The organism is Burkholderia sp. Ac-20365 (assembly GCF_017104715.1).
Classification (GTDB): domain Bacteria; phylum Pseudomonadota; class Gammaproteobacteria; order Burkholderiales; family Burkholderiaceae; genus Paraburkholderia.
In genome coordinates, this window is the sequence record NZ_JAAGPI010000003.1 from 56,261 (window position 1) to 113,931 (window position 57,671).

Annotated in this window: 50 protein-coding genes and 1 pseudogene (1 of these 51 cut by a window edge); 34 read left to right on the forward strand and 17 right to left on the reverse strand. The window is 60.7% G+C overall.

The window, feature by feature from the left end; genetic code table 11:
• Nucleotides 1–981: 981 nt before the first annotated feature.
• The 5 genes from G3O01_RS06765 (at nt 982) to G3O01_RS06785 (ending at nt 7,078) form a co-directional block, all read left to right on the forward strand.
• Complete coding sequence (locus G3O01_RS06765; protein WP_205803775.1) at nt 982–2,109, forward strand: sugar ABC transporter substrate-binding protein; 1,128 nt, start codon at nt 982–984, stop codon at nt 2,107–2,109.
• Between the two features lie 36 nt (nt 2,110–2,145).
• On the forward strand, nt 2,146–3,720 hold the full coding sequence (locus G3O01_RS06770; protein WP_205803776.1) for a sugar ABC transporter ATP-binding protein: 1,575 nt from the start codon (nt 2,146–2,148) through the stop codon (nt 3,718–3,720).
• Nucleotides 3,717–4,697, forward strand: a complete 981-nt coding sequence (locus G3O01_RS06775; RefSeq protein WP_205803777.1) for an ABC transporter permease — start codon at nt 3,717–3,719, stop codon at nt 4,695–4,697. The genes G3O01_RS06770 and G3O01_RS06775 overlap by 4 nt, the downstream gene beginning before the upstream one ends.
• A complete protein-coding gene (locus tag G3O01_RS06780; protein ID WP_205803778.1) occupies nt 4,694–5,680 on the forward strand; it encodes an ABC transporter permease in 987 nt (328 codons plus the stop codon). The genes G3O01_RS06775 and G3O01_RS06780 overlap by 4 nt, the downstream gene beginning before the upstream one ends.
• A gap of 366 nt (nt 5,681–6,046) precedes the next feature.
• Entirely contained in the window at nt 6,047–7,078 is a 1,032-nt protein-coding gene (locus tag G3O01_RS06785) for a helix-turn-helix domain-containing protein (protein WP_205803779.1), read from the forward strand.
• Nucleotides 7,079–7,092: 14 nt separating this feature from the next.
• Here G3O01_RS06785 and G3O01_RS06790 read toward each other — a convergent pair whose 3' ends face one another.
• A complete protein-coding gene (locus G3O01_RS06790; RefSeq protein ID WP_205803780.1) occupies nt 7,093–8,226 on the reverse strand; it encodes an MFS transporter in 1,134 nt (377 codons plus the stop codon).
• Between the two features lie 407 nt (nt 8,227–8,633).
• On the opposite strand from G3O01_RS06790, the gene G3O01_RS06795 reads away from it, so the two are divergent.
• From G3O01_RS06795 to G3O01_RS06805, 3 genes are all read left to right on the forward strand, one after another.
• A complete protein-coding gene (locus G3O01_RS06795; RefSeq protein ID WP_205803781.1) occupies nt 8,634–9,080 on the forward strand; it encodes a cupin domain-containing protein in 447 nt (148 codons plus the stop codon).
• Between the two features lie 591 nt (nt 9,081–9,671).
• Nucleotides 9,672–11,357 carry a glycoside hydrolase family 19 protein gene (locus tag G3O01_RS06800; protein ID WP_205803782.1) on the forward strand — a complete coding sequence of 562 codons (1,686 nt, stop codon included), beginning with the start codon at nt 9,672–9,674 and terminating at the stop codon, nt 11,355–11,357.
• A gap of 1 nt (nt 11,358) precedes the next feature.
• On the forward strand, nt 11,359–11,850 hold the full coding sequence (locus G3O01_RS06805) for a hypothetical protein (RefSeq protein WP_205803783.1): 492 nt from the start codon (nt 11,359–11,361) through the stop codon (nt 11,848–11,850).
• 370 nt (nt 11,851–12,220) lie between these two features.
• Here G3O01_RS06805 and G3O01_RS06810 read toward each other — a convergent pair whose 3' ends face one another.
• From G3O01_RS06810 to G3O01_RS06820, 3 genes are all read right to left on the reverse strand, one after another.
• The gene (locus G3O01_RS06810; protein ID WP_205803784.1) at nt 12,221–13,114 is read right to left on the reverse strand and encodes a pirin family protein; all 894 of its coding nucleotides are present in this window, start codon (nt 13,112–13,114) and stop codon (nt 12,221–12,223) included.
• 139 nt (nt 13,115–13,253) lie between these two features.
• Nucleotides 13,254–14,372, reverse strand: a complete 1,119-nt coding sequence (locus G3O01_RS06815; protein ID WP_205803785.1) for a porin — start codon at nt 14,370–14,372, stop codon at nt 13,254–13,256.
• A gap of 127 nt (nt 14,373–14,499) precedes the next feature.
• Nucleotides 14,500–15,138, reverse strand: a complete 639-nt coding sequence (locus tag G3O01_RS06820; RefSeq protein WP_205803786.1) for a hydrolase — start codon at nt 15,136–15,138, stop codon at nt 14,500–14,502.
• Nucleotides 15,139–15,351: 213 nt separating this feature from the next.
• Here G3O01_RS06820 and G3O01_RS06825 point away from each other — a divergent pair, with 213 nt between their 5' ends.
• Entirely contained in the window at nt 15,352–16,248 is an 897-nt protein-coding gene (locus G3O01_RS06825) for a LysR substrate-binding domain-containing protein (RefSeq protein WP_205803787.1), read from the forward strand.
• Nucleotides 16,249–16,546: 298 nt separating this feature from the next.
• Nucleotides 16,547–16,849 carry a helix-turn-helix transcriptional regulator gene (locus tag G3O01_RS45135; protein WP_277403012.1) on the forward strand — a complete coding sequence of 101 codons (303 nt, stop codon included), beginning with the start codon at nt 16,547–16,549 and terminating at the stop codon, nt 16,847–16,849.
• 515 nt (nt 16,850–17,364) lie between these two features.
• On the opposite strand, the gene G3O01_RS06835 is transcribed toward G3O01_RS45135, so the two are convergent.
• The 3 genes from G3O01_RS06835 to G3O01_RS06845 all read right to left on the reverse strand — a co-directional run bounded on the left by G3O01_RS06835 (nt 17,365) and on the right by G3O01_RS06845 (nt 18,807).
• Entirely contained in the window at nt 17,365–17,847 is a 483-nt protein-coding gene (locus G3O01_RS06835) for a PRC-barrel domain-containing protein (RefSeq protein WP_205803788.1), read from the reverse strand.
• Between the two features lie 120 nt (nt 17,848–17,967).
• On the reverse strand, nt 17,968–18,234 hold the full coding sequence (locus G3O01_RS06840; protein ID WP_205803789.1) for a hypothetical protein: 267 nt from the start codon (nt 18,232–18,234) through the stop codon (nt 17,968–17,970).
• A 126-nt stretch (nt 18,235–18,360) separates the two neighbouring features.
• On the reverse strand, nt 18,361–18,807 hold the full coding sequence (locus G3O01_RS06845) for a response regulator (protein ID WP_205803790.1): 447 nt from the start codon (nt 18,805–18,807) through the stop codon (nt 18,361–18,363).
• A 437-nt stretch (nt 18,808–19,244) separates the two neighbouring features.
• On the opposite strand from G3O01_RS06845, the gene G3O01_RS06850 reads away from it, so the two are divergent.
• A complete protein-coding gene (locus G3O01_RS06850; protein ID WP_205803791.1) occupies nt 19,245–19,724 on the forward strand; it encodes a hypothetical protein in 480 nt (159 codons plus the stop codon).
• Nucleotides 19,725–20,282: 558 nt separating this feature from the next.
• On the opposite strand, the gene G3O01_RS06855 is transcribed toward G3O01_RS06850, so the two are convergent.
• Nucleotides 20,283–21,311 carry a LacI family DNA-binding transcriptional regulator gene (locus G3O01_RS06855; protein ID WP_205803792.1) on the reverse strand — a complete coding sequence of 343 codons (1,029 nt, stop codon included), beginning with the start codon at nt 21,309–21,311 and terminating at the stop codon, nt 20,283–20,285.
• Nucleotides 21,312–21,458: 147 nt separating this feature from the next.
• Here G3O01_RS06855 and G3O01_RS06860 point away from each other — a divergent pair, with 147 nt between their 5' ends.
• From G3O01_RS06860 to dmpG, 12 genes are all read left to right on the forward strand, one after another.
• Complete coding sequence (locus G3O01_RS06860) at nt 21,459–22,001, forward strand: gluconokinase (RefSeq protein WP_205803793.1); 543 nt, start codon at nt 21,459–21,461, stop codon at nt 21,999–22,001.
• 70 nt (nt 22,002–22,071) lie between these two features.
• On the forward strand, nt 22,072–23,424 hold the full coding sequence (locus G3O01_RS06865; RefSeq protein WP_205803794.1) for an MFS transporter: 1,353 nt from the start codon (nt 22,072–22,074) through the stop codon (nt 23,422–23,424).
• A gap of 102 nt (nt 23,425–23,526) precedes the next feature.
• On the forward strand, nt 23,527–24,753 hold the full coding sequence (locus G3O01_RS06870) for a porin (RefSeq protein WP_205803795.1): 1,227 nt from the start codon (nt 23,527–23,529) through the stop codon (nt 24,751–24,753).
• Between the two features lie 491 nt (nt 24,754–25,244).
• The gene (locus tag G3O01_RS06875) at nt 25,245–25,559 is read left to right on the forward strand and encodes a hypothetical protein (RefSeq protein ID WP_205803796.1); all 315 of its coding nucleotides are present in this window, start codon (nt 25,245–25,247) and stop codon (nt 25,557–25,559) included.
• Between the two features lie 18 nt (nt 25,560–25,577).
• Complete coding sequence (locus G3O01_RS06880; protein WP_205803797.1) at nt 25,578–25,919, forward strand: hypothetical protein; 342 nt, start codon at nt 25,578–25,580, stop codon at nt 25,917–25,919.
• A 106-nt stretch (nt 25,920–26,025) separates the two neighbouring features.
• On the forward strand, nt 26,026–27,063 hold the full coding sequence (locus G3O01_RS06885; RefSeq protein WP_205803798.1) for a TRAP transporter substrate-binding protein: 1,038 nt from the start codon (nt 26,026–26,028) through the stop codon (nt 27,061–27,063).
• A gap of 90 nt (nt 27,064–27,153) precedes the next feature.
• Entirely contained in the window at nt 27,154–27,678 is a 525-nt protein-coding gene (locus G3O01_RS06890; RefSeq protein WP_204117296.1) for a PPC domain-containing DNA-binding protein, read from the forward strand.
• Between the two features lie 9 nt (nt 27,679–27,687).
• Nucleotides 27,688–29,592, forward strand: coding sequence for a TRAP transporter large permease subunit (locus G3O01_RS06895; RefSeq protein ID WP_205803799.1), 1,905 nt, complete (start codon nt 27,688–27,690; stop codon nt 29,590–29,592).
• Between the two features lie 9 nt (nt 29,593–29,601).
• The gene (locus G3O01_RS06900) at nt 29,602–29,895 is read left to right on the forward strand and encodes a YciI family protein (RefSeq protein ID WP_205803800.1); all 294 of its coding nucleotides are present in this window, start codon (nt 29,602–29,604) and stop codon (nt 29,893–29,895) included.
• A gap of 10 nt (nt 29,896–29,905) precedes the next feature.
• Nucleotides 29,906–30,700 (forward strand): 2-keto-4-pentenoate hydratase, encoded by a 795-nt coding sequence (gene mhpD, locus G3O01_RS06905; protein ID WP_205803801.1) that lies wholly within the window; start codon nt 29,906–29,908, stop codon nt 30,698–30,700.
• 15 nt (nt 30,701–30,715) lie between these two features.
• Nucleotides 30,716–31,675: an acetaldehyde dehydrogenase (acetylating) gene (locus G3O01_RS06910; protein WP_205803802.1), complete on the forward strand. Its 960-nt coding sequence runs from the start codon at nt 30,716–30,718 to the stop codon at nt 31,673–31,675.
• An 11-nt stretch (nt 31,676–31,686) separates the two neighbouring features.
• Complete coding sequence (gene dmpG, locus G3O01_RS06915; RefSeq protein ID WP_205803803.1) at nt 31,687–32,721, forward strand: 4-hydroxy-2-oxovalerate aldolase; 1,035 nt, start codon at nt 31,687–31,689, stop codon at nt 32,719–32,721.
• Here dmpG and G3O01_RS06920 read toward each other — a convergent pair.
• The gene (locus tag G3O01_RS06920; protein ID WP_205803804.1) at nt 32,716–33,678 is read right to left on the reverse strand and encodes a LysR family transcriptional regulator; all 963 of its coding nucleotides are present in this window, start codon (nt 33,676–33,678) and stop codon (nt 32,716–32,718) included. The genes dmpG and G3O01_RS06920 overlap by 6 nt on opposite strands.
• A gap of 913 nt (nt 33,679–34,591) precedes the next feature.
• On the opposite strand from G3O01_RS06920, the gene G3O01_RS06925 reads away from it, so the two are divergent.
• Nucleotides 34,592–36,127: a methyl-accepting chemotaxis protein gene (locus G3O01_RS06925; RefSeq protein WP_205803805.1), complete on the forward strand. Its 1,536-nt coding sequence runs from the start codon at nt 34,592–34,594 to the stop codon at nt 36,125–36,127.
• 117 nt (nt 36,128–36,244) lie between these two features.
• Nucleotides 36,245–36,907, forward strand: coding sequence for an SGNH/GDSL hydrolase family protein (locus tag G3O01_RS06930; RefSeq protein WP_205803806.1), 663 nt, complete (start codon nt 36,245–36,247; stop codon nt 36,905–36,907).
• Between the two features lie 29 nt (nt 36,908–36,936).
• Here the strand turns inward: G3O01_RS06930 and G3O01_RS06935 are convergent, their stop codons facing one another.
• On the reverse strand, nt 36,937–38,136 hold the full coding sequence (locus G3O01_RS06935) for an MFS transporter (protein ID WP_205803807.1): 1,200 nt from the start codon (nt 38,134–38,136) through the stop codon (nt 36,937–36,939).
• Nucleotides 38,137–38,521: 385 nt separating this feature from the next.
• Complete coding sequence (locus G3O01_RS06940; protein ID WP_241023735.1) at nt 38,522–39,469, reverse strand: lyase; 948 nt, start codon at nt 39,467–39,469, stop codon at nt 38,522–38,524.
• Between the two features lie 299 nt (nt 39,470–39,768).
• On the opposite strand from G3O01_RS06940, the gene G3O01_RS06945 reads away from it, so the two are divergent.
• The gene (locus tag G3O01_RS06945) at nt 39,769–40,107 is read left to right on the forward strand and encodes a hypothetical protein (RefSeq protein WP_205803808.1); all 339 of its coding nucleotides are present in this window, start codon (nt 39,769–39,771) and stop codon (nt 40,105–40,107) included.
• Between the two features lie 190 nt (nt 40,108–40,297).
• On the opposite strand, the gene G3O01_RS06950 is transcribed toward G3O01_RS06945, so the two are convergent.
• Together G3O01_RS06950 and G3O01_RS06955 are read right to left on the reverse strand one after the other, a co-directional pair.
• Nucleotides 40,298–40,942 carry a hypothetical protein gene (locus G3O01_RS06950; protein ID WP_205803809.1) on the reverse strand — a complete coding sequence of 215 codons (645 nt, stop codon included), beginning with the start codon at nt 40,940–40,942 and terminating at the stop codon, nt 40,298–40,300.
• Nucleotides 40,943–40,972: 30 nt separating this feature from the next.
• Nucleotides 40,973–42,151, reverse strand: coding sequence for a porin (locus G3O01_RS06955; RefSeq protein ID WP_205803810.1), 1,179 nt, complete (start codon nt 42,149–42,151; stop codon nt 40,973–40,975).
• 640 nt (nt 42,152–42,791) lie between these two features.
• Here G3O01_RS06955 and G3O01_RS45140 point away from each other — a divergent pair.
• The 6 genes from G3O01_RS45140 to G3O01_RS06980 all read left to right on the forward strand — a co-directional run bounded on the left by G3O01_RS45140 (nt 42,792) and on the right by G3O01_RS06980 (nt 49,529).
• Nucleotides 42,792–43,049 carry a hypothetical protein gene (locus G3O01_RS45140; protein ID WP_241023736.1) on the forward strand — a complete coding sequence of 86 codons (258 nt, stop codon included), beginning with the start codon at nt 42,792–42,794 and terminating at the stop codon, nt 43,047–43,049.
• A 51-nt stretch (nt 43,050–43,100) separates the two neighbouring features.
• Nucleotides 43,101–44,210, forward strand: coding sequence for an AI-2E family transporter (locus G3O01_RS06960; protein ID WP_205803811.1), 1,110 nt, complete (start codon nt 43,101–43,103; stop codon nt 44,208–44,210).
• Nucleotides 44,211–44,254: 44 nt separating this feature from the next.
• On the forward strand, nt 44,255–45,799 hold the full coding sequence (locus G3O01_RS06965) for a TolC family protein (RefSeq protein WP_205804075.1): 1,545 nt from the start codon (nt 44,255–44,257) through the stop codon (nt 45,797–45,799).
• Entirely contained in the window at nt 45,796–46,935 is a 1,140-nt protein-coding gene (locus tag G3O01_RS06970) for an HlyD family secretion protein (RefSeq protein WP_205803812.1), read from the forward strand. The genes G3O01_RS06965 and G3O01_RS06970 overlap by 4 nt, the downstream gene beginning before the upstream one ends.
• 8 nt (nt 46,936–46,943) lie before the next feature.
• Complete coding sequence (locus tag G3O01_RS06975) at nt 46,944–47,957, forward strand: DUF2955 domain-containing protein (RefSeq protein WP_205803813.1); 1,014 nt, start codon at nt 46,944–46,946, stop codon at nt 47,955–47,957.
• A gap of 393 nt (nt 47,958–48,350) precedes the next feature.
• Complete coding sequence (locus G3O01_RS06980) at nt 48,351–49,529, forward strand: monovalent cation:proton antiporter-2 (CPA2) family protein (protein WP_205803814.1); 1,179 nt, start codon at nt 48,351–48,353, stop codon at nt 49,527–49,529.
• Nucleotides 49,530–49,565: 36 nt separating this feature from the next.
• On the opposite strand, the pseudogene G3O01_RS06985 reads toward G3O01_RS06980, so the two are convergent.
• Nucleotides 49,566–49,943, reverse strand: a pseudogene (locus tag G3O01_RS06985) (hypothetical protein); the annotation flags it as partial.
• 236 nt (nt 49,944–50,179) lie between these two features.
• On the opposite strand from G3O01_RS06985, the gene G3O01_RS06990 reads away from it, so the two are divergent.
• Both G3O01_RS06990 and G3O01_RS06995 read left to right on the forward strand, forming a co-directional pair.
• Entirely contained in the window at nt 50,180–50,584 is a 405-nt protein-coding gene (locus G3O01_RS06990) for a hypothetical protein (RefSeq protein ID WP_205803815.1), read from the forward strand.
• 382 nt (nt 50,585–50,966) lie between these two features.
• A complete protein-coding gene (locus tag G3O01_RS06995; protein WP_205803816.1) occupies nt 50,967–51,209 on the forward strand; it encodes a hypothetical protein in 243 nt (80 codons plus the stop codon).
• 181 nt (nt 51,210–51,390) lie between these two features.
• Here the strand turns inward: G3O01_RS06995 and G3O01_RS07000 are convergent, their stop codons facing one another.
• The 3 genes from G3O01_RS07000 to ptsP form a co-directional block, all read right to left on the reverse strand.
• Nucleotides 51,391–52,998, reverse strand: a complete 1,608-nt coding sequence (locus G3O01_RS07000) for a DUF3300 domain-containing protein (RefSeq protein ID WP_241023737.1) — start codon at nt 52,996–52,998, stop codon at nt 51,391–51,393.
• Between the two features lie 718 nt (nt 52,999–53,716).
• Nucleotides 53,717–55,495 carry a PTS glucose transporter subunit IIBC gene (ptsG, locus tag G3O01_RS07005; protein ID WP_205803817.1) on the reverse strand — a complete coding sequence of 593 codons (1,779 nt, stop codon included), beginning with the start codon at nt 55,493–55,495 and terminating at the stop codon, nt 53,717–53,719.
• Between the two features lie 43 nt (nt 55,496–55,538).
• Nucleotides 55,539–57,671, reverse strand: partial view of a phosphoenolpyruvate--protein phosphotransferase gene (ptsP, locus tag G3O01_RS07010; RefSeq protein WP_241023738.1) — the 3' portion only. Its footprint extends 873 nt past the window's final position; the window shows 2,133 of its 3,006 coding nt (coding positions 874–3,006); the start codon falls outside the window, past its right edge — the gene reads right to left on this strand; the stop codon is at nt 55,539–55,541.

Genomic DNA, 57,671 nt, shown 5'->3' on the forward strand with positions numbered 1-57,671 from the left:
ATTTCAGGATCATCAGGGGTTCGACGGAGTCATGCTCGGAAGTCCCGGTATGGACTATCACTTCGAGTTCACCCACTGCGGCGAACATCCGGTGACGCCAAGCCCCGCGGTTGAGGACTTGTTGGTGTTTTACGTCCCGGACCAGGAAGAATGGCAAGCAACGTGTGATCGACTTATCGAGCATGGATTTATATGCGTAAGGTCACTTAACCCGTATTGGGACGTGTCGGGCCGTTCGAAGATACTGACGGTTACCGGATCGTTTTGCAAAATGCGATGTGGAGTTACTGACGCGCGCATCAGGCAAGTGTGTGCTTTCGGATGGTCTGCGTGACTTGCATGGGTCAGTTTCTGCCGACCGCGTCGGCCAACAGTCGGGCCAACAGTCGGCCCAACACCTGTTCCTAACCTGCGTGCGGCCGACGCCAAAACGCTCGGCAAGCGCGCGCGTTCAGAAGGCAGGCGAGCGCGAAGCCCGATTTCGCCTGTCTCGATCAGGGGTAGATCTGGTTCGCAAGCCCGACATGCGAACGGTCGGCAGCGACCGCGCCGGCGGCTGGGTCGGTTGACGTGTGCGAGAGATGGCCCATTTGCGGCGTTCGAAATGGTCGAAGCCACCGGGTGACCGCTGGATTTCGTCAAAATGGCACCCCCATCCCCGTGCGACGCGGCGACCGTTCACGGCAGCCCAGTCCTTATCCACCAACGGTTTCAGCCCGGTCGCCCGGTGCGCTGGACGCACTGGTAAACCACTATCGCGCGTGGATTGGTATGCCAGTACTGTCAGACGGGAACGCGTATACGCATGTCCTTCTTTTCGCTTCGAGGAGGCGCCGTTGAAAGGCTCCTTCTGCAAGTCCGATCCAGTCCCGCTATAGCAACTCCGCAAGGTTCCGTGCTTCGCGCACACCGTGCCGGCAGTCCACGACCAGCCATGTGCGCAGGCAATCGGTACGTCCAGTCGAACAAAAAGGAGGCAACATGCTTTCAGGAATCCACGTGCTCCGAGCTGCGGCGAGCGCTACATTGGCGCTCTGCGCAAGCGGGGCTTTCGCGCAGGCTTCGATCGTTTCAGGGCCGTCCGGCGATCCCGCCTGCATGGTCCCATGGAAGAGCGACACGAAGTTCATCAAGTATCCGAAGAAGAACGCGCCTTACCGGATCGCACTCGTGAACGGCTATATCGCGAACACCTGGCGTATCCAGATGATCAGAACGGCCAAAGCCTACACCGCACAACCGGCGGTTGCCGCCAGGCTCAAGGAATTCAAGGTCGTCTCGACCGGCGAGGACGTTCCGGCGCAGATCTCGGCCGTCAACAACTTCATCGATGCCGGCTATGACGCCGTCATCGTGAACGCGCAGAACCCCTCCTCATTCGGCCCCGCGATCCGCCGCGCGAAGAACGCCGGTGTGGTGCTGGTCGCTTTCGACAACACGCTCGACAGCGAAGACGCGATCAACGTCAACGTCGACCAGTATGGGCTCGGCGCGCTGTGGGCCAAATGGCTCGCGGGCCACCTGCCGAACGGAGGCAAGGTGCTCGAAGTTCGCGGGGTGGCGGGCACGTCGGTCGACACGGACCGGCACAATGGTTTCACGAAAACGCTGGACAGCACCGGCAAGAAGTGGAACGTCGTCCAGGTCTACGGCAAGTGGGACGACGGGGTCGCGCAAAAGGTCGCCGCCGACGCGATTGCCGTGCAGGGTCACTTCGATGGCATATCGGCGCAAGGTGGCGACACGGGCGTCGTGCGCGCGATGATCGATGCGAAACACCCATTCGTGCCGTTCGGCGGCGAGACGGAGAACGGCTTTCGCAAGTTCTGCGCGCAGTATGGGAGTCAGGGCCTGAAGTGCACGTCGGCGGGCACCGGGCCCGCGCAGGTGGCCGTGGCGATCAAGACGGCGCTCGCCGCGCTGGATGGCCAGACGATTCCCGTGGCGATCAAGCTGCCGCTCGACGTCACCGACGATTCGATGCTGAAGTCGGGCGTCAACTATTTCCCGAACGACTCCGACAACTTTTTCGTCGGCAACTCGTTTCCGACATGCGGCATCAATTTCTCTGCGCAGGAAATCATGAAGCAGAACCAGGGCAACCAGTGACCGGATGATGGCCCGCGCTATGACCGGAGACGAAGCATGCTGCAGGATGCAGAGCAGCCGTTCTTTCAGATGTCTGGCGTGTCGAAAAGCTACGGCGGCGCCGTCGCGCTGGATCACGCCGAGCTCACGGTGCGCAGAGGCCGCATTCACGCGATCCTCGGCGAAAACGGCGCGGGCAAGTCCACGTTGCTGAAGGTGATGTCCGGCGTCGTGCAGCCGGACGAGGGCACGATGCATTTCGATGGCCGGGAGGTCTCGTTCGGGTCGCCTGCCGAGGCGAACGCGGCGGGTGTCGTCTGCGTGTATCAGGAGCTGTCGCTGATCCCCGACTTGAGCGTGGCGGACAACATCTACGCTGCGAACCCGCCGCGACGTTTCGGGATGATCGACCGGCGCGCTCAACGCCGCCAGGCTGAGGAGGCGCTCGCGCGAGCGGGCGCCGCCGACATCAATCCGCTTGCGAAGGTCCGGGACCTGCCGCTGTCGCGCCAGCAGATGGTCGAGCTCGCGAAGGGGCTGGCCCACGCGCCGCGCATTCTGATTCTCGACGAAGCTACCTCGGCGCTGACCGCGGCCGACGTCGCGCGCGTGATCGAGGTGCTCAAGCGCCTGCGCGAAGAGGGGCTCGCGCTGCTGTTCATCTCGCACCGCATGCACGAGGTGAAGGCGCTTGCGGACGAATGCACGGTCTACCGGAACGGTCGTCATGTGATGAGCTTCGAAGCCGGCACGCGCTCCGACAATGAGGTTGTCGAAATGATGATCGGCCGGAAGTACCAGCATGCGTTTCCTGCCAGACCCGCAGCCAAACCGGCCGACCAACCCGCGGAGGCCCGCAGCACCGCGCCGGTTCTCGCCTGTCGTGATCTCGCCTGGAGCGACACGCTGCGGGGCATCAGCTTTTCGTTGCAGCGCGGTGAAATCCTCGGACTGGGCGGTCTCGACGGACAAGGCCAGCGCGAACTGCTGCTCGCGCTGTTCGGCGTGTTGCGCGGCTGCGCGGGCAAGATCGAGATCGACGGCAAAGCCGTGTCGATCGGGAGCCCGACGGCCGCGCGCGCCAACGAAATCGGTATGGCGCTGATACCCGAGGATCGCAAGACCGAAGGCCTGATGCTGCCGATGTCGGTACGCGAGAACCTGTCGTTTGCCGCACTCGATCGGATGTCCACCGCGGGCATCATCGATCGCGACCGCCAGCAGTCGCTCGTCGAGCGGATGATGGAGCTGCTTGCGATCAAGTCGTTCAGCGTCGACGCGCCCGTGGGCTCGCTGTCGGGCGGCAACCAGCAGAAGGTCGTCATCGCGAAGTGGCTAATGCGGCGGCCGAGGATACTGCTGCTCAGCGACCCGACGCGCGGTATCGACGTCGGCACCAAGCAGGAGCTTTACCAGCTGCTCAGGCGCCTTGCCGACGAAGGCGCCGCGATCGTCTTCTATTCGACCGACTATGACGAGCTGATCGGCTGCTGCGACCGCGTACTCGTACTGTACGAAGGCAGGATCAAGAAGGAACTCGTCGGCCCGGCGATCACCGAGCAGAACCTGATTGCCAGTGCTCTCGACCTGCCCGTCGGACAGAGTTTGCCTTCTACGGGAGTGGGGCGATGAGCGGGCTGCGTTACTGGTATGCGGAGAATCGCGGAGCGGTGTTCGCGTTCGGCCTGTTCGTGCTGATGTTCGCGATCTATCTCGTCAACTATCCGTCGGCGTTGTCGGCCAACGTATTTCAGACGGCCGCGAACAAAGCGGTACTGCTCGCGCTCGTCTCGATGGGGCAGGCGCTCGTCGTGCTGACCGCCGGCATCGACCTGTCGATCGGCATGACGCTGGTGCTGACGAATTGCATCGGGTCGTGGATCGTCACAGGCGACTCGCTGCACAGCGCGCTCGGCATCGCCGGCGTGCTCGGGGCGGGTGCGCTATGCGGCGCGCTGAACGGCGTGATCATCATTTTCGGCCGGCTGCAGCCGATCGTGACGACAATTGCGACGGGCGCCGTCTACTACGGATTGGCGCTGCTGCTGCGCCCTGTGCCTGGCGGATCGATCAACGAGGACCTCGCCGACGCACTGACGGGCAAGGTCGCCGGCGTTCTGCCAGCGAGCCTGGTGATCCTGCTGGCCGCGATCGTGATCGTCTGGATTCCTTTCAAACGCTCGGCGATCGGGCGAGCGGCATACGCGACCGGGTCGTCCGAACCCGCGGCTTTCCTGTCCGGGATGCCGATTCGCCGCGCCAAGTTCGCGAGCTATACGCTGGCCGGCCTGCTCGCAGCAGTCGGCGGCCTGTTTCTGACGTTCTTCACCGACACCGGCGACGCGAACCTCGGCAGCGCGAACTCGTACACGCTGTTTTCGATCGCCGCGGTAGTGATCGGCGGTGTGTCGCTGCTCGGCGGCAAGGGCAGCGCGATCGGCGCGATCTTCGGCGCATTCGCGTTCCGTTGCATCGGCGATCTGCTGTTCGTCTTCAATGTCGATGCGCTGTGGCAGCCGCTATTTCAGGGCATGATTCTTCTGCTCGCTGTCGCGATCGGCGCGTGCGGATTGTTCCGGGTGCGCAACCGTCTGGAGTGGTTTCAATGAGCGACGCTTCCGCGACCGGCCGGACCACGTTCGTGTCGCGGCTGACTCGCAAAATCGACAAACCGATCGTCATCGCATTCGCGTGCATCGTCGTGCTGCTGCTCGTCGGCGGAATGTTTTCGCGCAACTTCACGTCGCCGGAATACATCCTGCTGCAACTGAAGGTCGGCGCATTCCTCGGCATCATTGCGACCGGCCTGATGATGGTGATCCTGCTCGGCCACATCGACCTTTCGTTGCCGTGGACGATCACCGTCGGCGCGATGATGGCGTGCGCGGTCGCGGGGCACGGCGATCTCGGGCGCATCCTCGCGATACCGGTCGGGATCGGTTGCGGCGTGCTGATCGGTATCGTCAACGGCATCCTCGTCGCGCTGCTGCGCATTCCGTCGATGATCGCGACGCTTGCGACCAATGCGGTTGCGCAGGGCATCATGATTGTCTATACGGGCGGATCGTCGCCGCAGGATTCCGCGCCCGAGGTGATGCGCTGGCTCGCGGCGGGCTGGCTCATACCGGGCGTGCCGAATGCCGTCGCGCTGTGGGTGGTGATCGGCGGCGCGACGATGTTCCTGCTGTCGCGCACGACCTTCGGCCGCACGCTTTACGCGATCGGCAACACCGAGCGCGCGGCGTATCTTTCCGGCATCGATACGCGGCTCGTCACGGTGACCGCCTTCGCCGTGTGCAGCGCGTTCGCCGCGTTCGGCGGCGTGCTACTCGCGGGCTATGCGTCGAAGGCCGCACAGTCGATGGGCGATGCATACCTGTTGCCGGCGATCGCGGCGGTCGTGCTCGGCGGCACGTCGATTCTGGGCGGACGGGGTTCGTACCTGGGCACGGTGGCCGGCGCGATCCTCATCACACTGCTGCAATCGATCCTTTCGGTCGCGCAGATGCCGGAGGCGGGGCGTCAGATCATCTACGGCGTGGTGATCGCGGCGATGCTGCTGCTGTATGGGCGAAGCAAGCGAGAGGCGTAGGTTGACCGCTGGCCTGCCAGTCGCGCGCAATCGAGGAATGCAACCGGCCATAAGCAGCCGACCGTCCCCGCCATATGTGGACATTCGAATGGCTGCGCCGCATTCGATATTGGACTTTTCGACCTTCGACGACCGGCGGTGCGTTACCGACATCAACTGTCCTGCGGGATACGCCTGTCCACTCGAGACTCGACATTCGTTTTAGCCAGTACAGACTCGATATAATGCAAAAAGAGGCATGCCGCGATCTACAGTTCTCAACTGTCCGTCTGCATCTTCCGGAATAAGGCGACAAGCCGGTGCTCGGCGTTCGCCTTGCTGCGCGACTTGCAACTTCGCCCACCAATCGGGACCGAGCTTTCAGCCATGCTCCAACCTCACAACGGGGCCGGTAGTGCAGCCGTACTCACGAACCGGATCATTCCTGGCCATTTCGATGTTCGAAATGAGCCGGTATCCCGGCAACTGCTGAGCTGGCGCGAGCGCGTCGGGCACGTCATAGACGTCGTGGCTTCGCGTGCCCAGACCGAACAGCCGTTTAATGGAGTGATCGAACGATTCGTTGTCGACGACATCGTCTTTACAGATTGCTGGACGGACGAGCTGCTGCTCGAGCGCACGATTGCCCGCATATCGCGGGACAACGTTCGCAGTTTCGTCTTTCACGTGTTTCTGGAAGGCGGTGTCGAGCCGCTTGTCGTGCACTCGGCCAGGCGGCGGGGCGAATTCTGCCGTGAAGGAATTCTGGCGCTCGACATGGACCAGCCAATCCGGATGCGCCGGCAGGCTTGCCGCGTCATCACGCTCTTCGTGCCCGGCGCGCTGTTGCAGCAATTCATTGCCGACCCGGCAGCTCTCCATGGGCGCGTGCTTCAGCGCGGAAGCCCGATGGTGCATTTGATCGTCGAACACGTCACGGCCCTGGCCGCGAGAATGGGTTCCATCGCGATAGACGAAGCGCGGGGAAGCCTCGCGGCTACCGTGCAACTTATCACCGCGGCCTTCGCGCAGGAGGCCGGGCTTGCCGGTAATGCGCGCGCAGCGGTGCGCGCGGCAATGTTCGACAATGTACGCCGCTACGTTCAGGCAAATCTGCAGGATTGTGACCTCTCTCCTGAAAGTGTTCTTGACGCGCTTGGGCTGCCTCGTCCGACGATGTATCGGCTGGTTCAACACGAAGGCGGAATCGGTGCCTATATCCGGCATCTGCGTCTTCGGCAAGCGGCCGATGATCTGGTCCGGCATCCCAATCTTCCAGTGAAGGACATCGCCTACGGGCACGGTTTCAAGAGTGCATCAGATTTCACGCGGGCGTTTCGCCGCGCGTACGACATGGTGCCGCAAGATATCCGCGCAATAGATAGCCACTTTCTGCACGAATGGAAGCCACACGTTTAGGGGGCTGCGCATTGTCAGGCGTCCGCGCGTTCCTCCTTGAAGCAGAGTAGCGCGCCAACACTCAGCAGACAGCATGGCGCGGCGTACCACGCCACAGCCATCGGGTTGCCGCTCCAATTGACCAACGCTGTCACGACGAGCTGCGCCGTGCCTCCGAACAGCGCTGTGCCGAACGCATAGCCGATGCCGTAGCCGCGCGCCCGGACGTGCTGCGGCCAGGCTTCAAGAATCATCACGTTCACAACGCATCCACCGACCGCCACGAGCGCGGTGATGCACGCTACACCGGCCAGCAATATCGTTGCGGTGCCGGTATGAATGATTAAATAGAATATCGGCGGAATGACCGCTGCAAGCGCCGCGGCGACGGCAATGACGAGCGGCTTGCGGCGCGGCAGCCTGTCAGCGAGCCAGCCCGAAGGCGGCGCAAGCATCATGATCAACAGACCCGAGAATGCCGACGACAGAAATCCCGTGACGACATTTCTGTGCATGACGCGATTCAGCCACGCTGGCATGTAATAGACGATCGAATAGAACGACACCGTGCTAAAGCTCGTCGACAGCGTGGCCAGGATCAACCTTCTAATGTGATGACGGGCGAGCCTGCCTGGCCGGCGACGCATTGCATGACCAGCCGTGTGCGCACGTGGGGCATCGTTCGCGAGGAATTGGCGCCGCACGTAGTAGCCCACCGCGAGCAGCGGCAGCGCGAACGCGTAGGCTACGCGCCAGCCCCATGCCGTCAACTGCTCGGGGGAGAGAAGGCTGCCGAGCAGCGAGCCGAGCGACGCACCGAGGAGCGGGGCGAGTGCGTTGCCCGCCAGTTGCAAGCCGATCGCACGACCACGCAGCGCGGGCGGCGCGGCTTCCACGACAAGTGCGGCTGCCGCGCCCATCTCACCGCCGAGCGCCAGGCCTTGCAGCACGCGCGCCAGCACGACTATCAAGGGTGCCGCTACGCCGAGCGCGGCGTAGGGTGGACAAAGGACAATAGCGGCTGTACCAAGCGTCGCCATCCAGCAGGTAGCGAGGAGCGCGCGACGGCGGCCAGCGCGGTCCGCATAGGCACCAATCACGATCGCGCCTACAGGACGGAACAGAAACCCGACGCCGAAAGTGGCGACGGCGAACAGCAGCGACGTCATCGGAAAAGTGAACGGCTACCGTCCGCGGCATGGCTTCGCTCGATTAGCGTGCACGGTTCGTCGTCAATGACTTGCTTTCCCATCTTTTTGATCCGCCTGGTCGACGGCAAAGGTTAGCAGGTCGCCTGAATAGCGCCAAAACTGATTTCTGACAAACCGCTTCGAAGCGTCCGAAGCACCTGGAAAGCCGCCGCTGGGACGATGAGGGTTTAAACGTCGCCTTAGGGGTCGATTTGCGCCCCCCGCATTCGCTGGCCGCGCGCCGCACAGATCCGGTTATTGAGAGGCAGTACGCGGCCACATTCGGCCGCTCGACAGATCGGCCAAGATCGTCAACAATCAGAGGTCAAGCACTAAATCGACAATGTCGAGGCCGACGAGAATCCTTGATCCGAAGGAGTTCGAAAATGACAATTAGCGGCGTGGCTCCGATCGAACCAATCAACATTGGTCAATTGAGCATTCAATACCTGATTGATGGAACCGCGACTGGCGGGATGGGTGTTTTCGAATTGACTGTGGCTCCCGGTTCACAAGTCCCGCCGCCACACAGCCACACACGCAACGAAGAGTGCGTGTATGTGCTGGAGGGTCTACTTCGGTACTCGGTCGATGGGGTGATGCGAGACCTGGCACCGGGAGAATGGATGTTTACTCCACGTGGGTCGGTCCATCACTTTAGCAACCCGCACAATGACACGGCCCGCGCACTGATCGTCCTTACGCCCGATATAGGCGTTCAGTATTTTCGTGATGTCGGAGCAATCGTGAGCACCGGCGGGCCGCCCGACCTCTCGAAGCTTATCGGTGTCATGTCCAGGTACGGATTGGTGCCGGCGCCACCGTCACGATGAAACCCGGGCGCTGAACGTCGGCTTTCAGAAGGTTAATCTGATTGCGCCGGGGCGCGCGTAGCCGGTTGCCGTCAGGCAGTATGCGGCCACAAGCAGCCGATCGACATTAGTCTACGAATCGTCGACAATTTCTCGTCAATAATCGCAACTTGTTCAGGGACATGACGCGTCCGATTCGCCAACCCGACTTGCTAGTCACGTTTGCGCTGACTGCATTTTCATCGGAATGCACATCGAAGCTGGTTCGGTCGGGTTACCGTCCGACCTACAAGATAAGGGCCGACTATTGGTCGTCGGCGCACCATGAATTCTTTGGGGACGGTAGGGTTGCAACGGGAGAGCGGTGTTTGGCTGAGGTCTGGCTGCTTACGCCGGAGGCGTATCCCCATTCGCTATGGGTTGGGCGGTCATTAGACGTCTCCGAGGGACCGGTAATCGTTGGGAAAGTCGAGATCGTTCAGATTTTCAATCCGCTCATCGCGACGACTGAGAACCCGTCACATTGATCCCACCGAGGTAACAACAAGGCGGATGGTGACGGGGGCGGGGCGAGGCGGTGTGCGGCCAATAGGAGCCATTCGACGCGATGGCATGAATCGCGAACTTAATGCCTTCATCGCGCGGAGCAGGACGAGAGCCCAGCAGCTTGATACGAAAACACGCACTCTGTTGCTGATTTCGAAGGGGGCAAAACTGGTGCAGCCTTCCGCCGCAGACCTGTCGATCGAAAGTGGCGCGCTGCTGAAAATGGCAGCGGATTCTCCAGAAGGCGGCCCATGGTGCAAGGCGCAGCGGGTGAACGCTGCCGGCCATCCGTTGGCGGGACAAAGTGCGCTATGGATATCGCGCGCGGATCTCAACGCGGCCGGCAGCCGGGAAGCCTGGAGCCAATTTCCACTAAGCGTTCAATCGGCGGGTGGACCGGCAACTGCATGGACGCGAGTGATCGCCACAGGATCGGTCTCGCATGTGGCCGAAGCGCCGGGCAAGGTATGGTATGCGGTCAGCGTCGCTGACGAGAACAATACGCAGGTAAATGGCTGGGTTTGCGACCATGGGCAACCACTCGTCGAGCTAAAGAGCCCGTGGGATTGGCCGGGATTCGACATCGTAAGCCTCGAAACGTCGGTGTCGGATATGTTCCAGCGGGCGCTGTTTGTGGCAGATAACGGTACGCCGGACGAGCTTTCGAGTTTTGAAGGTTCATTCAACACCGCTCGCTCGGACGAAGCGTTACGTAAAATTGAAGATGCTATCGATGCTCAGGGGCAGCATGATGGCAAGATTACGGCGCACGAATTGCAGCTGGCGTTGGGTAAGACATGGCTCGCAGATCGCATCGATCACCTCGTCGTCAAATACGAAAGTGAATGGGGCGGTGAGATGAGCAAATGGGAAGCGCTCAATCCCCACATGCACGCCGGCTTGCCCATCTGGCAGGTTGAAATGAATCGCATCGACAGGCTTCGATTCTGGAACAGTCTCGAAAGCGTGAGCGGTTGGCCAACATCTGCCTCGGTATTTCACTTCCATCCTATCGGCCTGGTTGGATCTTTCAAGACGGATGGTGGTCCCATCACCATAGAGATGCTGCTCGCTGCCGAACCGGGGAATACCAGGGGATACTATGAAAGTATCCTTCCGTTCGTGAATGAATACGCTCGCGCCTACTCGGTTAATACGCCCCGACGCATTGCGCATTTTCTATCACAGTGTGCGCACGAAAGCGCTTTGCGAGTCTCAGAAGAAGGACTCGACTATAGTCCACAGCAGATGCGAAAGACCTTTGGATGCAAAGGCGGGCCGAAGAACTACGACCGGAACTGCGACGACTGCACTCACGGACGCCTTCGCGATAAGCTATGGACACAGGCTACCGTGTACGCACACCACCCCGAGAGTCTCGCAAACTATGTTTACGCGAACCGGATGGGAAATGGAGACGAAGCGAGCGGTGACGGATATAAATATCGCGGGCGTGGCATGCTTCAGGTAACAGGAAAGGATGGCTATCGCGCGTTCCAGAACCAGCACAATCAAAGATCGCCGGGTGACCACCAGGATTTCCTGGCATCTCCCGATCTACTGGCTTCGAACGCGCGCTACGCTGTCGAGTCTGCGTATGTATTCTGGTCGCGTAACAACCTCAACTCAGTGGCTGACACGGGACATGTGACTGATGTGACACAAATCGTGAATGGTGGACAGAACGGTTACAGTGACCGACTGGCTCGTTTCAATCGAGTTGCGCCCCTGGTCGGAATTCCTTGTGAGTGATATGAAAACAATCATCCGTAGTGTGGTTGCTGTCGCGATGCCGATGCTTATCCACGTATCGGCGCACGCAGAAGGCATGTGCAGACAAGATGAGCAGGTGGTATTCAATTGCGAGCTGAAGAAATCGACTGCGTCACTTTGCCTCGACAAGAAAACAACGAAGTTTGTTTACAGGAATGGTACGAGAGACAAGGTGGATCTTCAGGTTCCCGCTCGAGACAAAGGTGAGGACGCTAATCCATTTCAATTTAGTAACGTACCGTATGCGGGAGGAGGCGAGGCGCACGTCCGGTTTGAACGCGGCGATTACAACTACTACCTTTACGACAAGACAGTGAAAACGGCTGATGGTCCTGAGATGTCCGCTGGAATTGTTGTGTTCAGGCAAAAACGGAAGATCGCAGAGATGGCTTGCCAGAACGATGCATCCATTCACCAGGAAGCATACGAAGAGATGCCTAAAGAAACCTATCTCGACATCGGAACCAGGTGAGCTCCTTCGGCTACGTGATCTGCAGACTGCCCATATGTAACTTTGTGCTTGAGTATCGCGATGGACACTATGCGATGCGCACGAGCCGGCATCCCGTTTGAGTTTCTCCGAGTGCACCCGTTGGGCTATCGCGTTGGTGAGGGGGCACCGCCTGTTCGGTCTCAGAGGCATCGCGCAGCATTGTCTGCGCACGGAGACGGCAGGCGATATCCGGCCACAACCTGCCGATCGGAGGTAACGAAATCGTGCCGTTCGAACGACCGCGATAGTCGGGAACCGGACGTCGAGACGTGAGTTGGGTGGGCGCTCCCGTCCGCCCCCCGCATTTGGAGGACACAGAAAAGGAGCGCTCCTGCCGCCTTGGCGACCCTTAGATGATCGCGGTCCGCTCGTGTGTCGCGACCATCGATCCAAAACGCCCGCTGTTGAAATCTTCTACCGCCTCGCGAATTTCTTCGGTCGTGTTCATGACGAAGGGACCATGTGCAACGACAGGTTCGTCGATGGGCTCACCGCTTAGCACCAGCACGGTTGCCTCGCTGAGGGCATCGAGCCGGACGTCAGTGCCTTCCTGCCCGAGCAGAACCAGTTGCGCATCGCTGACGACGCGCTCATCGCCATTGACCCGAACCTGGCCGCGCAGCACGACGAGCGCGAGCGTCCTGCCTGCCGGCAGCGTCAGCGTTGCACCACGTCCCGTGTTGAGCCGCACGTCCCACACGTCCATCGGCGTGAAGGTGTGCGCCGGACCAGCGTCGCCCGCGTAGTTGCCGGCAATCACCCGCACGTGTCCAGCGCCTTCGGGCAACTCGACCGAAGGAATCTGGTTCGCGAGAATCCCCTGATAGCCTGGTGGCGTCATCTTGTCCTTCGCGGGCAGATTGACCCAAAGCTGGACCATCTCGAGCGTCCCGCCTGTTTTCGCGAACTCGCGCGAATGGAACTCCTCATGCAGAATCCCTGCGCCTGCTGTCATCCATTGCACGTCGCCGGGGCCGATCTTGCCGCCGCCGCCCGTCGAATCGAGGTGCTCCAGTTCGCCCTGATACACGATCGTCACCGTTTCGAAGCCGCGGTGCGGATGCTGTCCAACGCCCTGACGGCGCGCTGTCGGCGCAAAGTGTTTCGGGCCTGCATAGTCGAGCATCAGAAAGGGGCTGAGGTGGCGGCCCATTGTCTGATGCGAGAACAGCGTGCGCACCGGAAAGCCGTCGCCGACCCAATGCGAGTTGGGGTTGCCGTAAGTGCCGAGAATCGTCTTCATCGTCGAATGTTCCTGTTGAAAGGCCGGGCGGCCTTGTTTGCATGGATACAGAGTAGTGGCGGGACGATGACGGCAGTAGTGGCCGGGAGCCAACTTCTGTGTCCCACTGATAGAACGATGAGACGGACGCGATGCAGGTTCAGAACCGGGTCTGCAACCCGATGCGTGCCAGTGACTGTGAACGGTTGCTGGCCGCCGCGCCGGGTTGAAGCAGTCCGTTGATCCATGCTTGCGTGGTTTGGGCGTCGCCGCTCGCGCGCTGATAGACAGCCTCGACGTACGCCATCGTCCGCTTCGAGAAGTGGTACTGCACGGCTGTGGCGATCTGGTGCGCCTGATTGTTGTCGAGCACCTCGTTTCCCTTCATGTACTGGTAGTCGAGTCCTGCCGACCAGGGCCCGAAGATCGTCCAGTACGCACCCGCCTTGTAGACGTCGATCCTTGCGCCGCTCGCCGTATTCTTCGTATTCGTGTAGAGCAGCATGGCGAGCAGGCTGCCGAACCGGTAGTGCACGCCAGCGCCAAAATTGCGGATGCCGTCGTGACCGTCACCCAGTTCGGGATACCTGGCTTCGATGTACGCGACGCCGACACCCAGCGGGCCGCTATCGTAGTTCATCCCTGCGCTGATGGTCGAATTGGCGGAAAACGAACCCGCAACGCCGCCAAAGCCATACAGCACGCCAAAGCTGAATCCCGCGAACGATGGGCTGCGATACTTGACCGCGTTCGCCACACGCGTGGCGCCGGCGAGGCGGTCGAAATCGAATGAGCCGGTCGGGTTTTGTGGAACGCCCAGCGCGCTGAACGGCCCCTGGCGAAAATCATAGAGGCCGCCAAACAGGAACGCGCCGTCGAAGAGCCCGAGCGTTAACGTGTCGAACATGAAGTCGTACTGGTTGCCAAACGTGACGGTGCCAAGCCGCTCATCCGACAGACCCACATAGGCCGTGCGATTGAAGATCTGGTTTGCGCCCGGAATGGTTGTGCCGTTGCCCAGGTCGAACTGCGAAGTCAGATTGAAGATGGCCTGCGTTCCGCCGCCGAGCGCCTCGCTTCCGCTGAACGTCAACGTGTTTGGCGCATAGATTCCGCTGTCGAATAGCGTCACCGCGCCACCATGCTGGTTATTCACATACGTCACGCCGCCGTCGATCATGCCCTGCAAGGTGATGCTGCTCTGGGCATACAGACTGGTGTGAAAGCATGCCGCGATCACGCAGCCTGCGAAGCCTATCGGCGCGGTCTGTTTCTTCATGATGAACACTTTCCAGTCGTCGAGGCTATGTCCATTGCGTGTCGGTGCCGGACATTCGCCGGACATGGCAAATGCGCGCGGACGGGACCAGCGACCGGAACCAGCGACCGGCCGCGCGCTTGACGCATCAGCTCTTGTCGTACGAGAACTGGATGCCGGCCGTGCCACCCGTCTGGATGAACAGGTCGATGAATGCCGGGACGGTTTCGCTACGTGCCCAGTCGCGTTGCAGCTCGCAGAACAGCTGGGCGACGCTGATCATCTTGCCGCCAGCCTGTTCGATACGACGCAGCGCGGCTTCGTGTGCCGCGACGGATGTGCCGCCGACCGCGTCGACGACGACATAGACTTCGTAGCCTTCCGCCAGCGCATCCAGCGCGGGGAACGTCAGGCAGGCTTCCGTCCAGAGAGCGGTCATGATCAACTTCTTGCGACCGGTGGCCTCGACGGCTTTGCGGAATTCGACGTCTTCCCACGAGTTGATGCTGGTGCGATCGTAAGTCGGATAATCGCCGAGCGCCGCGCGCAGTTGTGGGATAGGCGGCTTGTTCAGGCCGGTCTTCACGTTGACCGTCGAATGGACGATCGGCAGCTTGTAGGCAATTGCCGCCTTTGAGGCACCCACGATGTTGTTGATCAGCAGCTGACGGTCCATCGACGCAATGGAGTTCACCTGGACCGGCTGGTAATCGATGACGATGAATGCCGCATTTTGCGGCGTCAGAAGATGATCTTTCGCGGGGTCGCGAATCGGTTCGCTTGCCATGTTTGCCTCCGGAACACTACGGTAAATGGAAGGGGATCCCCGTGATCGACGCGTGATGCGTCGGATCTGCATGCAACGGCAATGCTATGCGTTTGACGAACCGGCCTCCAGCCTCAGAAAAATGCCGACTGTGTTCTATGAGCGGAACAATGGCGCGCCTGCGCGCGCTTCAATGCTCTAAGATGCCGCTATTGTTCTGCCGAAGGAACAGCCATGGACGACCTGAACGACATCTACTATTTCGTGAAAGTGGTCGACAACCACGGTTTCACGCAGGCGGGGCGGGCGCTCAACATGCCCAAGTCCAAGCTGAGCCGGCGCATTGCCGAACTCGAAGCGAGATATGGCGTTCGTCTTCTCAACCGGTCCACACGGCATTTCTCGATGACGGACACGGGACGGGAGTTCTACGAGCACTGTGTCGCGGTGCTCGTGGAAGCCGATGCCGCACGCGAGGTGATGGAGCGAAAGCTCTCCGAGCCTCAGGGTGTGGTGCGGATGAGCTGCCCCACGACGCTTCTTGCGTACCGCATCGGCAATCTGGTTGCCGACTTCATGACGCAATACCCGAAGGTGCAGATCCTTCTCGATGCGACGAATCGACGGGTCGACGTGCTGGGCGAAGGTCTCGATCTCGCGCTGCGAGTGCGTTTCCCGCCGCTCGAAGATAGCGGGCTCGTCATGCGTGTCCTGTCGGGAAGTCCGCAGCGTCTCGTTGCCGCACCGGCGCTCATGGAGCGGCACGGGACAGTCGCGCATCCCGCCGATCTCGCCGGTATGCCGAGCCTCGATTGGGGGCCGCAGCGCGATCATGCATGGGCGCTTGTCGGCCCGGACGGCGCGGAAGCGCGGGTGAGTCACGCGCCTCGCTATATCACTGACGATATGACCGTGCTTCGGCAGGCGGCGATCAAAGGCGTGGGCATCGTGCAGTTACCGTACATGGTCGTCGAGGATGCGCTTGCAAAAGGCGCACTGGTCGAGGTGATACCGGGCTGGAAACCCAAAGGGGGGCTTGTTCACGCGGTCTTTCCGTCACGGAGGGGTCTATTGCCCGCGGTGCGTCAGCTGATCGACTATCTCGCCGAACACATACAGAAAGACGAGTGACGCTTCGTTGATCGTTCCGTCGATAGAACACTGCGTACGGCTGGACGTTTTTCACACAGATGCGACATTCCGCTTCTGGGGAATTATTGATTTAAAATCAAGATTGTTTTGGTTCCGCGCTGCTAGGCGATATTTTTGCCCAATGGCAAGATGCTATGCCTATGTGCATTGTGGTCCTCTGCGAATGGAAACAAACAGCCGTGCTCCGACGCAAGACGAACGTTGCGATACACTGATCGAGCTGCGGGACGGCCGCTCACTCAGCGAGAGCGATGTTGTAGAAGCGGCAAGGACTCTGATGCTCGCAACGCTAGATACCGGTGCGTCGATAGAAGCTTTAGCGGCTTCCGTTCATATGTCGAAAAGGCACTTCTTGCGTCTGTTCAAGCGCGTCACAGGAACGACCCCTCACAGATGGCGTGTGAAAGAAAGAGTGCGCGGCTCCCAGAGGGATCTACGAAATCGCGATCTAAGTCTGACCGAGATAGCGCACAGGTATGGCTTCGCCGACCACGCGCACTACAGCCGGGTTTTCAAACGGGTCGTTGGCACGTCACCAGGTGTTTGGCGCAACAGGATTACCCCCAACGATCAGGCATGAGAAGGCGGCCAATCCAGAGACGGACTCGATCCTGTCCATCATCGGCCCATCAAAGGCGGGGTACGAGAGTACAAATTCTGGAGCGCGGAACGGGTAGCCGCGCATCGTGAATCCCATTACCTGAAACTGCTGAGCTCACATGCCCGTTTTGTTCCGGAAGCCGTTTCGAGTATCGAAAGCGGCTGTTGCACAATCGTTGGCATGGCCATCGGCTCAGGGGCGGCCGAGGTCTTGCACATGCGCGGCAGGGAAGCTCGGTCCTTCCGCAGGATCGCGAAGCTGGCAAACCTGCGTTCACTGGGTGCTTCGTCCGTCTGCAAGCGGCTACTGTTTTACCGTGGTAAATGCGGCAGGGCCGGTCGACTAAATGCAGGTCCTTAGAAAAAACACCCGAAGGCCGCACGAAACCTCCGAATATGCACGATCGGGCGGAATGTAGATTTTCCGCCCGCCGCACTATTTCCGACGTGGCGTAGCCGCGTGCGCATTACCGCGCACGTGGCGCGTCTCAGCGGTCACAGACTACCTGACCTCTGCGGCGCAACGTCACGGGTCGCGTCCCAATAAGGCTTCTGGCGGTAGTACTCGTGTACGGACGAACCCCATTGTGGATCCGCCATTGATGGCCAATGATCTTTGTCAAATCCCGGTGAATTCTTGATTTCATCCGCCATCAGGCCAACGAGCAAGACTTTTTCGTCCACATTCAGCGTCAGCGCGCTCCATGGGATGGCGTGAAGGGCTGTACCCATACCGAGAAAGCCGCCCTCTGATAGCACAGCATAAGCAATGCGTCCGCTGCGCACGTCGAGCATGATGTCCGAGATTTTGCCTACATGTTCGCCATCTGCCGTAATGACCTTTGTCCCCTCAAGTGAAGATGCAGCCATTACGTCCGGGCCGGGGCCATCGCCAACGCCGATGCCTACGATACCTGCACCCTGCGGGTTGGCTTGAGATGGAGACGAAGCCTGCGTATTGGGATCGAGTGTCGTCATGATCATGCTCCTGATGGGTAGGCTCTTCGAGGCGCAAGGCGCGTGCCGAGGGACGCGCCTTGCGGCCGGACGATGGCCCCGCGGGCTGCCCGTCCCGGCCGATTCATGGCGATCTACGTGTCAGTTCGCTCGGGACAGATCATGGCGCACGCTGATGACCGGGTCAGTCAACCAGTCGCTGAGCCAGTCCTTCCATTGTGTCCATCGTTGCGCATTCATCTCGAATGCTCCGGTCAACGCGCCCGTACCGTCGATATCGATCTCTGCATAAACAAGGTGGATGCCGTTCCAGTATGCGATCGCGGTATCAGTGAGTTCCGCGACCGTGCCAGGCCCCGCGCTCTGGAGAATCGCCGTGAGCTGCTGTTCGAAGTCTTCAATTCGCATGGTGAGGTCTCCTGTGGTTGGGCCAGGTCACCGGTGAGATGTCGCGTGACGCATTCAGGCAGCGATTCATTAACCGCAATCTTCCACCACAACCATTCAGCACCGAGGGGTTGTGGGACGAGCGGCTCAAGCATGATTCAAAATCTTTTGCTGCTCCACGCTACCTTCGGACGTAGTCAAGCGTGGATCCGCGCTGTGCCCCACGATGTCCAAAACCAGCGACACAAGCGTTGCGGGTGACGTCCCCTTTCTGCAGTAGCCGTCAAGGTAACGGCTAGCCGGGTTATTCATGACGAACTGCCTGTCGGCTGCCGTAAAGGCTAGCAGGTAAGGGCGCTTGTCCGGCGTGCAATTCCAGATAGCCTCCGCCGTCGAAAATCCATCGCGCTGGGGCATCCGGATATCCAGAAGAACTACGTCGGGCATCCAGTTGTGGATGGCCTCAAGCGCGTCGCCGCAACCGCCAGCCGTGCGTGCTTCCATACCGGCCAATGCAAGGTACGTGGCGATTCCTATGGCCGATCCATGATGATCATCGATTACCAACACGCGGGCCGCTGGGTATGTGGACATTTTGTGGTAGGGCGTCGCAATAACGTATTGGAGATTTGACGTGCAATGCGCATGCCGCGGCAAGAGCGCTTTATCCTGTTCATCGCGCTGTGAGAGGCGTTCTCAATCCCATGTATTTGGGAACCCGGATTGAAGCAATTTCCGCGAGGCAGTTTTCCCGCCGAATCTCTTGTGCGACGGAAAAGCCGACAAGCCACGGCATGCCACTTGCGCATCGTTCACGTCAATGCAGATTCGGGGACAGCGTGACGCCGGGTGGTGAATCCGTGGGCAGACCATATTTATCATGCCACTGCAAACGTTCACAGCGGATGGAAAAATCCATTCGGTATCCTTCCGTTACCGTTTGTCACGAATATGGCGTCAACGTGCGTGGGGCGTCCGCGTTAGATCGAATAGCACCGCCTAAAGCCGGTGCCTTTCCAAGGGAGGAAATCATGAAGAAAATTGTCGCAGCTCTCGCATCCATCCTGCTTGTATCAACCACTTTCGCACAGACCACGGCGCCTTCGGAAGCAAATAAGGCGCAACTCAAGGCGAACGGCGAGAAGAGCGAGGCGCAGGCTACTGCAAACAAGAAGAAGGCTGAAGCTCAGAGCGACGCCGACAAGGCGCAGGCATCAGCGAACGAAGACAAAGCTTCTGCGCAGGCTGACGCTGACAAGAAAGCTGCAAAGGTTCAGAAAGCAACCACAATGAAGGATGCGTCCGACGCGCGTGCCGATGCAGCACGAGCCCAGGCAAAAGCCGACAAAAAGAAGAGTGAGGCGCAGACAAAGGCGGACCGGAAGAAACAACACGCTTCTCACGATGCGAATGTTGCCCAGGCAAAAGCCGACAAGGAGAAGGTCGAGGCCCAAAACGATGCAAACAAGAAAGCAGCGGATGAAAAAGTTGACGCTGCAAAAAAGCAGTAAGCTCGACTTCGCCCGTTCTCGGCGGTAATTGAAGAACGCTCAACTGGCCGGAAGTGGCGTCGTCCGAGGCAATTGAGTGGCGCTGGCTCAGAATGCGCGGGAGCGTCTTGTAGCGGTGACTGCAAGGCGCTTTTGCGCGATGGTGGGGGCTTGGTGCCGCCTTCAATGCGAGCGCTGGGCTAACCCGGAAGAACGGATATGCTCCGCGGTTGCCTACACATATAGCGCGACCGCTCATTACGTCTGGGCGCTTATAGTGTGCCTTTCCGCAATGCATCCAGATGTACCCTCTTCCAACTCCGGCAAAGCATATCCGCATCCGTTGTGGGTTGGTCGGTTGTTAGACATTGCCTAAGGGCACGAATCGTCGGGCACGCAGAGATCGTTCAGACTTTCAATCCGATTCTCGTGATAGTGGCAGGCAGCGGCAATGATTCGCAGTACTAGACATGTCATATGTCATCGCTGCCTTAGTCGAACGCTGCGCTCTGCCGTCGAGATCATCTGCAACGCCGATGCCATCTATTCACTGGCGTCAAGACGTACGCAGAAACAGTGTCAGGCGCTCTCCCGCACAACCAGTTCATAGCCGAGATCGACGACGGGTGACGGGACGGGCTTATTGTCGATCATCGACAGCAGCAGGTTAGACGCCACGCGTCCGACTTCCGCTCGCGGCGTGCGAACCGTCGTGAGTCGTGGCACGCAATCCGCGGCCCCCGCCAGATCGTTAAACCCCACTATTGCTATCTGGCCTGGAATGTCGATGTCCTGGCGGCGCGCTTCGAAGAGCGCGCCCTGTGCGAGATCGTCGTTACCGAAAAAAATCCCGTCGACGTCCGGCCGTCGCTGTAGTAACTGGCGAAACAGATCACATCCAAGCCCGATGGACGACGGCGCAGGAGTAAGTATCTCGAGTTCCGCGTCGTACAGTCCTTTGCGTCGCAGTGCCTCACGAAAACCCTCCCCACGCTGCATCATTCGTGAATCGAGCTGTGCCGCGACAAATGCGTTGCGCCGGCAGCCTCGCGCGATCAGATGATCTGCAACCGCTTCGCCCGCGCGTGCCTGAGAAAAGCCGACGCAGTGCACGCCTTCGGCTTTTTCGAGTTCCATAATGTGCACGCAGGGCACGCCGCTCGCCTCGATCAGACGGCGCGCGCTTTCCGTGCGGTCGAATCCGGTCACGATGAGCCCACTCGGCTGCGCCGCAAGGTAGTGGCGGATCAGGTCTTCTTCTGCGTTGCGCGAGTAGTGCGAATTCCCGATCAGGATTTCGTAGCCGCGTGGCCGCAGCACGTTGTGAATCGATTCGAGTACGTCGACGAACACCGTATTCGACAGCGACGGGATCACGACAGCTACCGTGCCGCTGCGCGACGATGCGAGTGCACGTGCCGCGGGGTTCGCGACGTAGTTCAGTTCTGCCGCGGCGGCTTTTACCCGCTGCACGTATTCCGGTCCAACGGAACCCACGCCGCGCAGGACGCGCGACGCGGTAATCGAACTCACGCCGGCCAGTTCGGCGACGGCGTCGAGCGTCGGTCGGCCGGTGCTTCGGGTTTTCCTGGGTGTTGAGGTCGCCATGATCGATTTAGGATAGCGCTGTCTCAAGGCTTGCGCAATAGGGCTCGATCAGTGGCACCCGAAAAAGGGTGCGATACGGGCACCCGCGACGCAGCCTTAATTTTTTGATTTTTCGAGACAGCGCTGTCTCGACCGGAGGAGGTGCAGATGATCGAGCACATTTCATCGCTGGTGGTCATGGGTGTCGCGGGCTGCGGCAAGAGCAGCGTCGCTCAGGCGCTGGCCGCAGGGATCGGCGGCGTGCTGATCGAAGGCGATGCCTTTCACCCATCAGCGAATGTCGACAAGATGCAGCGCGGCATCCCGCTGACTGACGAGGATCGGGCGGGCTGGCTCGACCGGCTTTCGGAGGAAATCGAACGGGTGGCCAGTCGCGGGGAGCGCGCGGTGCTGGCCTGTTCGGCTCTCAGACAGCGCTATCGCGACCGTCTGCGCGCCGCGACTTCGTCACTGGGGTTCGTTTTTCTCGATTTGCCGCAGCCGGAAGCACTGCGCCGCGTGGCGCAGCGCGAGAGCCATTTCATGCCGGCATCGCTCGTCGAAAGCCAGTTCGCCACGCTGGAGCGGCCGGATTCCGAGCCGTTGACGCTGACCGTCGACGGCACCCGATCGCTCGCCTGCATCGTCGGAGAGGCGGCGGCGTGGTGCGGGAGCGCGCAGATTTATTCGAAATTTTTGCAGCCCGCTTGAGACAGCGCTGTCTCGACAAATGCAGCCAGCCATACGACTGGCGATAAGGATATTTCTTAAGGAGACCAAGTTGGCAAACACATCAGAAGTTTCAGTGCAACGCATTCCCAACCGGCGTTGGGCAATCGGCCTGCTGTTGGGCATCGGCGTGCTCATCAACTACTTCGACCGGATCAACCTGTCGGTCGCGGCGCCGCAGATGAAGGAGGCGTTCAACCTGTCACCCGCCGATATGGGCCTGCTGTTCAGCGCGTTCTTCTGGCCGTACGCGTTGCTGCAGGTGCCTGCGGGTCTCTTCCTTGACCGCTACGGCGTGACGCGCGTCGGCCGGTGGGGCGCATTTCTGTGGGGCCTGGCGTCCGCCATCACGGTGTTCGCCAGCGGCTTTGGCGGCGTGTTCGCCGCGCGCGCGGTGCTCGGCATTGCGGAAGCGCCCGGCTTTCCCGTCAGCTCGAAAGCGACGGGCTACTGGTTCCCGCGCAAGGAGCGCGCGCTGGCAACTGCCATCTTCGATGCCGCGGCCAAGTTCTCCAATGTGATCGGCGTACCTCTGGTCGCGGTCGTCGTGGTGAACGCAGGCTGGCGCTGGGGATTCGGCGTGACAGCGCTACTGAGCTTTGCGTACTTCATCGCGTTTCTGCTCATCTATCGCGACCCGAGCAAGGACAGCAAGCTCTCGTCTGCTGAACTCGACTACATCCAGAAGGGAGGCGCCACGCCGGAAGGCACATCGAGCGCGAGCGTGTTCGGCATGCTCGGTTATCTTCTGACCAAGACCAAGGTGTGGGGGTTGACGATCGGCTTTGCCGCATACGGCTACTCCTTCTATCTGTTTCTGACCTGGCTACCCGGTTATCTCGTTCAGACGATGCACATGAGCATCCTGAAGTCAGCAGGGTTTGCTGCGATTCCGTGGGCCGTGGCCACCGTGACCGATCTCGTCGTCGGCGGCTGGCTGATCGATCACCTGATTGCGCGCGGCAAGGACGAAACGCGTGTGCGCAAAGCCGTGCTCGTGACGGGCATGCTGTTCGGTCTCGCGGTATTTGGCGCAACGCAGACGGTCAATCCCGGCTGGGCGATCTTCTGGATCTCCATTGCGCTTGGCGGTCTCGCGGCGGCAGCGCCTGTGGGCTGGTCGTTGCCGTCTCTGATTGCACCGAAGGGCGGCGTGGGCACCGTCGGCGGCATCATGAACTTCGCCAACAACCTGATGGGTGTGGCAGCGCCGATCGTGACGGGCTTCATCGTCGGTGCGACGAATTCGTTCACCAACGCGTTCCTGGTTGCAGGCGTCATCCTGGCCGTCGGCATCGTGTCGTTCGTGTTCGTGATGGGGCGCATCGAGGCGATTCCCGAGCCGACCGATCGCGACGCAGATGCTAGTCGCGCCACATCGAAAACGACGACGCCTGCAGGCTGATTGGCGTGAGGCAGGGCGAGACGTGCGGCTCGCGCGTCAAAAAGCAAAAATCAGAATATCGAATCAATAACAGCCTCAAAGAGGCATCTGGAGAACATCACAATGAAAAAGAACCGTCAACGACGCCTGATCGGTCTCGCCGCTGTCGCTTCGGTTGCGGCTGCTCATGCGCCCGTGTTTGCGCAGAACAGCGTGACGCTGTACGGCATCGTCGATAACGGTATCGGTTATCAGTCGAGCTCGACGTCGCTGGGGTCGACGTCGGGTGGTCACTCGGCGTTCAAGATGATCACGGGCGTGTGGGCGGGCAGCCGCTTCGGTCTGAAGGGCGCCGAAGATCTGGGCGGTGGCACGAAGGCGATTTTCACGCTGGAAGAGGGCTTTAGTGCCAACAGCGGCGCGATGTCGACGAACAATCTGATGTTCAGCCGCCAGGCGTTCGTCGGCGTGTCGAACGCCACGTACGGTTCGCTGACGGCAGGCCGTCAGTATGCGTCGTACTACCAGTTGCTATCACCGTACAGCCCGACCACGTGGCTCACCGGCTTCTACGGCGCGCATCCTGGCGATGTAGATGGCCTCGACACGATCTATCGGGCGAACAACACGCTTCTGTATATGTCGCCGTCGCTCTATGGCTTCAAGTTCAGCGGCTCGTATTCGTTTGCGGGCGTGCCGGGCAGCGTGAACCAGGGTTCGACCTGGAGCACAGCGGTTCAATATCAGCAGGGCCCGATCGGCGTCGCGGTCGGCTTCTCGCGCATCAACAATTCCACGGCAGGTGGTGGGACGTTCGGTGCTGACTCGACCACGTCCAATGCAGGGGCGCAGACGGGCGTGTCGGCGGTGACGAACGGTTATCGCACGGCGCAGGCGCAGCAGCGCTTTGCAGTCGGCGCGGGCTATACGTTCAATAGCCAGTTCGATATCACGGCGACTTATACGAATGTGCAGTACATCCCGGGCGCAGGCTCGTCGTTCCGCAACCTGCAGATCTGGAACACGGGCGGCCTCGTGCTGCACTGGAAGCCGACGGCCACGTGGGACTTCGCGACGGGCTACAGCTACACGCGGGCGACGACGGCCAATGGCATCACGAGCAGCGCGCAGTACCAGCAGGTCAACCTGTCCGAGTACTACTCGCTGTCCAAGCGCACGGGCTTGTACGCGTTGCAGGCATATCAGCGCGCGAATGGCCAGACGCTGGGCAATAACGGTGCCGGCAACATCATCAACGCGACGGCGACACTGGGCGACGGTTTTAACTCGACACCTTCGTCATCGCGCAGCATGGTTGGTGTCGGTGTGGGGATCGTGCATCGGTTCTAACGCCACCCGTAGTATTCGACGGATAACAAGGCGCCGCAGTTAGCGGCGCTTTTTTTCTGCAGTATTGGATTTGATCCCGGCGTGGCCGGAGCGGCCTTGATTTGAAACGATCAAGACGACACGAAGCCTCGCGGGCGCCCCCTATGAGAACGTTCGCTTCGGATGAGCGAGTTGCTCTCGGGGACTGGAGCCTGCGTTTTTTCCTCGGAGGCGACCATCGGCCAGTTCAGGTCATTTGCTCGCTTCGCGAAGCCGTCATCCTGAGGGCCGGTCCGCTCCGAGATAAGCCAAAGCCGAAAACTGCATTTCGGCCGCTATAGATTCGACCATCTGTTTAATGCGTCCCAGTACTTCTGATCGCAGATCCCCCATAGCTGCCAACGGAAAGTCTGATATCTCACTTTGAGGATATGACGCGGGGCGGCCATTTCATATCCTTGGGTCATCGCGCTGCACCTCTTAGCGGCCCGAACATCGACCTGGAGACATCAATGCCCCTGTTTCTCAACGAAGTCTGGCTTGGCGATATCAAACCAGACGTGATCGAAGAGGCAATTACCTTCTTCGGCAACCTGAGCGTCGGCACCAAGCCCGGCAATCTGCCGCCTGATTTACGAATGATTGCCGGCCCGTGGCTTTCCGCGGAGGAAGCAAAGGTGATGTTCATCTTCGAAATCGACGACCCTTCCACCATGTTCGACGCCTACGCCGAGCGCGTTGTCAGCGGGCTGTTCGCACGCCGCAAGCTCACGCTGCTGTCGGGCTGGGATCAGATGCGGGCGTACACCGATCGCGTGTCGCTCTGAACGTACAGGAGAACAAAGATGCCGAAATTTTTCAATGAAGTCTGGTTGCGCGACATGTCTCCGAAGACCATGCAAGGCGTCGTGAACTTCCTCGGGAACCTGCGCGAAGGCGTGCGCCCGCACAACTTGCCGGGTGATCTGAAGCTTCTCGCCGGACCGTGGTTGTCGAACGAGGAAGCCAAGGTCTACTTCGTCTTCGAGATCGACGATCCCACTGACACTTTCGAGGCGTTTGCGGAACGCGTGGCCGACGGGCTGTTCCTGAAGCGCCGGTTGACGCTGATCCAGGACTGGGACGGCGCGCGCAGTTTCTCGAAGTATCTCAGCGGCCGGGAAGCCCGGCCGGCGCGGGCCGCATAGGCTATCGCCATCGTATCGCCAGACACTATAAAACAGACCAGCAACGACGTTGCATGGGACCGGAGTCAGGCGCTGAAGCGCCGATTCTGGTCGAAGGAGACAAGTGATGAGCGGATTCAACAGCGGGCGCCGTCTGGCGCTCAAGCACGGTTGTGCCATGGCGGCGGCCTCCGTCGCGTCCGGCCTGATGCCCGGTATGCCGGCGCGCGCAGCCGGGCAGGTCTATAACTACAAGCTCGGCATCGCACTCGATGCGACCCATCCGACCACCGTCAACCTCACCGCCGCAGCGGCCGAGATCGCCCGCGCTTCGAATGGACGGCTGAACATACGTGTGTTCCCCAGCAGCCAGTTGGGCAACGACACCGACATGATCTCGCAGGTTCGCGCCGGTGCCATCGACTTCGTCAGCACGGCGGGCCTCATCTGGGGCACGCTGGTACCGGCGGCGTCTATCAGCGGGATTGGCTTTGCGTTTTCAGGCTACGACCAGGTGTGGAGTGCCATGGACGGTGAACTGGGCGCGCATATCCGCAGCGAGTTCGCGAAAGTCAACCTGATGCCGATGCCAAAAATATGGGACCACGGCTTCCGCCAGGTCACCAGCAGCAGCCGGCAGATCGCCACGCCGCAAGACCTCAACGGCTTCAAGATCCGGGTGCCGCTGAGTCCCGCGCTCACCACGATGTTCAAGGCCTTCGGCGCTGCGCCCGCCGGTATCAACATGGCGGAGACATACACGGCGCTGCAGACGAAAGTCGTCGATGGGCAGGAAAACCCGCTGACCATCCTGCAAACGCAGAAACTGTACGAGGTGCAGAAGTATTGCTCGCTCACGTCGCATGTGTGGGATGGGTTCTGGCTCGTGGCCAACCTGCGCACGTGGAACGTGCTGCCCGAGGATCTGCGGCAACTCGCCGTCACGACGTTCGATGCCTATGCCGTGAAGCAGCGCCAGGCAGTGGAAGCGCTGAACACGCGCCTGCGAGACGAACTGAAAGGACGCGGGATGGCGTTCAACCAGCCCGATATCCAGTCCTTCCGCAGTTACCTGAGCAAGGTCGGCTTCTACACGGGCTGGCAGCAGAAGTTCCCGGCCGCGAGCTGGGCCTTGCTGGAGAAGTACGCAGGCAGGCTCGCGTAGTCCTCCCCGATTTCCCATCCGGCGTACCGATGGCCGGTGGCAATTCGCCACTGCCACGGTGGCGCTCGCACTCGAATTCCAGGAGACATCATGAATTTTGTGAAGCGCGCGATTTCTGTCCTGACACTTGGCCTCACCCTTTCCTGCATGGCGACGAGCGGCGGTGCGCAGACGCCCGAACTCAAAGGGAAGTTCATGAAAACCCCCACCGGCTACCTGATGGTGCTCCGGCATGGCGACAACGTGCTGCAGAGCCTCGAGCAACTGGCGCGTGACCAGAACATTCCCGCCGGGAGTTTCGTCGGCATTGGCTTCATGTCGGAGGCGACCTTCGGGTTCTACGACTTCAGCCGCAAGCAGTTCGATCCGAAGACGTACCACAACGTCGAGATGGCGAACATGACCGGCTCCATCGCGTGGAAGGAAGGCAAGCCGTCCATCCATGCGCATGGCACGGTGACGGGCGGCAACTTCGAGGCGGCGGGCGGGCATCTGCTCGGCCTGACGGTCGGGACAGGCTCATGCGAGATAACCGTCACCGTGTACCCGGAGCGTCTCGAACGCTTCACCGATCCTGAGATTCAGGCCAACGTGCTTGGATTGCCGCAAAAGTGAGGGGGCATCATGTCCAACCATATCGTCGAAGCGGACCCGCACGGCATCGGGTGCGACGTGGATGAAGCGGGAGGCGGCTCGCCGGCTCGCGCGCTGCGAGTCGCGGACAAGTTGCTGGGCGTCGCGACGGAGGTGCCGTCCGCCTTGCTCGTGGTCGCCGAGGTCGGCGTGCTGTTCAGCGGTGTCGTGAGCCGGTACGTGCTGCACACACCGCTGGTGTGGGTCGACGAACTGGCGTCGCTGCTGTTCATCTGGCTGATCATGCTCGGCTCGGCGGTCGCGTTCCGGCGCGGCAGCCATATGCGCATGACGGCGCTGGTCGACAAGGCGGGGCCGGAATGGCGCAGCGTGTTCGAACTCGTGGCGACCGTCGCCGCGCTGATGTGGCTGGCGCTGGTTGCGGCGCCCGCGTACGAATTCGCCAGCGAAGAGACGTTGGTCACCATGCCGGGGCTGGACATCTCCAACGCATGGCGTGCCGCGGCGCTGCCCGTCGGGATCGTGCTGATCCTGCTGATGAGCGTGGTGCGGCTGCTGACGACGGCCAGACCGCGCACGGTGCTCGCGGCACTCGTCGTGTGCGGCGCTGTGATCGCCGGGCTGGTCCAGCTGCAGCCGATCTTGCAGGCGTTGGGCAATGCGAATCTGCTGCTGTTCTTCGTGGGCATGGTGGGAATGCTGGTGTTTTCCGGCGTGCCCATCGCGTTTTCGTTCGGACTGGCAACGATCGGCTATCTGTCGCTCACCACGTCGACGCCGACCATCGTCGTGGTCGGCCGGATGGACGAAGGGATGTCGCATCTGATCCTGCTGGCGGTGCCGTTGTTCGTCTTCCTCGGCATGCTGATCGAGATGACTTCGATGGCGCGGGCCATGGTGCAGTTTCTGGCCAATCTGCTGGGACATGTGCGGGGCGGCCTGTCCTACGTGCTGATCGGCGCCATGTATCTCGTGTCGGGCATCTCGGGTGCGAAGGCGGCGGACATGGCAGCCGTCGCGCCGGCGCTGTTTCCGGAGATGAAGAAGCGCGGCGCGGACGACGGCGAGATGCTTGCGCTCCTCGCGGCCACCGGCGCGCAGACCGAGACCGTGCCGCCGAGCCTCGTGTTGATCACCATCGGTTCCGTCACCAGCATCTCCATTGCCGACCTTTTCACCGCCGGCCTGCTGCCGGGCGTCGTGCTGGCCGTGATGCTCGCAGGGGTGGTGTGGTGGCGCTCGCGCAAGGCGGGCGCCGCATGCAGTCCGCGTGCAAGCTGGCGAGCGGTCGGCAAGAGTCTGCTGGTGGCGTTCCCCGCTCTGGCACTTCCGTTCGTCATTCGCGCGGCAGTGGTGGAGGGCGTGGCGACGGCGACGGAGGTGTCGACCCTCGGCATCGTCTACGCGATCGTCGTTGGGCTGCTTGTGTACCGGAAGTTCGACGTCCGGCGGATCTGGCCGGCGCTCGTCGATACCGCGGCGCTGTCCGGCGCGATCCTGTTGATCATTGGGACTGCTACCGGCATGGCCTGGTCGCTCACGCAGTCAGGCTTTGCGAGCGACCTTGCCGCCGCGATGGCGAAGCTACCGGGCGGCGCTGCTGCGTTCATCGCGGTTTCCATCGTGGCGTTCGTCCTGCTCGGCAGTGTGCTTGAGGGGATTCCAGCCATTGTCCTGTTTGGTCCGCTGTTGTTCCCGATTGCGCGGCAACTCGGTATTCACGAGGTGCATTACTCGATGGTCGTGGTTCTAGCCATGGGCATCGGCCTGTTTGCGCCACCGTTTGGAGTCGGCTACTACGCCGCTTGCGCGATCAGCCGCACCAAGCCGGGCGACGGCGCGCGCCACATCTGGCGCTATCTGGTTTCCCTGATCGTCGGGACGCTGGTGGTCGCCGCCGTGCCCTGGATTTCCACCGGATTCCTTTCTCACTGAGCCACTGACATGAAATTCGCAGCCTTTATCGAATACGCCAACGAGCCTGAGCGGCTCGCCCAGTTCAGGCCCGCGCATCGCGCGTACCTGCAGGATCTGTTGCAACAGGGACGGTTGGTCGTCGCCGGCCCGTTCGCCGACGGCAGCGGCGGGCTGTTCGTCTACGAGGTCGCCAACGAGAGCGAAGCGGCCAGGCTCGCCGCCGACGACCCGTTCGCGCAGGCGTCGCTGTTCCGCGGGATCGTGATGAAACCATGGAAGCTCGTCTTCGCATGCGCCGACAACCTGAACCCGCCGCTTTGAGGAGCCGATCATGACGATGGATAGCACCGTGCTGCACCGGTTGGCGACATCGCTTCGCGATGCCGCCCGGGAGCGAAAGCCAATCCCGCCGATGCGGGACGAACTCGCCGGGATGGGTATCGCAGGCGCCTACGCCGTCCAGGATATCAACACACGCCACGCACTCGAAAGCGGACGCCGTCTGACGGGCCGCAAGATCGGCCTGACCTCGAAGTCCGTGCAGCAGCAACTCGGCGTCGACGCACCCGACTTCGGCATGCTCTTCGCCGACATGGAACTCGCCCCCGACGAAGAAGTGGCGCCGGGCCGCGTGTTGCAGCCGAAGGTCGAGGCCGAAGTCGCTGTCGTGCTGGAGCGCGATCTGGACGGCGAGGAGGTAACGCTGTCGCAACTGATCTCGGCCACGGCTTACGTTCTGCCCGCCGTCGAAATTGTCGGCAGCCGGATCCGGGACTGGGACATCCGCTTGCTGGATACGGTCGCCGACAACGCGTCGTCCGGTCTGTATGCGCTCGGCACCCAGCCACGCAAGTTGTCGGAGGTGGACCTGCGCATGTGCGGAATGCTGATGGAACGCAAGGGCAAGGTCGTCTCGCTAGGCGTGGGCGCTGCCTGCCTCGGCCATCCGCTGAATGCCGCGCTCTGGCTGGCCCGCAAGATGGCGGAAGTCGGCCGGCCGCTGCAGGCGGGCGACGTCATCATGACGGGCGCGCTTGGGCCCATGGTCACCGTCGAACCGGGCGATCTCATCGAAACTACCATCGCGGGCCTGGGCGTCGTCCGGACGGCCTTTTCCGCCAACTGAACGGGAGAGCACTGCATGTCAACGAGAAAGGTCAAGGCTGCCATTATCGGCAGCGGCAACATCGGCACGGACCTGATGATCAAGATCCTGCGACATGGACGCAACGTGGAGCTGGCGGCCATGGTCGGCATCGATCCGCAATCGGAAGGGCTGGCGCGCGCGGCTCGACTCGGCGTGGCGACCACGCATGAAGGAGTGGAGGGACTGGCTCGCCTGCCTGCGTTCTCCGACATCGAACTTGTCTTCGACGCCACCAGCGCCGCCGCCCACATCGCCAATGACCGCTTTTTGCGCGAACGCAAGCCCGGCATACGGATGGTGGACCTGACGCCGGCAGCGATCGGACCTTATTGCGTGCCCGTCGTCAATGGCGACAGTTGCCTCGATGCGCCGAACGTCAACATGGTTACTTGCGGCGGACAGGCCACCATTCCCATCGTGGCCGCCGTGTCACGGGTGGCCAACGTCCATTACGCGGAGATCGTTGCCAGTATCTCCAGCCGCTCGGCGGGACCGGGCACCCGGGCGAACATCGACGAATTCACTGAGACCACCTCCCGGGCGATCCAGACGGTGGGCGGCGCGAGGCGCGGCAAGGCGATCATCGTGCTCAATCCGGCCGAACCGCCGCTGATGATGCGCGACACGGTCTATTGCCTGAGCGAACAGACGGATGAGGCGCGGGTGGCAGCGTCCATCGAGGAGATGGCGTCGGCCGTGCAGCGCTACGTGCCCGGCTACCGGCTCAAACAGGAGGTCCAGTTCGACCGCGTGCATAACCTGAACGTGCCCGGCATCGGCCGGATGGACGGTCTCAAGACCACAGTGCTGCTGGAAGTCGAAGGGGCCGCGCATTACCTGCCGGCTTACGCCGGCAATCTGGACATCATGACCAGCGCGGCGTTGTCGACAGCCGAGCAGATCGCGGGCCGGATTGCCGCGAGCATCGTTGAACGATCTGTGACTGCCATTTGAAGGAGCCGAACATGAGCAAGAAGATTTACGTGTCCGACGTCACGCTGCGCGATGGCAGTCACGCCATCCGTCATCAGTACAGCGTGGAGCAGGTCAGGACGATCGCCAGGGCGCTGGACGAGGCTGGCGTCCACTCAATCGAAGTCGCGCATGGCGACGGTTTGCAGGGGTCGAGCTTCAACTACGGTTTTGGCGCGCACACTGATCTCGAATGGATCGAGGCCGTTGCCGGCGTCGTGAAGCAGGCGAAGATCGCCACACTTCTGCTGCCGGGCATCGGCACCGTCCACGACCTGAAGGAAGCTTACGCCGCGGGCGCGCGTGTAGTCCGGGTGGCGACGCACTGCACGGAGGCGGATGTCGCGAAGCAGCACATCGAGACCGCGCGTGCCCTCGGCATGGACACGGTAGGCTTCCTGATGATGAGTCACATGACTGCGCCGGCGAAGCTGGCCGAGCAGGCCAGACTGATGGAGCGCTATGGGGCGACCTGTGTCTACGTGGTCGATTCCGGCGGCGCGCTCGGCATGGAGGATGTCCGTCATCGGGTTCGCGCGTTGAAGGACGTGCTCGACGCCAACACGGAAGTGGGCATTCATGCGCATCACAATCTGTCGCTCGGCGTCGCGAACTCGATCGTTGCCGTGGAGGAAGGTTGCGACCGGGTCGATGCGAGCCTGGCCGGAATGGGTGCGGGCGCGGGTAACGCGCCACTGGAAGTCTTCATTGCCGCCGCCGACCGATTGGGCTGGGACCACGGCTGCGACCTGTTCGGGCTGATGGATGCCGCCGACGACATTGTCCGGCCGCTGCAAGACCGGCCCGTGCGCGTCGACCGCGAAACGCTGGCACTGGGCTACGCTGGCGTGTATTCCAGTTTTCTCCGGCATGCCGAGGCGGCCGCAGCGAAGTACGGAATCAAATCTGTCGACATCCTGGTAGAACTCGGCAAACGTCGCATGGTGGGCGGTCAGGAGGACATGATCGTCGATGTTGCGCTTGACCTCTTGCACAGACGCGCGAGCGCGGAGACCTGCACCTCATGACCGCGTGTTGCGACGGCGCGTGCTCGCGGGAGGCGTCCCTGTCGTCGTAACCTGCGGTTCGGCGGGTGCACTGTTCTGCGTCAACTTCCGGATCAGGTTGATGACTGTGCGGCTCGCGTGCGTTAGCGGCCGCTGGGTGCTGGTGGCCAGCACCAATGTTCGTGTCAGTACGGGGTCGACGATGCGGCTGACCCCGACCCGCCCGAGTCGAACGTCGACTTCCACGGCTTGCCGGGTGAGGATCGTGTACGCGGCGCCATTGGCGACGACCTCGCGCATGGCCGTGAGCGAATCGACCTCGATCTGGGTGTTCAGGGATACGCCCACCTTCTTCGCCTCGTCCAGCAGCATCATGTGAAACCCGTCGGGCGCGCCGGGCAGCACGAGCGGCAGAGCGGCGGCATGTGCGAAGCGGCAGCTCGGCTCGGCGATGTTGGGGTCCCCTGCAGGGGCAACCAGGTAGAGCTCGTCGGTAGCGAGCGGTTCGTCCGTCTTGTGGAGACGGTCGCCATATCGCGAGAAGACACCCACATCCGTGCGGCCAGTCGCGAGCGCGTCTTCGATATTGCCCGCGAAGCCTTCCATCAATCGCAGTTCGATCTTCGGAAAGTCGGCGCGCACCTGCCGGAAAAGCGGACCAACGATGTGCTGCGTGATGGACGCCTGCAGCGCCAGCCTGACTGGCCCGCTGGGCACATCTGCGCGATCCCTGATTTCGCTTCTCAGAAGTTCGAATTCGCCTAGCAGCGACTTCACTCGCGGCATGATGGATTGTCCGAATTCCGTCAGCATCACACCCCGGCCAGTGCGATAGAACAGCTTGGCGCCGAATTCGCTTTCGAGCGTCGCGATGAGCTTGCTGAGGGCAGACTGGGCGATGCCCCGCGATGCACAGACCTTGCTGAGGCTGCCTGCCTCGACGATGTCGGAAAACAGTTGCAGGTGCTTGATGTCCATCGTCAGTACGTGTGAGGAAGAGGGAACCTGGCAACTTCGACGATCTGTTGTCGCCATAGGCTTCGGGCTAACGCCAGGAAGATTGTAACGAAGTTGACGTACAGCCACGCCGTCAATGACGTAGACAAGCACCTCCGGCACACGCGGGTGTGCGGCCGCGAGCTCGTCAACGCTTTCGTTGAGAGACAAGCAGGATATTGGCTGGGTGCGTATGACCGCGTGGGTGGGTCGAACGCGGTGAAATCCGCCACGAGCGTTGTTACGGCCGATCACAATCCGAGGCCATTGCAGCCGCGTCCTTTCCGGGCCTGAATGCACTGCTACCCAGGAAACCCTTCTTTTATGGCATCCCGTGCACGCTGTTCACAATCGGAAAGCGCAGCCTGAAATGTGCCGAACAGGTCCCCGAGGCCTACCGGGTAGGCTGTAGCTGTTCCCGACACCGGGCCTCCGTCAAGCCTGGTAATGACTGCACCCGCACGATAACCCTCGAGCACATTGACCTGCAGTGGGCGGGGTCGCCACTCCTCCTGAGCATCGGCTATTACCACATACGGTGGCACTTCAATTTCGCTATGCAGATCAGAGGACATGGGGGCGCCAAAGTGTACTCAACTGGAAGATCCTACAGAACGTCCAAAGGCTCTCTCTGTGCGGAACCTATCTCTGCATAAAGGTAAGGGCGCCGCAGTTGCGGAATCTTGCATGAAGAGAAATCACAGTCCCGGAGGTATGTGCGCTTTCTTCATACAGCACTTGTGGCACCCTGGTCCATAGGATTTTGTCGAGCGGGCAATGCAGGGGATCGAGCACAGGCGCTTCCGGCGGAAAGTTAAAGTTTTCTTCCCAGAATCCGATATATGTACCAGATAGTTAATTTTTCCTGTTTCCGCGCCAGGTGTGCCCCGACTAAATGAAAGTCTCGACCAAGCTCCTTACTCTTGTCAGCGCCGCGCTGGTGGGCGTTATCTGTGTCGCTGCAGTTGCCCTTTCGCAACTTGACCGCGCGCTCATCGACAGCCGGAAAGCGCAGATCAGCACGCTGCTGACGAAGGCCGAGCATCTGACCCTGTACTACCAGTCCCTGGAGACGAGCGGCAAGATGACTCGCGCTGACGCGCAAACTGCCGCGAAAACAGCGTTAAGCCAGCTCAACGCGGATAGCAAAAGCTATTACTGGGTGACCGACACGGACAGCATCAATCTGGTCCATCCCAACCCGCGCCTGATCGGCACCAAGACGGGCGGCAATAAAACGACGGACGGCAATCTGACCGACACCCAGGCATATAAGCAAGGTCTGGCGAGTAACCATATTGCGCTCGTCGACGTGCTGATCAAACGCACTCAGGATGGTCCGCTCGAGGCGAAGCTTCAAGGAGTGGTCGACATCCCGGCTTGGGGATGGTGGATCGGCACGGGATTTTTCTACGACGACATCGACGCTGCCTACTGGAAGCTTGCGAAGACACTGATAGGTATCTCTCTCGTGATCCTGGTTTCCGTTGGGACGATGGCCTGGTTTATGACGCGAGGCGTTTATCGAGCACTTGGCGGCGAACCGTCCGATGCCGCGGCGTTTGCTGCGCAGATTGCCGCGGGAAACCTCGCGTCGGATATCCGGCTCGCACCCTCGGATCGTTCAAGCCTGCTCTATGCGTTGGCTGAAATGCGCCTGAAACTCAGCGATATGGTGCGAGACATTCAACGTTCGAGCGATTCGATTGCAACCGGTTCGGGCGAAATCGCGCAAGGCAACACTGACTTGTCGCAACGTACCGAAGAGCAGGCGGCATCGTTGGAAGAAACTGCGGCGAGCATGGAGCAGTTGACGGCCACCGTAAAGCAGAACGCCGACAACGCAAGGCAGGCAAGCGAACTGGCCGTCCTTGCGTCTGATGCGACCGGGCGCGGCGGGGAGGCGGTCGATGAAGTTATCGGCACCATGCAAGAGATTGCAGAGCAATCGCGCAAGATCGGCGAGATCATCGGCGTGATCGAAGGCATCGCATTCCAGACAAACATTCTTGCATTGAACGCGGCCGTCGAAGCCGCGCGCGCGGGCGAGGAAGGACGCGGTTTCGCCGTCGTCGCCGGCGAAGTGCGCACGCTGGCGCAACGCAGCGCGTCAGCGGCCAGGGACATCAAGGAACTCATAGGCTCATCGGTGGCACGCGTGAACGATGGTACGAGCCAGGTCGCAATCGCAGGAGAACGCATGAGCGAGATCGTCCAGTCCATCAGGCGTGTCAGCGGCATCATGGGGGAGATTGCATCCGCGTCCGTCGAGCAGAGCACAGGTATCGAGCAGGTGAATCGCGCTGTTTCGCAGATGGATGAAGTGACCCAGCAGAACGCTGCACTGGTCGAAGAGGCCGCTGCGGCCGCTGCGTCGCTCGATGAGCAAGCCGCAAAGTTGCGGGCCACGGTGGGAATATTCCAGCTTTAAAAGAGACGGCTCCGTTTTCCTTCGCCGCTGGCAGAACGGAAAATCCACGTTACCTGAACCGATCCGTGGTTCAATCGGGGTACCATGTGGGACGAAGCAGAGGAGCCCATCACGACTATGAGCAGCGAGTTCCGAATCCTCTTTGTTGGCAACAGCTACACAACGAGAAACGATATGCCAAAGATGCTTGCCAGACTCCTTCAGGCAAGCATTCCCGGTATGCAGGTGGAAGCGGATGTACTCGCGTTCGGCGGAGCTTCGCTTGCGGCACATTGGAACCGAGGCGAAGTCCAAAAGCGTCTGGCTGCCCAGAAATGGAATGCGGTCGTGTTGCAGGACCAAAGCACTCGTCCGCTTCGTGCATTGAAAAGCATGCAAGAGTATGCGCGAAGATTCGTCGATGAGATTCAAATCTCCGGTGCGAAGCCATATTTGTACATGACCTGGGCTCGAAAGAATGACCCGGAGTCGCAGGCAAAATTCGTTACGGCATTTCAGGGGTTGGCTAAGGTGACCGGGGCCAAAGTTATCCCGGTCGGTCTGGCCTGGGATCAGTTTCGCAGACTCCGACCTGAAATCGACCTGTACGAAGCCGATGGAAGTCATCCGTCAGTGATAGGGTCATATTTAGCGGCGTGCACTCACTTTTTCTCTTTGACCGACATTGAGGAAGTCTCAGATAGGTCAGCCGAAAATGCATTGAGTGCTGTCGACCTGAATTTACTTCATGAAGTCTGTAGGACGACCGCAAGAGCTGATATCACATTCCGCTCAAGTTAGTCGAGCCCTGCTGCAGACTGGTTGCGACATCATCGCAACGTACGACGCTTCTGCAATTCCATCACGAGCAACGTAAGCACACAGAAAATCGCACCCGCGTGAAACGTCGTGCTGGCGCCCACGCGATCCCAAAGCACGCCGGCGAACGCACTCGCGATCAGCATCGCCAGTCCGCTCATCAGGTTGAAGAACCCGAAAGCCGTGCCGCGCAGGTCCGATGGCGATGCGTTGGCCACCATCGTCGCGAGCAAACCTTGCGTCATGCCCATATGCAGTCCCCATAGCGCCACGCCGATCAGTACCGTGATCCAGTGCGCGTCATACGCGAGCACGACATCCGACGCGATCAGCACGACGAGTCCCACAGCAAGCAGGCGAAGATGGCTGACTGTGTCGGCCATTTTTCCAAACGGATACGCCGATGCGAAATACACAACGTTCATCGCCACCATCACGAGCGGCACGAGCGCGACGGGTATGCCGGATTGCATGGCGCGCAGGACGAGAAACGCTTCGCTGAACCGCGCGAGTGAAAAGAGCGCACCAGTTCCGGCAACCCACCAATACGCACGACCGAGCTTCTTCAGATTGTGCAACGCGAGCGGATTGCGCCTTGTCGCGTCGTGTCGACGTGCTGGCTCGCGGATGCCGATCGCCAGCAGCATCACGGCGATCACGCCAGGCACGACCGCGACCCAGAAGACCTTGCGGAAATCGTCGGCCCACAGCAGCATCAATCCGACCGCTATCAGCGGACCGGCGAACGCGCCGATCGTATCGAGCGACTGACGCAGCCCATAGGCCGCGCCACGCAGGCCGACGGGCGTGATATCGGCGACCAGTGCGTCACGTGGCGCGCCACGGATACCTTTGCCGATCCGATCTCCCACGCGCGCGGCGAAGACCATGCCCGCGGTCGGCGCGATGGCGAAGAATGGCTTGCTCAGCGCGCCGATTCCGTAGCCGATGACCGCCAGCCACTTGCGATTGCCGAGGTAATCGCTCAGTGCGCCCGAGAACATTTTGACGATTGGCGTGGTGGCTTCTGCGATGCCTTCGATGACGCCTATCGTGGTCGCACTCGCGCCGAGTCCGGCCGCAAGAAACATGGGCAACAGGCTATGGATCATTTCCGACGAGATGTCCATGAACATGCTGACAAAGCCGAGTATCCAGATTCCCGCGGGGATCCGTCTGAGCGTTGCGTACGATGAGGTGTCGGTTTGCATCGCGTGTCGTTAGCGGTTGATTCAAGCGTGGCTTACCTCCGCGGACGGCGGCAATTCCGTCAGCAGAATTTACTGGAATTTCGTGGCAATGGCCTATAGCTCGCCGCTGATACAGCACTCACGTGCCGACCAGCTCTCTGGGTGCCTCTGCACGCCAGCAGCTAGCGTCGTCCGCTGCGGCCCCATACGTATCGTACCCACCGCTGCCATCGACTTTTAGGCGCGGTCGGGTTGCGCGCGGGCGGTGCCTCACGGTCACGCTGGACGGATTTCCGGCCCTGTTCGTGGCTCTGCCGCGGCGTCATGCTACCAGGGCTCTTCGGCTTGCCGGGATCGGAATCTTGTGTCATGGCGTTGCCCGGAGACGGTAGCGGTAGCAGGGGCGTCACTTACTGCCGCCAACCGCTGCGCTGGACCGATAGCGCAGCAAGTGATCCGTGCCAGACTCGGACAGCCAGACTTCTCCTGGCCGGCCCATCATCTGCCGTACGTTTGCGTGTGCGCGCGGCAGCGCAAACATCTCGAATCGTTCCGTGCGTGGATCGAAGCGCACTAGCGCATTAGCGCTCCATTCGCTGAGCCAGACGATGTCTTTGTCGTCTACGAATATCGCATACACATGAGGATCGGAGCCCGGCAGTTTCCATTCGCGCCAATGATGCGTCGCCGGGTCGAATACGCCCACCTTTCCTGCGTTCCACTCGCTGATCCAGACGCGTCCTTTTGAATCGGACCATACCCGTCGCGCTCCCTGTTCCGGTGTTGGCGGCTCGATGACTTGCGCTGCGCCGCTCACCGGATCGATGCGGCCGAGGTAGCTGCCAGCCAATGAAGCGAAGTACAAGCTGCCGTCAGGAGTGACACAGATTCCATAGGCGCCCGGTCCGCGCGGCGCATTGAATACGCGCATGCTGCCGCTTCCCGGATCAAGCTCACCATAGATTCCAGCTTGTCCGGTAAACCACAGGTGCCCGCGTTTGTCGAATACGGCCGTGTTGAGATTGGCGTTCTGTCGGTCTTTGGGCAACGGGAAGCGCGCGACGGCGAGCGTCTTCGAATCGACGCGTACGATCGCGTTCAGCCCGCCATCGGTAATCCATGCTGCGCCATCGGGACCGACGATCACGCCATGCGGCGCCGATCCGTTGCCGAGCGGGATCTGCGCCGTCTTGCCGCTGCGCGGGTCCAACCTTCCGGCTGCGCCTTGCGCCTGCGCGGTGTACCAGACGGCGCCGCCAGGCTCTGGCGCGACATCGTGCGGTGCGCTGCCGGAGGGCACGGCAAACGAGTCGAACGAAGGGGATTGAGCCTGTACTGAACCTGTTGCCAACATGGCGCCAACAAGAACCGACGCGAAATGCCCGAAAAACCGGGATACGAAGTTTCTGTTCACCGTCGCCGACGCCGCTGCATTTGCGATGTGAATCACGTCCACCCCCGTAACCAGAATTGGCTTGCACACTGGTGCCAGCATATTGTGGCACTAACCGGAAGAATCCTCGGGATGAGCGCAGACAAGACGTGTGGCAGGCATCTGGCTGCGAATACGAGGTGACTCGGCGGGCACAACGACGCAACACGAATTCTGTTCTACCTCGTACGCACCCGTAGCCGTCTTATCAAGGCGAAGACGTGCATCGGCCAACAAGCGACTTTTGCCGTGATCGCAGGCTCGACGTTTGGGCTTTAGCGCAGATCGAGGTCGCGTTTGAGACCACATTATTCTTCGGCCTCGCCCAACTCCTCGCTTTTGCGCCAGTAAGCGTAATTAAACAGCGCGTCCAGTTCTGTGAAATCGTGGAGGCCCAGGTCGTTCCGAACCTGTGCGGCCTTCTCGCAGAACGAAGCATAGATGTCTGGGCCGACGGTCTTTTTCGTTGGATTCGGTGGAAATCGCTGATGTTCGCCTTCCTCAATCCGGACACCGCATTTTGGTTCACCACGGCGAATTTATCGTTATCGATCGCGTGAAGGATCTCTGTGATTGCATTCACGCCCGCACGGTCGACATCCAGGAAGTGCTCGTGCAACAAACGATCGGCCTTCGACGAATCATCCGGAATGCTTTTGACGACGCTGGCTAATCCCATCGGAAATGAACCGGCGCTCTTCGCGATGACGTTCTTGCCTCGGTGCAGTCCGCCTGAATGGAAGCAACAATTCAGCCTCCCAGTGCCATAATGATGGCAAGCAATGCGACGCCGATTCCAGCCATTACTGCACCCGTGAGCAAGGGGCGCCCTCCCGTGTAGCGGCCGAGCGCATAACCGCCGATAAACAGCGTGACGATTGCCAGTAAGTTCGAGACACGCAACGCCAACACAATCTTGGAAATGAAGATGAATGGGACTACGACCGGAAACGTGGCCAGTACGACGAGCGCGAATACGCCGAATGCTGCGGCATAGTCTTTCCCGCGAAGTCGGATGCCTGGCTCCTGTAACGTAAGCAGACCCTGGTGAAATGCATCAAGAGTCGCGGGCTGGACGATGGCCGCGAATAGATTCGGGAGCGCATCTGTGATCAGCCGATGCGTTTTGGGCTTGTCTCGTGTTTCCCGCAGTTGCGCGAGCAACGTAGCTTTCCTGCGCCGCTCAGTCGCGGCGCGTATCAGATACATGACGGCATCGACGAGACCCCAGGCGAGGTTGCAGCCGAGCGCGGTGAACATCATGGTCCGGACTTCCTGGTGTCCTGCGGTGGCGACGCTGAGCGCACCTGAAAAAGAGAGTGCCATCAGCACACCAAAGACGATCTCACACACTCTGTCTATCGGATCAAGCAGGGGTTCGCGTTCATTCGACATGGAAAGCACTCCTTCTTTTTCCTGCCTGCATCAGAAGCGGTGCCTCAAACCGGCCGTCGCCTGAACCTGATTGGTCGTCGCGGAAGGGGCGCGTACCCCATTGATCCATGCCACGCCCAATGGCGATGTGCCGCTTGGGCTCACGCGTTGCCAGGCGCCTTCAAGGTAGGCGTCGGTGCGTCGCGAAAAGCGGTAGTCGGCCATGGCGCTCACCTGATTCCAATGGGGAATGCCACCGCCGCCGTTTCCGCCAGCGCGCGAATAGGTGTATGCACCCGAAAGTTCAACCGCTGGCGTCAGCGCATAGCGAAAGTTGCCTTCGAAGTTCTGAAACGTCCCACTCAGTCCACTCTGAAAGAATTGGGCGAATTTGCTGTGCGAGTAAACGAAGCCTGCCACAGCGGGGCCGAAAGTATAGTTCACGCCGGCGCCGAAGGTCTTCTGACTGCTGGCCAGCACGCCTAAAGGAACCGCGGACGGCGAGAGCGCGCCTTGCAGGGACGCGCCGGTCGTATCGGTTACCGCGCCATTCGTATTCAACTGTGCAGGCGTGCGCGCGGAACTGTTGAGCTGAAGATAACCGGCACCGAACGTTAGTGATTCCCATACATAGGACATACCAAAGCTATAGGCGCGATTGTTCGTGAACGCTCCCGCCTGATTGGAAAAGCCGTACAACGCACCGAACTTGAGGCCACCGAAATTCGGACTCAGATACTTCACGGAATTGTTGATCTGAAACGAATCGTTCAGATTGTCGTTGTCCAAAGGATGCGCGAAATGCGTGCCGCCGAATTCGGTTCCCGTCAGCGAAAGCGGCGCGACGAAGTCGACCATGCCGTCCGTTTGACGGCCTAGCGTGAGCGCACCATATTCGCGGCTGGACAAGCCTACATAGGCCTGGCGATTGAAGATCCGGTTGTTCGACGAGAACTGTCCGTTGTTCAGGTTAAAGCCGCTTTCCAGAATGAAGATCGCTTTTAATCCGCCGCCCAGGTCTTCAGCGCCGCGAAGACCCCAACGACTGTACTGGACTGCACCGCTGGTCATTTCCCAGTTACTGTGTCCGCCGCCTGTCCCGATGATCTGATTGTTCGTATAGGTAAGACCCGCGTCGATCAGGCCGTAGAGCGTGACACTGCTTTGCGCATACGCTGCGCCCATCAAGGCGATCATCGTTGTCGCGCCGGTTGTAAGCAACCTGTTCATTTGACGCTCCAGCTAAGACTGGGAGAAATGATTCTCTTCGATTGCCTGAACGCGGACGTCGATATTGGCAGAGCGTCGAGCCGCGACTGCAATCTTCACAATCGCGCTCGATATTATTAGTGCATAGTATGCAACCACAACTGGTACCGACAAGAGGGAAAACGCGGCTTCGTAGCGGAAAGGAAATGGGCGTAGTCGGCTTTAATATGTAAAGCAGTGCGTATATCATCGGCCTGGTTTTCAACGTGCGCGATGATCCGGTCTGCTATCGCGCGGCGCCCTCGGCAGCCACGGGCGGAATCAGGGTTTCCGACATGGTGCATCGTGAAGAGATCGCCGGGATGGCGCTCACACATTGTTCGTTGCCGTCCATGCTGCAGACACATCAACGGCGCCCTGTTTGTTATTGGATCAAAGTCCAATACAACAATTCTCCAGGATTGTATAGGCTGAGAATCTGGCCGTTGAAGTGCTTGAACCGTTTTCCTCCGCAACTATGCTTTAAGCGTTGAAGTCTGATACGCAAAAGTTCTCAAAGCTCAGATCATTGAGCGTGCGGGTGCTTGTCCGGGAGGCTTCGACCGCGGCAAGTCATGTGGAGGAAAGCAGGTTCCCGGACACATCCAGGGGAGATGTCACCATGCCTGAGTGGACCCATTGGCTTGCCGCTTCGATCGCTGTGACGTTTCTGTGGACTTCTCCGGATCCATGCTGGGCAACAGAGCAGGCGCAACAGCGTCGCGCCGGACGTGATGTGCGACAGGACACTCGTCAGGGCGCGCGACATACGAAACAGGAATGTCGCGCCACGGATCAGAAAAGTAATTCCCAATGCCGGCAGGATAAACGGCACAGCAAGCAACACGGACGACAAACGGCCCGCGACATCAAGTATTGATGTTGCGATTGCTGGAAGCTGCTCGCGCGGCTAACCGCGAGGAGAAGACCGATGCTACCAACGCCGACTACCCAGAAGCTGTGGTCCAGAGAGTTGCTCGACGTTTTGATCCGCGCCGGTTTGGTCGCTGTCCTTGCCGTATTCTGTTTCCGCATTTTTGTCCCGTTCCTTAATCTGATGGTGTGGGCGCTGATCCTCGCTATCACGCTGTATCCGCTTCAGGCGCGGCTCGCGCGCCGGTTCACCAACAAGAATGGATTGATCGCCACGTTGATCATCGTCGTGGCATTCGGTGTCATTCTCGTACCGACCTATCTGCTGGGCGTCGCCGTAGCCGAGTCGATCGAGCACGCGATGTCGATATTCAAGAGCGGCAGCTTCCGCATTCCGCCGCCAGCCGAATCGGTCTCCAGCTGGCCCGTTGTCGGTCAACGCGTGTATGACTTCTGGGCACAGGCATCGACCGATCTGACGGGTCTCGCCCAGCGATTCGCACCGCAGCTCAAGGGCGCGGGCCTCGCCTTGCTCGGCACGGTCACGGGTCTGGGAGCGGGCCTGCTGATCTTCTTCGTCGCGCTGATCGTCGCAGGCATTTTCATGGCGCATGGCGAGAAAGGGCACAACAGCGCCGTGCTGATCGCTTCGCGTATCTCCGGGCCTGAGAACGGTTCGCAGATTACGGACCTGTGCACTTCGACGGTACGTGCAGTCGCCCAGGGCGTGGTTGGGATTGCGTTCATCCAGATGCTGTTGATCGGCGTGGCGTTCATCGTCAAGGGCATTCCAGGTGCAGGGCTGCTTGCGCTGGCCGTGCTGCTGATCGGCATCATGCAGTTGCCGGCAACATTGATCACCATTCCCGTCATCATCTTCGTGATCGTTACGGAAGGCGCAAACACGGCGACGATAATCTTCTCGGTCTATGTTTTCGTCGCGGGTCTTGCCGATAACGTCCTGAAGCCGTTGTTGCTCGGACGCGGTGTCGCCGTACCGATGCCTGTGGTACTGATCGGCGCGCTCGGAGGCATGGTGACGGGAGGCGTGATTGGCCTTTTTATCGGTCCTGTGATGCTCGCGGTCGGGTACCAGCTGTTCTGGCGATGGGTAAGAGATCAACCGGAACCGGAACCTCAGCAGTGTCAGCGCCAGCAGCAGCCGTGAGCCGCCGGGAGCTTGCCATGCCGCTTAGCACGCGCGCATCGGGGATGGTGGCACTTCGCGCCGGGTGCCTCATCGGGAGCCTCGCCGGGGCTCTGAACGGTTGCATGCGCGTGGGACCGGACTTTCACCCGCAGCACGAGAGCTGGAGCGAACACTGGAGCAGCACGTCGGTCGAGCAGGTCACGCAGCAGGCGACGCAGCCCGATTTACGGCAGTGGTGGCAAATATTCGACGACGCGAACCTGGAACGTCTGATTGCTGAAGCCGACGCAAACAACGGCAACCTTGAAATTGCCGGCCTGCGCGTAATCGAAGCCCGCGCGCAACTCGGCATCGCGCTCGCGGGCCGCTATCCGCAGGTGCAGCAGGTCAGCGGCGATGTGCTTTACTCGGCGCGCAAGCGCTCGGACGGATTTAACACGCGCTCGGGCGGCTACTTCCAGTACGGCGCGGGATTCAGCATCGGATGGGAACTCGATTTCTGGGGGCGTTTCAGCCGCGCCATCGAGTCAGCCGACGCCGCGTTCTTTGCTGCGCAAGCCAACCGCGATGCCGCGCTGGTGCTGTTGCATGCGCAGGTCGCCGATACGTATTTCACGCTGCGCACCGCCGAAGCACGGCTGCATATTGCGCGTGAGAATGCGCAGTTGCAAAAGCGCAGCTACGAGATCGCGCAAAAGCTTTTCAAGAGCGGGGAAAGCGACGAACTGGATCTGCAGCAGGCCAAGACGCAATATCTGGGTACGGTGAGCAGCATTCCCAGTCTCGAGAGCCAGGCCGTGCTCGCGCGTCATGCGCTGTCAGTGCTGTTGGGGCGGCCGCCCGGCCCGTTGCCGGAACTCGACGTGCAGTCCGGCAAGCAAGGTGTGGTGCCGCTGGTAAGTCATGCCGTACTGCAGGACGTCCCGGCCGATCTCCTGTTGCGTCGCCCCGACGTGCGGTCTGCCGAGTATCAGATGGCCGCGCAGTCGGCGCTCATCGGCGTGGCAAAGGCCGATCTCTATCCGTCGGTGTCGCTGGTGGGCTCACTCGTATGGAGCGCCAGTTCGCTCACCGGCTCACCGAACACGCTGGCGGTTATAGCAGGCCCGAGCGTCACGTGGAACGTGTTCGATCACGGCAGGATCGTCAATAACGTGCGGGTGCAGGACGCACGGCTGCAACAGCTGACGCTCGCCTATCAGGACACGGTGCGCGAAGCGGCGCGCGAGGCCGACGATGCCGCGACGGCCCTGATCGCCGCATTGCAGCGGGACACTATTCTCAACGATGCACAAGGGGCGGCGCGCCGCTCGCTCACGCTCGCGAATACGATCTATCGCGAAGGCTATTCGGACTTCCAGCGCGTGCTCGACGCGCAGCGCGCGCTGTTCGCCCAGCAGGACGCCTACGTCGTCAATCGCAGCAATGCCGTGGGCAGTCTGATCGCGCTGTACAAGGCGCTCGGCGGAGGCTGGTACTCGGATCAGCCGCTTGTCGATCCCGAGGTCCGTGCACAGATGCAGGAACGCACCAACTGGGGAGACCTGCTGAACGAACCGGGCGCGCCGTCGGCTGCCGCCACTCCGTCCGCAGGTTCATCCCGATGAGCGACGCGCGCGAGCCTTCCAGCAAGACGCAAGAGCCGTCAGGGGCACCATCGGCGGCGCCCGCCACCGATCAATCGGGCATGGCCGTGAAGTGCGTGATCGGCCTGATCGCTGTGAGTCTGGTCTGGTATCTGCTCGCCGATCGCTTCACGCCTTATACGCAACAGGCGCGCGTGCAGGCCTATGTCGTGCCCGTCGCGGCGGAAGTATCGGGGCGGGTGACGCGGGTTTTCGTGCACAACAATGAGGAAGTCAACGCGGGTGACGTGCTGTTCGAAATCGACAGCGAGCAATACCGCATTGCCGCCGATCGCGCGCGGGCCGATCTCGATACCATGCGCCGTCAGGTAGGTGCGAGTACGGCTGGCATCGACTCGGCGCTCGCTTCGCTGCGCGCCGCAATCGCCAACGAGGTCAAGGCGCGGCAGGATAGCGAGCGTCTCGAACGGCTGTATCGGGAAGACGAAGGCACGGTCTCCCTTCGGCGCCTCGAGGTAGCGCGGGCGACGCACGAGCAGGCCCAAAGCCAGGTTGCCGCCGCGCGTGCCGAGGTACAACGTGCACGTGAACAGCAGGGCGGTCTCGACACGGAGAATGCGCAGTTGCGCAGTGCCGCCGCGGCTGTGCAAAAGGCCGAGCTCGATCTGGCGCATACACGGATCACGGCTCGCTCCGGCGGCGTCGTTACCGATCTGCGTGCCGAGGTCGGCCAGTTCGCGGCAGCAGGCGGTGCGGTGATGACTCTGATTGCGATTCGCGACGTCTGGGTGAGCGCGGATATGACCGAGAACAATCTGGGTCACCTGCAGCCTGGAACCCCTGTAGAGATTGCGCTGGACGCACTTCCCGGCGAAGTTTTCAACGGCAAGATCCGCAGTATCGGCTATGGCGTGAGCGTGGGACAAAGCACGCCGCCCGGCAGTCTGCCCACCGTGCAGAACAGCCGCGACTGGCTGCGTCCGGCGCAACGCTTTCCGGTGATCGTCGAATTCGATCGGGATGAGCGCGTGCGCCTGCACAACCTTCGGGTCGGCGGGCAAGCTGAAGTGATGGCGTTTCCGGGTCAGGGCAATCCGCTCAATCCACTTGGGCGCGTGTTCCTGCGCGTGATGAGCTGGGTCTCATACCTCTATTAGCGACACCCATGGAAAACAGGCTCGACGTTCCCGGTCGCCGTACGCTGCGCGTTGCAACGGGGACGGCACTTTGCCTCGCGATCAGTTTCGCATTGGATTTCCCCATTCCCGTGGTTGCACCCGTGTTCGCCGTTTTTCTGCTCGCCACGCAGACGCGGCCACCTTCGCTCAGGGCGGGCTTGGCGCTCGCGCTGGTAGTCGCGTTGACCACAGGCAGCGGCCTGCTGCTTGTCCCGCTGCTTCGGCACTATGCGCTCGCAGGGGTGCTGATCATTGGGCTGATGCTGTTTCTCGCATTTCGCTATGGACTGCGCGGCGGGAACAATCTGGTCGCAACGTTTCTGGTGGCTGGACTGACGATGATCTCCGCCGCAGGCACGACTGACTTCCAGCTGGCTGTGACGGTGGTCGGCGCGCTCGTAAAAGGGCTTCTGCTCGCGGTGCTGATGACGCTCCTTGTTCATGGGATTTTCCCCGAACCCGCGAGTGTGCAGCCACCGCCTGCCCGGAAGGCCTTGCCGAACGAACTGGCCGTACGTGTCGCACTGCGGGCCGTGCTTGTGGTTATACCCGCCTATCTGCTCGCGATGACCGACCCGGCGAGCTACATGCCGATCATCATGAAGTCCGTCAGTCTGGGCAGACAGAGCTGCACCACGACGGCGCGCGGCGCCGCACGCGAACTCATCGGATCTACGTTGCTGGGCGGTCTGCTCGCCATCGCGTTCTGGTTTGCACTCAGACTCTTTGTGCACGTGTGGATGTTCTTCCTGTGGATGCTGCTGTTCGGTCTGCTGGTGGGGCGCAAACTCTATCGCGTGAGCCCGACGCGTTACTCGCCGGGCTTCTGGCTGAATGGCCTCGTGACGATGATCATCCTGCTCGGCCAGTCGGTCCAGGATAGCGTGGCGGGCAAGGACGTCTACACCGCATTTGCCGTGCGCATGGGACTCTTCCTTGCGGTGACGATCTATGCCTGCCTGATGCTTCAGCTTTTCGACCACTACGATCGCACGCGATGACACCATGCGTGCTCCTGCCCCGCCGGAGTCAGGCTTGCCGTGAGTATCTGTCCGGAGCGCCTGGACGTGTCGTGGACGGGGTCCGACATTCGCTGGATACGTGTTTTCAGGAGCATTTATATCATTGCTTTCCACGCGGGTGGCAGTACGTGTTCGCTATCTGGTGATTGGACCAAGGTCCAATTTCATCCAGGCCACGTAATGAATAAAATCAGATCTACCTTCACATGCGCACCATGTGATAACGATCAGGCCACGGGGCGAGTTGGTTGATCTCAACCAGAGTTGAGCGATGACATAGGCGATCGGATCGTTTCTCTTGAAGCGCAACAGAAGCCCGTGCCAGACCGTCCTGATTAGTTCGAAGCCTGTCGACGTCCCGCTGAGGCGTGCATGACTAAGCTGCTGATCGATGTGGTCATATTTCTTGTGTCGGCTCTGATCGCGGTACCCCTTTCGGTTCGACTTGGGTTTGGGGCCGTGCTCGGTTATCTGGTGGCGGGTGTCATGATCGGCCCCTGGGGGCTCAAGCTGGTAACCGATATCGACGCGATCCTCCATTTTTCTGAGTTGGGCATCGTGCTTATGATGTTCGTGATCGGGCTCGAGATGCGGATCGATGCGCTATGGAAGATGCGGCGGACCATATTTGGTTACGGCGCAATGCAGATGACGGTCTGTGCCGTGGTGTTGCTGGGCGTTTTCCTGCTGTTGGGCTTGCCGTGGCGTATCGCACTGGCGGGTGGCCTTGCGCTTTCGCTGTCATCGACGGCGATGGTCATCTCCGAGCTTCAGGACCGGAAGTTGATGGACAGGCCGACGGGGCGCGCCGCGTTTGGCATTCTCCTGTTCCAGGATCTCGCAGCCATCCCGTTGATTGCACTCCTGCCGTTGCTTGGACCGGCTATACCTGACCCTGTAGCGGAACCGGGGTGGCTTGTAGCTCTGAAGGCACTTGCCATGCTTGCTGTGGTGATGCTCGTTGGCCGATATCTGTTGCACGTCATACTGCGCATGATCACCAGTATTCGTGTTCCTGAGATATTCACGGCGTTCGCGCTGCTCTGGATCGTAGGAATCGCATTGCTGATGGAGAGTGTGCATCTGTCGATGTCTTTGGGCGCATTCCTGGCAGGCGTACTCCTCGCGGATTCGGACTACCGGCATCAGATCGAAGTCGACATGGCGCCCTTCAAAGGTTTGCTGCTAGGTTTGTTTTTCATTGCAGTAGGCATGACTATCGATTTTGGTGTGTTGATGCGAGAGCCAGTACGTGTTTCGATACTCGTCCTGACTCTCGTCGGTATCAAGGCGGTTGCGCAGTGGTTGCTCGCGGATCGGTTTGAGGTGCCGGAATCGCAACGTGGCTACTTTGCCATCCTGCTCTCGCAAGGTGGCGAGTTCGCTTTTGTGGTGATGGCTGCGTCTCTCGCAGCGGGTGTCATCGATCAGCGCCAGGCGTCGCTTGTCACGCTGGTCGTCGCGCTCTCCATGGTCTCGACACCTTTATTGTTACTTGTGCACCGTCGCTTTCTGCGTCCATTTACCGGCAGTGAGCTGGGACAAGAGTGAGCCGACGGATAAGTTGTGTCGTGCTGTGTGGCTCGCCTTTTTGAAGTCGAGCAGCGTATTGACGAGCGTGCCCCATTTGCCTTTGGTAATGCCAATGGAAAAAGCAGCAGGATCGTAAAGTCCAGTTGTCTTTTCGACGACGATGCCATCGCGCGCGAGATACGCCGTGACGATACACGCCGGGATGCCGACCGACATCAATCCGCCTTGCGGCGCCACACCCGGTGTCAGGATCGATACCTTGATCGGCTTCGAGGCGTCATGATCGGCGGGGTCGCCGTGCATCGCAAACCGGTCCTTGTAGAGCGGATTGAAGCGTGCATAGCCATACCACGCTTCATCGAAATGCAGGCGGTCGACGCTTTCTCCCAGCAGTTCCTTGAGGCGCGTGACGTTGTAGCACAGTCCGTCGTAGGCGTACGCTTTGCCGCGAACATCGAAAGGCTGCTGGGGCCGGTTGGCACCGAAATCGCCATGCGTCTATTTGCATTTGTGCTCTTTTGCATCGGCGTTCAGATATTGTGGCTGGGCGTCGATGGCCTGCTTGAATCGGTGCGTCTATGGGTGCGTGTCGAAACAGCGCTTGCGTGATCGCTCGCTGTTCAGACGAAAGCGAAATGGGCGAAAACTGTCGGCAGAAGGAGATCGTCATGTCATTCCAAAGATTTGTGTATGTACGGCCGGTGCTTTGGGCTCACGCGATCGCAGCGTCTCTGCTATTGACCAGCACGGGTGCCGCGCAAGCGAGCAACCTGAACTTCCTCAACGACACGCCAATGTCATATATCAAGAAGAATGACATTGACGCGATCAAAGTCGCGCTCACCAATGTGCTCAACACAAAGAGCGACGGTGAGGCAACGCAGTGGACAAATCACGGCACGGGAAATAGCGTGAAGATCGATGCAACAATGACGCCGGAAAGCACGCGTCATGAGGGGAGCAGGACATGTCGCCGGGTAACGGTTGTCCTATCGGCAAAAGGGCAATCGATGAATCTTCATCCCGCTTTTTGTGGCACGGGCGAAAAGGACTGGACGTTGCAGCGCCGCTAAAAGACGTTTGCGAATCACTCTCACTATTCGTGCGCAATGTTGGCGAAGGTAGACAATCGGCCCAAAAAATCGGCTTACTGCATGATGCAGGCGAAGAGGCAACGTAATCCCTACCATAGATGCCGTCGTCTCCAATAGCGAGAACATCGATTCTCCATGGCTATAGAGAATGCGCGATAAAAAATGAACCTCATGAGAGGATTTTGCCTTTCTGCCGAAGTCGCTTCTTCACAGTCGCGTAGTGGCTAAACTTACTAAAGAGTTGGCTGACCTGCGAAGGCAGAATATTGCTTGAAGCTGTAGCGTTTCAGATAGTCGTGCAGGAGAAAGTAAATGCCGGCGCGATTGCCGCCCCGCCCACCAACAACGCTAAGGCAATGTCATGGAATTTATATTGTGTGCGGTGATTTTTCTGACGTCGACTGGTTTCCTTATCGGTGCGCCACGGGAACCGTCACCACAGGCGACGGACGTGTCCGCTGCGATCAACGGGTATGCACCGGACGGAGGCACGGGCTCGTCGCTTTCCGATCACATGAACGGGTTGCTCGCTCAAAAAACTAAACGGGTGATCTATGTCAAAACGGTTCCGGACGGCGGGACAAGCAAGGATGTGGGCAACTGAGCCGCCAGTCAGGAACAACGAAGATTGCCGGTTCTCTCGTGTCGCTATTACAGCGAGTTTCGTGGTCGTAGAGGCGGTGTGCTGACGCCTGGTCATAACCCTGTTCAAACTGAGCCGTAGACAGTCATAACCTGCTGCCGAGTCATCCTCGCAAACACCTGTACTTCACACGATGGTTCGCTTAGCGCCGGCCGCCGCCCCGAGCGCCTCCGCCACCCCGTGCTGCGCCGCCTGAGCGATTAAAATTCGAGGACTGGACGCTTGACCGGCCACGATCAAAGTCACGCTGCGACGCCCCGCCTGCGCCCACGCCCTGGAAAGCTGTGTCGCGTCCGCTACCCGAATAGCCATTGTTTCGATAGCCTGCCGATCCCGTTGTCGCACCGGCGCGCGTCGGCGTTTGGGCGCGATTGTTTGCTGAAGCACTCCGATTCGATATCTGTGCACGGTTGCCGGCTTCGGCGTTGCGATTTGCCGTCTGTGAACGGTTGCCGGTCGTGGCGTTGCGATTTGCCGTCTGGGGTCTATTGGCTGTTGCGCCCTCGCGTCTGGCCGCGTTAGTCCGATTGCTTGCACCTGGCGTATTCGTTCCGCCTGCCCGATTGGCGGCAACCGCATTGCTGGCGCGTCCAGTGCGGTTTCCGGCGCCTTGCTGGCCGCCGCGCACCTGATTGGCCGCACCCGGACGTTCGGCCCCTGCCTCCGCGCGTCCGCGATAGTCGCGCCGCGCGTCGGCACCCTGTACGCCTCGGGAGTACTTGTCGCGCGTGGCGTTGTCGCGGTAGGCAACACCCTGGCGATGCCCTGCATCGTGCTGCCATTTGCCGCCCTCGACTTTGGTACGGTCGAAATTGCGGTCGATATTTGCGGCCTTGTTGACGTTGACATTGACGTCGTTGTTGTTCCAGTCGCAATTGCTGAAGATAGCGCCTGCGGCTGCGATTCCGAGACCCCATGCGAACCCGGTCGCAAGCGCGGCTCCGGGGTAGTAGGCCGGATAAGGCGGCCAGTAGGTTGGCGGGTAGGCGGGGGCGCTCCAGCCGCCATAGACTACTGTGGGGTTGTATGAAGGCACGTAGACGACCTGGGGATTGGTTGATTCGATACGTACGATGGTCTGCGGCGCCTGGGCCGCGCCGGTTCCCTGGGCCTGCTGGCCGCCTTGACCCACGGCAGCAGGCGCATCGAGAATCACCTTTTGTTGTGGGTTCGACGCGAGGTTTCCAGCTTGCTGGGCGCGGAGCCTCAATCGCTGCACCGCGTCGAGCACATCCTTCTGATTGGCGAGGAACGCGTCGCCGAGTCTCTGGGTCCAGTCCAGCTTGTCATTCATGGGTTCGAGAACCTGGGGGAACGCCACCAGCGACTTGACGCTGACGTCCCACGGCTGATCCTGTACTGCGCTCACTGCAGCGTCGCCCTTCAGGTCCCGGTGTGTTTTCACCCAGCGGGCAGCGTGCACGATTTCGAGCGGGTACGTCGACGCCATCAGGACCTGAGACAGGAGCGAATCGGGATAGAGCGCGATCGGAGCAACCAGCGCTTCGATTTCCTGTGGCGCAAATTGCGTGGCTGTGGCGGCGGGCTGAGTGCCTGACGCTGGGGCTGGCGCGGACGCCGGGATCGCAACAGAGGCAGCCGCTGCAACCGAAGCAGCCGCTGCAACCGAAGCCGGGGGCGGTGCTGAAGCCGGCTGGGTCTGCGATTGCTGGTCCTGCTGCTTCGCGGGACATCCCGCCATCAGGATGACAATGCATACGCTTAGTCGTCGCGCGATCTGCCTGATCATGATTGCCCCCAATCGCTGAAGAAAGATTGCGGCAACATCCCGCCATGGACAGCTGTTCGTTTGCACACGCAAACACCGGCGCGCGCCAACAATCGAGGCATACCAGCCGAATCGCCTGCATAGCGTTGTCATGGCTGGGCGGATGCAAGTCCAGATTAGTACTCGCAGGCGAATCAGTACATCAGGAGGTGCACGGTAGGGTTTGAAGCCAATACTATGATTAAACGCCGACAGGAGAAGGATGTGAATCAAAACAGGTAATGTTTCGAAAAACGAAAAATAACGCCGAACGCTTCCAATGTGACTGACTCCGTTAAAACACAGCACGGACACCAACAGCAAGGTGCCTTCTGCCTCCTATACTTTGAGTGCGATCATCAGCAACAGCTGGATCAGCGCAGATTCCGTTAACGCGTCTTTACAGGCGAAATTACGGCAATGTTGACTGGATGGCACCGACTCTCCTCGGGCTGATAGTTGTGGCCGCGATGCCCTATGGGCTGCCTGTTGCCGTTGCCGCGACCGCTCCCGACGCATGGCCTTCGAAAAGCGCAGGCGACGAAGTCGTTTGATCCCGGGCCCGGGTGGAGCAAGGTCAAGGACCACGACAGCGAATAGCCACAAAGCCGGCGTTCGGCCGACGCTTGCCGATGCAACGAACAACAAGCCCGTCATCGGCGGGCCACACGAGGCGAGTTCAGAAAGTCCGCAGCCGATACTATTGCATCGCACCCGCAAGGTTTTCTGCGCCGAGACCGACGATCAGATCGAACTCTCCGTTGGAAAGAGATTGCATTGCGGGAACTCCGGCTGCCTTTAGTGCGGCGGCGTCGAGCCTGGATGCGTCGGATAGCGCGACGCGCAGGCGCGTCGCCGCAAGCGCTTCGAGCTTCGTGACGTTGGGTGCGCCACCGAGCGCCGCGCGAATCTTCTCCGCGCGCGCTTTCTGCGCCGGGTTCTGCGTCGGGCTGGCCGTTGCGGCTGTGGGAGCGGTCGTTGCCGCGACGGCCGGTTCGCCCTGCTGCGCGAGGTCGGCTTCGCTGCCAGCCGTCTTCAGGTATTCCTGCATGTCGGTCTTCATGTTCTCCGACAGCGGTCCAAAAATCGCCTGCACACCGTTGCCTACCCGTAAGACGCCCGCCGCCCCGAGCGCCTTGAGCTTGCCATCATCGACGAGCGCCGGGTCATTTACGGACACACGCAGGCGAGTAATGCAGGCATCCAGGCTCTCGATGTTGGAACGGCCGCCAAACGCGAGGACGAGTTCGCGCGAGCGGCCACCCGTGCCCGCCGTGCTGATCCTGGCGGCTTCAACGGCGTCGTCCTCGCGGCCCGGTGTCTTGAGGTTGAACCTCGTGATCACGAAGCGGAATACGCCGTAATAGATCACTGCGTAAATCGGGCCGAGAATGAAGACATACCATGCGTGGGTCGACTTGTTGCCGATCAGGTTGAACGCGAGGAAATCGATAGCGCCCTGCGAGAAGGTGAATCCCATGTGCATGTCCAGAGTGTTGGCCACGAACTGCGCCGTCGCCGCAAGACACGCATGAATGAGGTAAAGGACGGGGGCCACGAACAGAAACGCAAACTCGATCGGCTCGGTGATGCCGGTCAGGAACGAGGTCAGCGCGGCCGAGATCATCATGCCGCCGACAGCAACCTTCCTCTCGGGTTTCGCGCAGTGCCAGATTGCGATCGCCGCGGCCGGCAGCCCGAACATCTTGAACAGGAACGCGCCCGCCAGAATGCCGGCGGTGCGGTCCCCTGCAAAGAAGCGGGTAATGTCGCCGTGAACAACTTTGCCCGTGGTCGGGTCCAGGTAGCTGCCCATCTCGAAGAAGAACGGCACGTTCCAGATATGGTGAAGTCCGAAGGGGATCAGCAGGCGCTCGACGAACCCGTAGACCGTCGCTGCTGTGCGCGGGTCGGATACCGCGGCCCACTCCGAAAAAGCCTTGATCGCGCTGCCGATCGGAGGCCACACGACGGACAGCAGTGCGCCAAGCACGATCGCGCCGATCGCGGTCACGATGGGCACGAAGCGCTTGCCGGCAAAAAAGCCGAGATACGGCGGCAGCGAGATCCGGTAGTAGCGGTTGAACATCCACGCAGCCAGAGCGCCCGCCAGGATGCCGCCGAACACGCCCGTCTGGATAGATGGGATACCCATGATCGTGTCCGGCTGGATGCCCTCCGCCTTGGCGATCACGCCCAGCGTCGCGGTCATGACGAGATACCCGATCGTTGCAGCAATGCCCGATACGCCGTCGTTCTCGGTGAATCCGAGCGCGACGCCGATCGCGAAGATCAGCGGCAGGTTCCCGAAGATCACGTCGCCTGAGTTTTTCATCAACGCGAGCACGATGGCGGGCACGTAACCATGGAAATCGGTCGCGCCGAGGCCGAGCAACAAGCCCGCAACGGGGAGCACCGCGACCGGCAACATCAACGACTTGCCGACTTTCTGCAAGACTCCGAAGGCATGCTTGAACATGGCTGGCCTCCCGTAATGTGCAAGATGGTTGCGGTCGATCCGGTTATTCGGCGAAGGGAGCGAGGCGGGCGCGGACTTCTGCAGCCGTGCCAAGACGTAGCACTTCGGTGGCTAGCTGGCGCGCGTTGTCCATGGTCAACCGCGCCAGTTGGGCCTTGATTGAACCAACAGCAGGAACGCTGACTGAAAGCTCGTCGATGCCGAGGCCCACGAGTACAGGAACGGCCATCGCATCCGAGGCAATCCCGCCGCACACGCCGACCCATTTGCCGTACTCGTGCGCGCCGTCGACCGTCATGCCGATCAGCCGCAGCACGGCCGGGTGAAGCGCATCGGCTTGCCTTGCGAGCTTCGGATGCCCGCGGTCCATCGCGAGCGTGTATTGCGTCAGATCGTTGGTGCCGATCGAGAAGAAGTCGACTTCGCGCGCAAGCTGCCCAGCAATCAGCGCGGCAGCGGGCACTTCGATCATGACGCCGACCTTGACGCTGTGCGCGCGATCGCCCGCTTCCTCGAAGAGCATCTTCTTCGCCGCGCGTACTTCCTCGATCGTGGCGATCATCGGGAACATCACGTGCAGGTTGCCGATAGCGGCCGTGCGCAGAATGGCGCGTAACTGCGTGCGGAAGATGTCGGGACGGTCGAGACTCACCCGCACGCCGCGCAGCCCGAGGAAGGGGTTGTCTTCACGGGGTAACGGCATGTAGGAGAGCGGCTTGTCGCCGCCAACATCGAGCGTGCGGATCACCAGCGGGCGCTCCGGGCCGAGCGCCTCGGCTACGGCGCAGTATTCAGCCGCCTGTTCGTCTTCGGTCGGCGCGGTGTCGCGATCATCGAACAGAAATTCGGAGCGCAGCAGTCCGACGCCTTCGGCGCCCGCTGCGACTGCATCGCGCGCTTCCTGGGCGTTGCGGATGTTCGCGACGACTTCGACGCGGTGGCCGTCAGCCGTCACGGCGAGCGCGGCTGCGGCGAGCTTTTCCTCCTGGCGCCGTGCCGTCTGGCGTTCGATGCGCTCCCGCGCCTTCTCGAGATCTTTGGCGTCCGGATCGCATCTCAAGCTTCCATGCGAGCCGTCGAGTACGACGAGCGTCCCATCGGCGAGTTGCAATGCGGCTTCGTCAATACCGCAGATGGCGGGAATGGCAAGCGAGCGCGCGAGGATCGCCACGTGGCTGGTGGCGCCGCCCGCCGTCGTGCAGAAGCCACGCACCTTGCTACGATCCAGCGATGCGGTATCTGACGGCGACAGTTCTTCGGCAATGAGGATCGACCCGGCAGGTACTTCGATCTGCGTCTGCCTGACGCCTGCAAGCAGCCCCAGCACACGCCTGCCGACGTCGCGGATATCGCCGGCGCGTTCACGCAACAGCGGATTGTCGAGCTTCTCGAGCGTGGCCGCGTGCTTCTGGAAAGCGTCGCGCCACGCGAATCCCGCGCTCTTGCCTTCGCTGATGCGGCCGATCGCGAGGTCGTTGAGATCGGGATCGTCGAGCAGTTCGAGGTGGGCATCGAGGATCTGCTTCTTCGACGGATCGGTGAGCCTCGCCTTGAGCGCTTCGATCTGCTGACGCGCCTCATGCCGTGCGGACTCCAGTTGCGCCCGTTCACGCTGTGGCGATTCGGCTGTCTCTTTTACGTCGATGACGTCATGCCGGAACTGCACGATCTTGCCGACTGCAAGTCCGGGCGAGGCGGATACGCCCGTCAGTTGATTGGCGTCGGCGGGTGTCGCGCGCACTTCGACGACAACGGGGAGAGCAGCAGGCGCGGCTGCGGGCGCGTCGCCAGGCTTCTCGCCCGAGCCGTCGACGAGCAGGTGCGCGAGCTTGCTGATCGCTTCGCCCGCGTCGGGGCCCGTGGCCTGAACGCGGACCTTGTCACCGAACTTTGTCGCGAGCGCCATGATCGCCACGACTGACTTGGCATTCGCCGTGTCGCTACCGCGCAGCAGGCGGATATCCGACGTGTACTTCTTCGCCTCGGCGGCGAATACGGCAGCGGGCCGTGCATGCAGGCCAGCGGGATTGGGCAGCGTGACTTCGTCGGAGTAGACCGGCGACGTGCCCACGATCACCTCCTTGAGTGCGCCGCCCGCCAGTTCGACGGAGAGTGCAGCATCGATACCTGCTGTGACGAGCCCTTTTGCGGGCACGTAGCGGGTCACGAGATCGCC

Coding starts and splice junctions, on each gene's coding strand:
- G3O01_RS06785 (WP_205803779.1), top strand. CDS start 6,047: ATGCTCCAACCTCACAACGGGGCCGGTAGTGCAGCCGTACTCACGAAC.
- G3O01_RS06895 (WP_205803799.1), top strand. CDS start 27,688: ATGTCCAACCATATCGTCGAAGCGGACCCGCACGGCATCGGGTGCGAC.
- G3O01_RS06900 (WP_205803800.1), top strand. CDS start 29,602: ATGAAATTCGCAGCCTTTATCGAATACGCCAACGAGCCTGAGCGGCTC.
- G3O01_RS06825 (WP_205803787.1), top strand. CDS start 15,352: ATGGACGACCTGAACGACATCTACTATTTCGTGAAAGTGGTCGACAAC.
- G3O01_RS06870 (WP_205803795.1), top strand. CDS start 23,527: ATGAAAAAGAACCGTCAACGACGCCTGATCGGTCTCGCCGCTGTCGCT.
- mhpD (WP_205803801.1), top strand. CDS start 29,906: ATGACGATGGATAGCACCGTGCTGCACCGGTTGGCGACATCGCTTCGC.
- G3O01_RS06855 (WP_205803792.1), bottom strand. CDS start 21,311: ATGGCGACCTCAACACCCAGGAAAACCCGAAGCACCGGCCGACCGACG.
- G3O01_RS06970 (WP_205803812.1), top strand. CDS start 45,796: ATGAGCGACGCGCGCGAGCCTTCCAGCAAGACGCAAGAGCCGTCAGGG.
- G3O01_RS06780 (WP_205803778.1), top strand. CDS start 4,694: ATGAGCGACGCTTCCGCGACCGGCCGGACCACGTTCGTGTCGCGGCTG.
- G3O01_RS06885 (WP_205803798.1), top strand. CDS start 26,026: ATGAGCGGATTCAACAGCGGGCGCCGTCTGGCGCTCAAGCACGGTTGT.
- G3O01_RS06955 (WP_205803810.1), bottom strand. CDS start 42,151: ATGAACAGGTTGCTTACAACCGGCGCGACAACGATGATCGCCTTGATG.
- G3O01_RS06840 (WP_205803789.1), bottom strand. CDS start 18,234: ATGCGAATTGAAGACTTCGAACAGCAGCTCACGGCGATTCTCCAGAGC.
- G3O01_RS45140 (WP_241023736.1), top strand. CDS start 42,792: ATGCCTGAGTGGACCCATTGGCTTGCCGCTTCGATCGCTGTGACGTTT.
- G3O01_RS06920 (WP_205803804.1), bottom strand. CDS start 33,678: ATGGACATCAAGCACCTGCAACTGTTTTCCGACATCGTCGAGGCAGGC.
- G3O01_RS06880 (WP_205803797.1), top strand. CDS start 25,578: ATGCCGAAATTTTTCAATGAAGTCTGGTTGCGCGACATGTCTCCGAAG.
- G3O01_RS06980 (WP_205803814.1), top strand. CDS start 48,351: ATGACTAAGCTGCTGATCGATGTGGTCATATTTCTTGTGTCGGCTCTG.
- G3O01_RS06845 (WP_205803790.1), bottom strand. CDS start 18,807: ATGTCCACATACCCAGCGGCCCGCGTGTTGGTAATCGATGATCATCAT.
- G3O01_RS06770 (WP_205803776.1), top strand. CDS start 2,146: ATGCTGCAGGATGCAGAGCAGCCGTTCTTTCAGATGTCTGGCGTGTCG.
- G3O01_RS06810 (WP_205803784.1), bottom strand. CDS start 13,114: ATGAAGACGATTCTCGGCACTTACGGCAACCCCAACTCGCATTGGGTC.
- G3O01_RS06975 (WP_205803813.1), top strand. CDS start 46,944: ATGGAAAACAGGCTCGACGTTCCCGGTCGCCGTACGCTGCGCGTTGCA.
- G3O01_RS06930 (WP_205803806.1), top strand. CDS start 36,245: ATGAGCAGCGAGTTCCGAATCCTCTTTGTTGGCAACAGCTACACAACG.
- G3O01_RS06820 (WP_205803786.1), bottom strand. CDS start 15,138: ATGGCAAGCGAACCGATTCGCGACCCCGCGAAAGATCATCTTCTGACG.
- G3O01_RS06765 (WP_205803775.1), top strand. CDS start 982: ATGCTTTCAGGAATCCACGTGCTCCGAGCTGCGGCGAGCGCTACATTG.
- G3O01_RS06800 (WP_205803782.1), top strand. CDS start 9,672: ATGAATCGCGAACTTAATGCCTTCATCGCGCGGAGCAGGACGAGAGCC.
- G3O01_RS06805 (WP_205803783.1), top strand. CDS start 11,359: ATGAAAACAATCATCCGTAGTGTGGTTGCTGTCGCGATGCCGATGCTT.
- G3O01_RS06775 (WP_205803777.1), top strand. CDS start 3,717: ATGAGCGGGCTGCGTTACTGGTATGCGGAGAATCGCGGAGCGGTGTTC.
- G3O01_RS06995 (WP_205803816.1), top strand. CDS start 50,967: ATGGAATTTATATTGTGTGCGGTGATTTTTCTGACGTCGACTGGTTTC.
- dmpG (WP_205803803.1), top strand. CDS start 31,687: ATGAGCAAGAAGATTTACGTGTCCGACGTCACGCTGCGCGATGGCAGT.
- ptsG (WP_205803817.1), bottom strand. CDS start 55,495: ATGTTCAAGCATGCCTTCGGAGTCTTGCAGAAAGTCGGCAAGTCGTTG.
- G3O01_RS06790 (WP_205803780.1), bottom strand. CDS start 8,226: ATGACGTCGCTGCTGTTCGCCGTCGCCACTTTCGGCGTCGGGTTTCTG.
- G3O01_RS06910 (WP_205803802.1), top strand. CDS start 30,716: ATGTCAACGAGAAAGGTCAAGGCTGCCATTATCGGCAGCGGCAACATC.
- G3O01_RS06960 (WP_205803811.1), top strand. CDS start 43,101: ATGCTACCAACGCCGACTACCCAGAAGCTGTGGTCCAGAGAGTTGCTC.
- G3O01_RS06940 (WP_241023735.1), bottom strand. CDS start 39,469: ATGTTGGCAACAGGTTCAGTACAGGCTCAATCCCCTTCGTTCGACTCG.
- G3O01_RS06950 (WP_205803809.1), bottom strand. CDS start 40,942: ATGTCGAATGAACGCGAACCCCTGCTTGATCCGATAGACAGAGTGTGT.
- G3O01_RS06795 (WP_205803781.1), top strand. CDS start 8,634: ATGACAATTAGCGGCGTGGCTCCGATCGAACCAATCAACATTGGTCAA.
- G3O01_RS06965 (WP_205804075.1), top strand. CDS start 44,255: ATGGTGGCACTTCGCGCCGGGTGCCTCATCGGGAGCCTCGCCGGGGCT.
- G3O01_RS06890 (WP_204117296.1), top strand. CDS start 27,154: ATGAATTTTGTGAAGCGCGCGATTTCTGTCCTGACACTTGGCCTCACC.
- G3O01_RS45135 (WP_277403012.1), top strand. CDS start 16,547: ATGCTCGCAACGCTAGATACCGGTGCGTCGATAGAAGCTTTAGCGGCT.
- G3O01_RS06860 (WP_205803793.1), top strand. CDS start 21,459: ATGATCGAGCACATTTCATCGCTGGTGGTCATGGGTGTCGCGGGCTGC.
- G3O01_RS06850 (WP_205803791.1), top strand. CDS start 19,245: ATGAAGAAAATTGTCGCAGCTCTCGCATCCATCCTGCTTGTATCAACC.
- G3O01_RS07000 (WP_241023737.1), bottom strand. CDS start 52,998: ATGATCAGGCAGATCGCGCGACGACTAAGCGTATGCATTGTCATCCTG.
- G3O01_RS06925 (WP_205803805.1), top strand. CDS start 34,592: ATGAAAGTCTCGACCAAGCTCCTTACTCTTGTCAGCGCCGCGCTGGTG.
- G3O01_RS06815 (WP_205803785.1), bottom strand. CDS start 14,372: ATGAAGAAACAGACCGCGCCGATAGGCTTCGCAGGCTGCGTGATCGCG.
- G3O01_RS06835 (WP_205803788.1), bottom strand. CDS start 17,847: ATGACGACACTCGATCCCAATACGCAGGCTTCGTCTCCATCTCAAGCC.
- G3O01_RS06935 (WP_205803807.1), bottom strand. CDS start 38,136: ATGCAAACCGACACCTCATCGTACGCAACGCTCAGACGGATCCCCGCG.
- G3O01_RS06990 (WP_205803815.1), top strand. CDS start 50,180: ATGTCATTCCAAAGATTTGTGTATGTACGGCCGGTGCTTTGGGCTCAC.
- G3O01_RS06875 (WP_205803796.1), top strand. CDS start 25,245: ATGCCCCTGTTTCTCAACGAAGTCTGGCTTGGCGATATCAAACCAGAC.